Below are 57,441 nucleotides of genomic sequence, written 5' to 3'. Positions count from 1 at the left end.
TGTGCAGCGCATACGGAGTCATCTGGCTGCCTGCGTCTGGCTGAAATGTTATGATGATAGGCATTCGTGGGTGAAACCTCCTGTTTCCCCCCAACTCTTTAAAGGCAAAGCATATGATTATCGTAACCGGTGGCGCTGGCATGATTGGCAGCAACATTGTTAAAGCGCTCAACGACCGCGGTCTGACCGACATTTTGGTGGTGGATAATCTGAAGGATGGCACCAAGTTCGTGAATCTGGCGGATCTCGACATCGCCGATTACATGGATAAAGAGGAATTCCTCAGCTACATCATGTCTGGTGAAGATCTCGGCCCCATCGAAGCCGTTTTCCATGAAGGTGCGTGTTCCGCAACCACCGAGTGGGATGGCAAGTACATGATGGATAACAACTATCAGTACTCGAAAGATCTGCTGCACTTCTGCCTCGAGCGCGAAATCCCGTTCCTTTACGCCTCTTCTGCTGCCACTTACGGCGGACGCAATGAGAACTTCATCGAAGAGCGCCAGTACGAGCAGCCGCTGAACGTTTACGGCTACTCGAAAATGCTGTTCGATCACTATGTGCGCCAGATTCTGCCTGAAGCTGAATCGCCAGTGTGCGGCTTCCGCTACTTCAACGTGTACGGTCCGCGTGAAGGCCACAAAGGCGGCATGGCGAGCGTCGCGTTCCACCTCAACACGCAGATCAGCAACGGTGAAAATCCAAAACTGTTCGAAGGCAGCGACGATTTCCGCCGCGACTTCATCCACGTTGATGACGTGGTTGCGGTAAATCTGTGGTGCTGGGAAAACGGTGTTTCCGGTATCTACAACTGCGGAACTGGCCGTGCTGAATCTTTCCAGGAAGTGGCGGATGCGGTGCTGAACTTCCATCAGAAAGGCCAGATTGAATACATTCCGTTCCCGGACAAGCTGAAAGGCCGTTATCAGGCGTTTACCCAAGCCGATCTCACCAATCTGCGTGCAGCCGGTTACGACAAGCCGTTCAAAACCGTCGCGCAAGGCGTGGGCGAATACATGGCCTGGCTGAACCGTAACGCATAAGGAAACCGGCAGCAGCGATGAAAATTCTGGTTATTGGCCCATCATGGGTCGGCGATATGATGATGTCGCAAAGTCTCTATCGCACGCTCAAGGCTGAGCATCCTGAAGCGGTGATCGACGTGATGGCGCCGGCCTGGTGCCGCCCATTGCTGTCGCGTATGCCGGAAGTGAATCAGGCGCTGGCGATGCCGCTCGGCCACGGCGCATTGGCGCTAGGCGAGCGTCGTCGTTTGGGGAAAACCCTGCAGGCCAGCGGCTATGACCGCGCCTATGTGCTGCCGAACTCCTTCAAATCTGCGCTGGTGCCGTTTTTCGCCGGGATCAAACGTCGCACCGGCTGGCGTGGCGAGATGCGCTATGGCGTGTTGAATGATGTCCGCGTGCTGGACAAAGCGGCCTTTCCGTTGATGGTTGAGCGCTATGTGGCGCTCGGCTACGACAAACCAATTGCTTCCGCGCAGCAGTTGCCGCAGCCCTTGCTGTGGCCGCAATTGCGTGTCGATGAAGATGAAAAGCGGATGACGGCGGCGCAGTTTGCGCTGTCCGCCGATCGTCCGGTGATTGGATTTTGTCCGGGCGCAGAGTTTGGCCCGGCGAAGCGCTGGCCGCACTATCATTATGCCGCGCTGGCAGAGCAGCTGATTGGCGAAGGTTATCAGCTGGTGTTGTTCGGTTCGGCGAAAGATCGTGAAACCGGCGACACCATTGTGCAGACGCTGTCAGAAGCGGCGCGTGCGCACTGCAAAAATCTGGCGGGTGAGACGCAACTCGAGCAAGCGGTGATCCTGCTGGCGAACTGTGCAGCGGTGGTCAGTAACGATTCCGGTCTGATGCATATCGCCGCGGCGTTGAATCGTCCGCTGGTGGCGCTGTATGGCCCAAGCAGCCCGGACTTCACGCCGCCGTTGTCTCAGCACGCGCGCATTATTCGTTTGATCACCGGCTATCACAAAGTCCGCAAAGGTGATGCCGAGCAAGGTTATCACCAGAGCCTGATTGATATTCAGCCAGCGCGCGTCCATCAGGAACTGAGCGCGCTGTTGCATCCGGTGCAGGAGTAAAGATGCACGTTTTGATTGTTAAAACCTCCTCAATGGGAGACGTGCTGCATACCTTACCGGCGCTTACGGATGCGATGCAGGCGATCCCTGGCATCAAGTTTGATTGGGTGGTTGAAGAAAACTTCGCTCAAATTCCAGCCTGGCATCCTGCGGTCGATAAAGTGCTGCCGGTGGCGATTCGCCGCTGGCGCAAGCACTGGTTTGGCAGCCAGCAGCGTGAAGAGCGTGTGCAATTTAAGCGTGAGCTGCAATCGCGTCAGTATGATGTGGTGCTGGATGCACAAGGTTTGATCAAAAGCGCCGCGCTGGTTACGCGCCTGGCAAAAGGCGAGAAGCACGGGCAGGACAGCCGCAGCGCACGTGAACCTTTCGCCAGCTGGTGGTATGACAAACGCCATGAAATCAACAAGCAACAGCATGCCGTCGAACGCACGCGCGAGCTTTTTGCCAAAAGCCTCGGCTATGAAAAGCCTGCAACGCAGGGCGACTACGCGATTGCCGGTCATTTCCGCTCTACGCTGCCCAACGACGCTCAACCTTATCTGGTGTTTCTGCACGCCACCACGCGTGATAACAAACACTGGCCGGAATCACACTGGCGTGCGCTGATTGAGTTAGTGCAGCCAACAGGATTGCGCGTGAAATTGCCGTGGGGCGCAGAGCATGAACATCAACGCGCACAGCGTCTGGCCGAAGGCTTCGACCATGTTGAAGTACTGCCAAAGTTAACGCTGGAGCAGGTGGCGCAGCAGTTAGCCGGCGCGCGCGCGGTGGTGTCGGTGGATACCGGTTTAAGTCATCTGACGGCGGCGCTGGATCGTCCGAATATCACCTTGTTTGGTCCCACCGATCCGGGATTGATTGGCGGATATGGCAAGAATCAGCATGAATTAAAGGCGCAGGATAACAATCTTTCATCGGTTACTGCGCAACAAGTCTTTACTCAGCTTGAGAGCTTATTACACTCCTCTGAAAATTCCGGACAAACCAGCCGTGGATAAGAAAAAAAAATTTGCCAGGCTTCGTGCGCTAAATCGTCAGCGTAATTATTTGATGAAATCGCTACGCTTACACATTGCACGGCTGATATTAGATCATCGCACTAAGCGAGAGTTTGCTATTTCTGATCGTAAATCGGTTCTTTTTTTACGTGATGACGATAAAATCGGCGATATGGTCGTTTCAACCTCACTATTTCGTGAATTCAAGCGCGCGGGTTATGTTGTTGATGTTTTGGCAGGAAAAAATAATGCCAAAATTATCGAATTCAATCCTTACGTGAATAAGTATTACGTAGTGGAAAAAGATAACAAGCATAAGCTTGAGCAAGCTAAAGCTCTGGCGAAAAATAACTATGATGTGGTTATCGATATGGGAGACAAAATATCTCCCTTCCACTTGCTGTTACTTAAGAAACTCGATGCCCGTAATGTCGTTGGATTTAATAAGGCAGGCTTCAACATCTATAACAAGTCATTAGATTATCTCGGATACTCTAGTCACGTTACAGAACGTTATCAGTTACTAATGGAGAGTTTTGATTTTATCTCATTCAGTACGGATTATGATATTCATGTGCCTGACTCGGTGCGCAGTGAAATTCATGACTTTATGTCGGCTATCGCAGCGCCATATAAAGTTGTTATAAATCCCTATGCAGCCGATCCTCGTCGGGATATGTCGCTGACGCAACTGAAAGCATTAATCGAAAAAATTAAACGCGAATGGGATCAGGTTGAAATTATTCTGGTGGGTGATCCTGCAAGAATTAGTCAGTTGACGCATCTGGATGCGGTCATTAATCCTTATCATACTTTGACCAGTGCCTGTGAGATTGTGCGTTTGGCGGACATGGTGATTTCACCTGACACGGCGATTGTACATATTGCTGCAGCATGGAAGAAGCCATTAGTGAGTTTATATGGCAATGACCTTCACGGTGAATATGTTAATAGTAGGGTTTGGGGACCGGGATACGATGCCGCTCGCCAGCTCTATACCATAGATAAACATCATCCGGTTTCATCAATTGAAGTGGATGACATTATCCTTACCATGAAGGAGTTGAGCGTCCTTTGCTGCTGCCGAACGCAATAAATATTAGTGCTTAGGTGACTCTATTACTGCCAGTCTGCCCGATATTTTTTCGATAACAATACTGGGCTGAATAACGTCCATGATGTGTTGGTGTTCCTGATGATTTTTATCTGGAACAACATGGATGATATCGTGTAATTCGGGATTCTGCAGAGGACCAGTAGCGTAGGGATTTGCTGTAGTAAATAAGCCCACCGTTGGCGTTTTGATGGCCACTGCAATATGTAAAGGCCCGGTGTCGCCAGTCAATAGCACATCCATATTATTGAGCAGTGCTGTCAGTTCAGGCAGGCTGGTATTTCCTACGCGATCACTTACCTGAGCATGCAGTGATTCCGGTAAATGTTGGAGAAACGTTTCCGCACGGTGTTTATCATCCGGACCACCGATAAGAATAATGCGTAAATCTGCATGTTCTGAGCATAATGAAGCAGCAACTGAAGCGAAGTTTTTTGGTGACCAGCAACGTTCGGCTGTTGATGCACCTAATTGAAATCCAACCACCGGTGAGCTATTAACCGATTTTTCAGCAACAGGCAACGGCATCTTCATCTCAATATTTGATGTATCACATCCCAAACAACTTACTAATGAAAGCTTGCGCTCAATGATATGGCCGCGAAAATCGATGAGGTACTTTGATAACCATTTGTCGCGGTAATTAAAATGGTCAACGTAATTATCTTTGATAATACACTTTGAACCTGCCAGCAATGCAGCAATATAGTCGTAAGGTTCATGGGAATGCAACAGAAGCGTTAAGTCAGGTTTGGGAAACTTGCCTAAATTTTTAAGCATGTCAGGCAAAGTAATGGCTTTATTATTCCAGAAAACCAAATTATCCCAATCTTCACCATTTTTTAGAAACTCAGAGAATTTTTGGTGGGCAACAAGTGTAATAATGGCAGCAGGATAGCGTTTTCTAACGGCGCTTATCGCGGGTGAGTTAAAAAGAAAGTCACCTAATGCCGTAGTGGAAAAAATAACAACATGACGCGCATCGATATTCGCCAGATCGGGAAGTGTTTGCAGTGGATTCCCTTTCACTAGCATGTACAGCCTGATCGCTTTATCAAGCGCTTTTATTTTCCACAGTTTACGCATTATAAGAACTCATTCCATCATCATTAAAATTCTCAAATTCAAGTCACTAAGACCTGCATCCGTTTTATAAGTTTCATTTTTCCGAATGTGTCGTTGCTAAGTGGCCCGGAACGATGTTTGCGGGCCACAACGAGAAGATTAAAACAGCTGATTCAGTTGATGTGCAACATAACTGTTTACGATGCTTTCTTCCACTACCTGCCATGCCCGGCTCTGTGGCACCGGCGGCAACGGCCTGCCCGGTTTACACACGCCTGGCGCGCGGAAGCGTGGCGGCTGCGTTTTGGATGGCGGCGGAGTCGCACCCTGATGCAGCGGTTCGTTCAGCAGCTGGCTTGGGCGCACTAAGGTGATATCGGCTGGCAACGTCGGCAGCATCTGTTGCAGTACGCGCACCGTCGTCGGATGCGGATGACCAATCGCAATGGCATAACCATCGCGCTGCGCCAGTTTCACCGCGCGGGTAAACTGCGTGCGGATTGAAGCCTCATCCTGACTATCATCAAGGAACACGCGGCGTTTCAGGACCTTAACGTTGGTGCCTTGCGCGGCCGGGATCGACTGACTGTTGCCAATCGTCATGCTATCGAGAAAGTAATAGTTGTAGTGATTGAGTACCTGCATCACTTTCTGCATGCCGGGCAGGCTGGAGGTCATTTTGCTGCCCATATGGTTATTCAGGCCAACCGCAAAAGGCACTTTGCCACTGGCTTCACGAATAATCCGCTCGATTTCGGTGCTGCTCATCTCGGGCGTTAGCGTGTCTTTCTCCAGCGGCTGTTTGCTGAGCGGCGCCATCGGCAGGTGAATCAGCACTTCGCGACCACCCTGATGCGCTTTGGTGGCCATCTCACGCGCATGTGGCGCATTCGGCAGGACCGCAACGGAAATCGCGGTGGGCATCTGCAGCACTTTGTTCTCTTCTTTTGGCCGATAACCGAAGTCGTCGATCACGATGGAGAGTTTTCCCGCATGGGCGGAAAGTGACAGAAACAGGCCGCACAGGGCGGCCGAGAGCTTAGAGGGTTGAAACAAAACTTATCTTCCTAACCACGGTAGTGGATTGACGGCCTGTCCCTGGCGTCGGATTTCAAAGTAGAGCGAAGGCGTGCCGCGGCCGCCGCTGGTGCCCACAAGGGCGATAGGCTGTCCTGCCTTCACCTGAGCACCCACGCTCACCAGTGCGCTTTGGTTGTAGCCATAAAGGCTCATATCACCTTTACCGTGTTCCAGAACTACAACCAGACCATAGCCTTGCAGCCAGTCGGCCATCAGTACGCGTCCATCAGCGATGGCTTTCACTTCGGTGCCTTCTGGCGCATCGACCACCAGACCTTTCCAGCGCAATTCGCCCTGCATCGAATCACCGAAGCGATGTTCGATACGTCCACGAACCGGCCAAACCGCTTGCCCGCCGGGCTTGCCTAATCCGCCGGTACGCGCCATCAGCTCGCGCTCACTCTGCGTTGGCTGATAACTTGATCCTTTGGCTTTCGCCTGCGCCTGACGCTGACGCACTTTCTCCGCCTCGCGCGCTTCACGTTCGGCGCGTTCGCGTGCTTCACGCTCTGCTTTGGCGATTTTGCTCTGCAGGCGGCTTTCGTTCTCACGCATCTCAACCAGGTCAGCCTGATCTTTCTCCAGCGAGCTTTCCAGTACGGTGAGCGTTTTCTTACGCGCCGCGCTGGCCACTTCCAGCTTGCTTTGCTGCGTCTGCTGCTGAGCTAACAACGATTTTTGCTGATCCTGTTTGCCCTGCAATGATTGACGCTGCTCCGCTAATTGCTGTTGGGTTTGCTTGAGATCGTCGATGTTTTTCTGGCGTGCGGCGTTGAGATAGCCGAAATAGGCAAGAATACGCTCACTGCGCTGGGCTTCTTCGCCTCCGAGCAGCAACTGTAGACCATTATGCTGTCCCTGACGGAAGGCGGCATCAAGCTGTTGTGCCAGCAGTTTTTCCTGCTGTGCTTGCTGCTTCTCCAGCCGCGAAATAGAGGAAGTGACCTGCGCGATTTCACCCTCGAGCGTGCTGAGGCTGTTACGCGTTTCGCGCAGCTGACGGCTGGCCTGCGCAATCACTTTTTCCTGACTTTGCAGCTGATCCAACAGCTTACTGCGCTGCACTTTCTGCGCTTTGACGCTCTTTTCTTTCTCGGCGATGTCCTGCTGAATGGACTTCAACTGCGTTTTGCTGTCATCCGCACTGCGAGCGGCGGCAGGAAGTAATAATGTGCCCGCCAGAAGCAGACTCAGGGAGATTTCGGACCAGCGAAATGACAACGGAAGCGCAGTGCCGTTGTGACGGGTCCTTGTGTGTGTAACGGTCGCTTTTCCCTTCATAGTCGATAATTATTCCACGATGAACAGCCGCTTACCAGTTAGCCCGGCCGGGTTTTACTTTTCTAAAAATGTCTGTACCGAGCATACCGGCATAAACTTTGTCTTAATTTTGGGATTAGAACACTTTTTTTGGAAAATGACGCACAAATCGTAACTCTGTCCCCTTAGCGACTGTACATGCGAAGTGGCGCAGGTATACTCAGAACCCTTGTTTTAGCTTATCAGCCCGGTTTGGAGTCGTTACCCCTCATGCAAGAAATTATGCAGTTTGCAAGCAATCACCCCATCCTCAGTCTGGCATGGGTCGCTTTACTCGTTCTCGTGATTGTGACCACCGTTAAAGGTATGTTCTCTAAAGTAAAAACCATCAGCCGTGGTGAAGCTACCCACCTGATTAATAAAGAGGACGCGGTGGTGGTAGACGTTCGTTCACGTGACGATTACCGCAAAGGACACATTTCTGGGGCTATCAACGTAGCGGCAGCAGACATTAAAAAAGAGAGCTTTGGCGAGCTGGAAAAGCACAAGTCACAGCACATAATTGTAGTTTGCGCGACCGGTCAAAGTGCGGGTGAATCTGCAGCGAAATTGAGCGCAGCGGGTTTTGAAAAAGTCTCTGTACTGAAAGATGGCGTGAGCGGCTGGAGTGGTGAAAATCTGCCACTGGTGCGCGGTAAATAACTTCTTAGAGGTAACCGTATGGCGAATGTAGAGATCTACACCAAAGTCACTTGTCCTTATTGCCACCGTGCAAAGGCGTTGTTGGATCAGAAAGGCGTGTCGTTCCAGGAGATTCCCATTGACGGGAACGCGGCGAAACGTGAAGAGATGATTCAACGCAGCGGCCGCACTACGGTGCCACAGATTTTTATTGATGCGCAGCACATTGGCGGCTGCGACGATCTTTACGCGCTGGATGGGCGTCAGGGACTTGATCCTTTACTCCAGGCATAACTTTTCGGTCAGACAATTTTAACTCACAGGATTTAGTCACATGTCAGAGCAAAGCAGCAGCGAAATGCAGTTCCAGATTCAACGTGTTTACACCAAAGATGTTTCTTACGAAGCGCCAAACGCACCGCAGGTTTTCCAGAAAGAGTGGGAACCAGAAGTGAAGCTGGATCTGGACACCGCCTCTTCTCAGTTAGCTGATGGCGTTTTTGAAGTCGTTCTGCGCGTTACCGTAACGGCAACCGTTGGCGAAGAGACCGCATTCCTGTGCGAAGTACAGCAGGCGGGTATTTTCACCATCAGCGGTATCGAAGGCACGCAGATGGCACATTGCCTCGGCGCGTACTGCCCGAACATTCTGTTCCCGTATGCACGCGAATGTGTAACCAGCCTTGTGTCTCGTGGTACTTTCCCGCAGCTCAACCTGGCGCCAGTGAACTTTGATGCGCTGTTCATGAACTATCTGCAGCAGCAAGGTGAAGGCGAAGCGCCACATCAGGATGCCTGATGACTACACTCAACGCTTCAATTAGCGTCATCGGTGCCGGCTCGTACGGCACCGCTTTGGCCATCACGCTGGCCCGCAACGGCCATCCGGTTCTGCTCTGGGGCCACAATCCTCAAAGCGTGGCGCAGCTGCAAACTGACCGCTGCAATGCCGCTTTCCTGCCCGATGTTCCTTTCCCTGATAATCTCGTTCCTGAAGCCGATCTGGCAACCGTGGTTAACGCCAGTCGTGATCTGCTGGTCGTGGTGCCAAGCCATGTATTTGGCGACGTGCTGACGCAGCTTAAGCCGCATTTGCGTGCCGATTCACGCATTGTCTGGGCGACTAAAGGACTGGAAAAAGAGACCGGCCGTTTGCTGCAGGATGTGGCGCGTGAAATCCTCGGCGATGCGATTCCGCTCGCGGTGATTTCCGGACCCACCTTTGCAAAAGAGCTGGCAGCCGGCATGCCAACGGCCATCGCACTGGCATCGACCGATGCGGAGTTTGCTGAAGACCTGCAGCAGAAGTTGCACTGCGGCAAAAGTTTCCGCGTCTACAACAATCAGGATTTCATTGGCGTGCAGTTAGGCGGCGCGGTGAAGAACGTGATTGCGATTGGTGCGGGGATTTCTGACGGCATTGGCTTTGGTGCCAACGCGCGTACCGCCTTGATCACTCGCGGTCTGACGGAAATGAGCCGTCTTGGCGCAGCGCTGGGCGCCGATGCCACCACCTTTATGGGCATGGCCGGTTTAGGCGATCTGGTGCTGACCTGTACCGATAATCAGTCGCGCAACCGTCGTTTCGGCATGATGCTGGGGCAAGGCGAGAGCGTAGACGATGCGCAACGCATTATCGGACAAGTTGTAGAAGGCTATAGAAACACCAAAGAAGTCAAAGCATTGGCCGCGCGCGTCGGCGTAGAAATGCCGATTACCGAGCAGATTTATCAGGTGCTCTATTGCGGAAAATCAGCGCGAGAGGCAGCATTGACCTTACTTGGCCGTGCAAGGAAGGACGAAAACAGCCAAAGCTGAAGCAGGATGCGCCAGCGTCACCACCTGTAGCGCCCCATCAGGCGCTTTTTTTATCGGGAGCAAACAGCAATGTCGTCTGAAGAGTTAGAACTGGTCTGGAACCATATCAAAGCCGAAGCCAGAGCCCTGGCCGACTGTGAACCGATGCTGGCCAGCTTTTACCATGCGACATTGCTTAAACACGAAAACCTCGGCAGCGCGCTCAGCTATATGCTGGCTAACAAGCTGGCGAACCCGATCATGCCCGCTATCGCCATTCGCGAAATCGTGGAAGAAGCCTATCGTGAAGACCCAGAGATGATTGTCTCTGCGGCCTACGATATTCAGGCTGTGCGCCAGCGCGATCCCGCCGTTGATAAATACTCTACGCCGCTGCTTTACCTCAAAGGCTTCCACGCCTTGCAGGCTTATCGCATCGGCCATTGGCTGTGGAAAGAGGGCCGCCGCGCGCTGGCGGTTTATCTTCAGAACGAAATCTCCGTCTCGTTTGCCGTGGATATCCACCCGGCGGCGCGCATTGGTCGCGGCATCATGCTTGACCATGCCACCGGCATTGTTATTGGCGAAACGGCCATCATCGAAAATGATGTTTCAATCCTGCAATCGGTGACGCTCGGCGGTACCGGTAAAACCAGTGGCGATCGCCATCCGAAGATCCGTGAAGGTGTGATGATTGGCGCGGGCGCCAAGATTCTGGGCAACATTGAAGTGGGACGCGGTGCGAAAATCGGTGCCGGTTCCGTTGTCCTGCAGCCTGTACCGCCGCATACCACGGCGGCCGGCGTGCCAGCACGCATTGTTGGTAAACCGACCAGCGATAAACCGTCGATGGATATGGATCAGCACTTCAACGGCGCGGGCTTTGAGTACGGCGACGGCATCTAGCCTTTGATCAGTGCGCCAGCATAATCGAGCTGGCGCCACGCTTCATACACCACCACAGACACCGCATTAGACAGGTTCATGCTGCGACTTTCCGCCATCATCGGAATACGGATTTTCTGCTCAGCGGGTAGCGCGTTGAGGATTTGTGCAGGTAAACCGCGACTCTCCGGACCAAACACCAAATAATCACCCTTCTGATAGCTCACCGCGCTGTGCGCAGGCGTACCTTTGGTGGTGAGGGCGAACATGCGCTGTGGCGTTTCCGTCGCCAGAAACTCCGCGTAATTGGCGTGTTTTTTTAAGGCGGTATATTCGTGGTAATCCAGCCCGGCGCGGCGCAGGCGCTTGTCATCCCAGGCAAACCCCAGCGGTTCAATCAGGTGTAACTGGAAACCGGTATTTGCGCACAAGCGAATGATGTTGCCGGTATTTGGCGGAATTTCAGGTTCAAATAAGACAATGTTTAGCATAAGGCCCCCAGAAACGAGGGCCGAAGCATAACAAATTATTGACGGGCGGAGTACAGCGGCAGCCACAGCGTAAGGCGTAAACCGCCGAGCGGGCTGTCGTCAGCTTTAACCCAGCCGCGATGCTGCTGGATGGCGGTTTCGACAATCGCCAGGCCTAAACCGGTGCCGCCTGATTCACGATCGCGCGCCTCATCGGTGCGGTAGAACGGACGGAAAATCTGCTCGCGATCTTCTGGGCTGACTCCCGGACCATCATCATCGACATGGATGGTGATGCCTGCAATATCCACTGAGAAGCTGACGCTGATGTGCGAATTCGAATAGCGCAGCGCATTACGCACGATATTCTCCAGCGCACTCTCCAGTGCATGGGGATTACCGTACAGCGGCCACGGGCCTGGCGGATAGGGCACTTCCATCAATTTGCCCATCTGCTCGGCTTCAAATTTGGCATCTTCCAGCACGCCATTCCACAGCTGGTTGGCCTTCATCGCTTCGCTAACCAGCGCGTTATTGTGCTGCGTTCGCGAAAGCACCAGCAGATCGTTAATCATGCCATCCAGACGCTGCGCTTCCGTTTCGATGCGCTGCAGTTCTTTGCCTTCACCGTTACGGCGACGCAGGAGCGCAGTTGCCAGCTGCAAGCGAGTTAACGGCGTACGCAATTCATGGCTGATATCGGATAGCAGACGCTGTTGCGCCGTCATCATGCGTTCGAGCGCGCTCACCATTTGGTTGAAACTGGAACCCGCAGCCAGAAACTCTTGCGGCCCCGATTCCAGTTCCGGATGCTGACGCAAATTACCGCTTGCCACTTCATCCGCCGCATATTTAAGTTTGCGAGCGGGGCGCGCCAGGCTCCACGCCAGCCACAGCAGCAGCGGCGAGCTAATCAGCATGGTGACAATCAGCAGCAGTAGCGGGCGGTCAAACAGCAGATTAACGAAATCGAGCTGCGAGCTGGTGGCGGGACGAATCAGGTAAAGCTGATAGTTGTCTTCGCCATCGCGGACCGCGAAAGGCCCAACCATCTCCACGCGACCATACTTTTTCTTTTGTGGGTGGTCGGCGTTATCCGACTGCCCAATAAAGTTGCGGATGATCTGCATTTCATTGTGCTGCGCGCCAATCACCCGGCCTTCGCTGGTCACCAATAACAAACGCTGACCGGGCGGCGCCCATTTGTCGATGGAGCGGAACAGGCGACGCCACCACATTAAGTCGTTCGGCGGATCTTGAGACAGCTCCGCTTCAACGTGCTGTTCAATCATGGTGCCCTGACGCTGCTCGCTTTCCAGTAACGCGGTCATCTGGCGCGAATCGAGTTTGGGCACCATTAAAACCAGCATCAACACCAACGCTAGCGTGAGCCAGAAGATGGCGAAGATGCGGGTGGTTAAACTTCCAATCATGATGCCGAAACCATCAGATAGCCGCGTCCGCGCAGGGTTTTAAACCACGGATGACCATCACGACGTTCCGGCAATTTACGACGCAGGTTAGAAATGTGCATATCGATAGCGCGGTCAAAGGGTGTCAGACGTTTGCCCAACACTTCCTGACTAAGGTGCTCACGCGATACTACCTGACCCAGATGCTGTGCCAGCAAATAGAGCAGGGTGAACTCGGTGCCGGTGAGATCCAACGTTTCGCTGTCGAAGCTGGCTTCCTGACGACCCGGATTCAGGCGCAGGCAGTCGACTTCCAGCGTCGGTGAGCTGTTGTCGTGCTGCTGTTGCTGCTCGCTCCAGTTTGAACGGCGCAAAATGGCACGAATACGCGCCACCAGTTCACGATCGTTAAACGGTTTAGGCAGATAGTCATCTGCGCCCAGTTCAAGGCCCAGAACGCGGTCCAGTTCGCTGCCACGTGCAGTCAGCATAATGACCGGAGTTTGGTGCTGTTGGCGTAGTTCTTTCAAAGTGTCGATACCGTTCTTCTTCGGCATCATCACATCAAGCAATAGCAAGTCCACGGTGTTGTCTAGCAGGTTAAGCGCCTGCTCACCATCGCTTGCCACAATGACTTCAAAACCTTCCATCTCAAGCAGTTCTTTAAGCAGCGAAGTTAATTCGCGGTCGTCATCAACCAACAGGATTTTATTCATTTTTTATTGCCCTCCGCAGGCAAAATACCGTGTTCCTTGACTTGCAATCCAACGCTTTACGTAGTTTTACACCCCCTGACGGATGTTTGCAGCCACCGCCGTACACTGGCTCTCGTTGAATCGCAAAACGGAACGAACTGGGAGTTAACGATGCGCTACTTAACCGCCGTCGTCATTGCCTCAGCGATGGTTCTCAGTCACGCCAGCGCCGAAGCAGCAGACACGACGACGATTGACGAGATGCATCCGAACAGCGGATTGACGACAGGCAGTATGACGCAAAATCCGCAAAGCTACATGTTCGATGGCATTGAGCTGACTGAACAACAGCGGCAACAGATGCGAGACCTGATGCAGCAAGCGCGACACGAACGCCCAACAATCAGCGTTCAAGATATAGAAACTATGCATGACCTTGTCATTGCAGACAAATTTAACGAATCGGCTATCCGACAGCAGGCAGAGAAACAAGCCCGCGCAGCGGTAGAACAGCAAGTCGAGATGGCTCGGGTTCGTAATCAGATGTATCACCTGCTAACGCCTGCACAGCAAGCGACATTGCAGAAAAATTATGAGCGACGAATTGCAGAAGTGCGTCGACTCTCAGGATTGCAGCCATCATCACCGCTGCAAGCAGTGAGTAGTACCAGCAGTAACCAGTAACATAGTATCCCTGTTTTCCTTGCCATAGACACCATCCCTGTCTTCCCCCGCATGATGCGGGGGTTTTTTTTGCCTGTCATTTCTCTCTAACATCATTGCCTTAAAATTCAATCACGCAGCACACTTATGCCGATGATAAACTTTAGCCATCTTGAGACCTAAAGGCCGCACCTATGAAGCGTGCGACCCGGCGAGGCATAGCATGGATTCTTCCTATGCAAAGTTAGTTAATCGGGCGGCGCTGGCGGCGACTACGCTGGCGACGTTGCTGTTAATCGTGAAAATTTTCGCCTGGTGGCATACCGGTTCAGTCAGCATGTTGGCGGCGTTAGTGGATTCATTGGTGGATATCGCCGCTTCACTAACCAACTTGTTGGTGGTGCGCTATTCGCTGCAGCCAGCTGATGACGATCACACCTTCGGCCACGGTAAAGCCGAATCACTGGCCGCGCTGGCGCAAAGCATGTTTATCTCCGGCTCGGCGTTGTTTCTGTTTCTCACCGGCATTCAGCATCTGGCCTCGCCCGAAACCTTACATGCGCCGCTGGTAGGCATTGTGGTGACGGTGATTGCGCTGTTTTCAACCCTGACGCTGGTTGCCTTCCAGCGCTGGGTGGTGCGACGCACGCGCAGCCAGGCGATTCGCGCAGACATGCTGCACTATCAATCTGATGTGGTGATGAACGGCGCAATATTGGTCGCCCTCGGTTTGAGCAGCTATGGTTTTGTACGGGCGGATGCTTTGTTTGCACTCGGCATCGGCGTTTACATTCTTTATAACGCGTTGCGGATGGGTTATGACGCGGTACAGGCGCTGTTGGATCGCGTATTGCCCGAGCATGAAACGCAGGAGATTATCAACGTGGTGACCAACTGGCCGGGCGTACGCGGCGCACATGCATTACGCACGCGACAATCGGGCCCCACGCGTTTTATCCAGCTGCATCTGGAGATGGAAGATCAGCTGCCGTTGGTGCAGGCGCATCAGGTGGCCGATCAAATTGAGCAGGCATTACTGAAGAAGTTTCCCGGCTCCGACGTGATCATCCATCAAGATCCCTGCTCTGTTGTGCCGAGCAATCAACATGGATTTTTTCAAGGTTAGCGATTTAAAATCATGCAATTACACAAAAAAAGTGACGTAACGCTAACAACTCTGTAAAAAATTAGCGAAAACTTGTCTGACCTGAATCAATTCAGCATCAAGCCTTTGATATACTATTCTGCAACTATTAAGCCATGCGATCGCGAGCTGGTCCACGCCGGACACATGGCAGGAATAATCCTTAGTTTTTGAACAATCCAGAGGTTGTCATGATCAAAAAAATCGGAGTACTGACCAGCGGCGGCGACGCCCCAGGCATGAACGCAGCCATTCGCGGAGTTGTACGTTCCGCGCTGAGTGAAGGACTGGAAGTTTTTGGTATTTACGACGGCTATCTGGGATTGTACGAAGATCGCATGATCAACCTTGACCGCTACAGCGTGTCAGACATGATCAACCGCGGCGGCACCTTCCTCGGTTCCGCACGCTTTCCAGAATTCCGCAACGATGAAGTGCGCCAGACCGCGATTGATAACATGAAAAAGCGTGGTATCGATGCGCTGGTGGTTATCGGCGGTGATGGTTCCTACATGGGTGCCAAGCGCCTGACCGAAATGGGCTTCCCGTGCATCGGTTTGCCGGGCACCATTGATAACGACGTAGCAGGCACCGATTACACCATCGGTTACTTCACAGCGCTGGAAACCGTGGTTGAAGCGATTGACCGCCTGCGTGACACCTCATCTTCCCACCAGCGTATCTCCATCGTGGAAGTGATGGGCCGTTACTGCGGCGATTTAACCCTGGCGGCAGCGATTGCCGGTGGTTGCGAGTTCATCGTGCTGCCTGAAATCCCGTATACCCGCGAAGAGCTGGTGGCCGAAATCAAAGCCGGCATTGCCAAAGGTAAAAAGCACGCCATCGTTGCCATCACCGAGCACATCTGCGATATCGACGATCTGGCCAACTTTATCGAATCTGAAACCAAACGCGAAACCCGCGCCACGGTGCTTGGTCACATTCAACGCGGCGGCGCACCTTGTGCTTATGACCGTATTCTGGCGTCGCGCATGGGTTGCTACTCTATCGAGCTGCTGCTGCAAGGTTATGGCGGCCGCTGTGTCGGTATTCAGAACGAGAAGATGGTGCATCACGACATCATCGACGCGATTGAAAACATGAAGCGTCCATTCAAACGCGACTGGCTGGATACCGCGAAAAAACTCTACTGATTATTCAGCATCAAGGCGCGACTTGACTCGCGCCTTTTTTATGTCTGCTCATATTCCGTCCGGTTATAACAGCTTATTTTTAATTCTTTAATCCGTGGATAAGTTTGTGTCAGTCTTGTTCTATAACGACCTCGGGAGAGCAAGCAATGAATAAGTGGAGTATTGGTGTCACCCTGTTACTGGCTTCAACCAGTGTTCTGGCAAAGGATATTCAGCTGTTAAACGTCTCTTACGATCCAACCCGTGAGCTGTACGAGCAGTACAACAAAGCGTTTAGCGCGCATTACAAGCAGGAAACCGGCGACAACGTGGTGATTCGCCAGTCGCACGGCGGTTCAGGTAAACAAGCGACCTCAGTGATCAATGGCATCCGTGCTGATGTGGTTACGCTGGCGCTGCAATCTGATGTCGATGCTATTGCTGACCGTGGTCGTATCAATAAAGACTGGATTAAACGCCTGCCGGACAACTCCGCGCCGTACACCTCGACCATCGTGTTCCTGGTGCGCAAAGGCAACCCGAAAGGCATTCATGATTGGCCAGATCTGATCAAACCGGGCGTTTCCGTCATCACGCCAAACCCGAAAACCTCAGGCGGCGCACGCTGGAACTATCTGGCTGCATGGGGCTGGGCGCTGGATCAGAACCATGGCGATCAGGCCAAAGCGCTGGCTTACGTCAAATCGCTGTTTAAGAATGTGGAAGTACAGGATTCCGGTGCACGCGGTGCGACTAACACCTTCGTAGAACGCGGCATTGGCGATGTGCTGATTGCGTGGGAAAACGAGGCCTATCTGGCGGTGGATAAGCTGGGTAAAGACAAGTTTGAAATCGTCACCCCAAGCGAATCGATTCTGGCGGAGCCAACGGTTTCGGTCGTGGATAAAGTGGTCGACGAGCAGGGCACGCGTAAAGTGGCCGAAGATTACCTCAAGTATCTCTACTCGCCGGAAGGCCAGACCATCGCGGCGGAGAATTTCTACCGTCCACGTGATGGAGCCGTTGCGAAGAAATTTGCCAATAAATTCGCCCCGGTAAAACTGTTCACTATCGACAGCAAGTTTGGTGGCTGGACGCAAGCCCAGAAAACCCACTTCGCCGATGGCGGCAGCTACGACCAGGTGATGAAGCCTTAACGAATAAAAAACGGCCAGCGAGAATGCTGGCCGTTTTGTTTTAGTCCGTGACTTTCATCACCTGCCAGGCGAGGATGCTGGCAGGTGATGAACAGAGGAATCGGGCTATGCAGGGCAGTCGTCGTACCCTGAAGTTACTGACCGCATTATTGGTGCTGCTGATTGTTGGATTGATTGCTGGCGCCATCCATTTCCAAAAAAACTCCAATGCCTTATGGCAGATCATCAGTGAAAAATGTCTGCCGAACATGGCGGCCAATGGCAAACCCGCGCCTTGTCAGCAGGTCAACAGCGTGCAGGGATACGTCACGCTGAAAGACCTCAACGGTCCGTTGCAATATTTGCTGATGCCGATCGAAAAAATCACCGGTATGGAAAGCCCGATCATTCTTCAGCCGGGTACGCCAAATCTGTTTGCCGCAGCGTGGCAGCAACGCGCGTTACTGGCGCAAAAACGCGGCGCACCGATTGATGACAGTGCGCTGTCGCTGGCGATCAATGCGCAATATGGCCGCACGCAGAATCAGCTGCACATCCATATTTCCTGTTTACGGCCGGATGTGCGCCAGCAGCTGGATGCGCTGGCACCGAGGCTTAACGCGCAGTGGCAAAGCGAAACGCTGCGTAAGCATCGTTATCTGGTGCGCACACTTTCTCTGGCGGAGCTGGCGCAGCAAAGCGCGTTTATCCGGCTGGCGGATGAACTACCACATGCACGCACCGAGATGGGTAAATACGGTCTGGCGCTGGCGCAGCTGCCGGATGGCCGTTTAGCGCTGCTGGCGCTGGAGCGTAACTGGCTGAAATTGAATAGCGGTTCGGCGGAAGAGTTGCAGGATCATAAATGCGGGATTTTGGCGCAATAATCGTCGTGGCTATAACCAGGTGCGCATGAATGCGCACCCTACAAACCCAGGTACGGCTCCCTCTTTCGTAGGGTCGCCATTTATGGCGACCAATAAAAAGGCGGCTAATCAGCCGCCTTTTTCTTCATCGAAAACGAGAACTTACGCGTTTTTCGCTGCTGCTGCCGCTTTCACGATCACCGCAAAAGCATCCGCTTTCAGTGAAGCACCGCCAACCAGCGCGCCATCGATATCTGGCTGGGTGAACAGCTCAGCGGCGTTTTTGTCGTTGACCGAACCGCCGTACTGAATGATCACTTGCTGTGCGATAGCCGCATCTTTCTTCGCGATATGGTCACGAATGAATTTGTGCACCGCCTGAGCCTGCGCTGGAGTAGCTGATTTGCCGGTACCGATAGCCCAAACTGGCTCGTAAGCGATAACCGCGCCTTCGAACGCCGCAGCGCCCTGCGTTTCCAGCACGGCGTCGATCTGACGTGCGCACACTTCTTCAGTTTTGCCCGCTTCGTTTTCTGCGTCAGTTTCACCGATGCACAGAACCGGCACCAGGCCCGCTTCTTTCACTACGGCAAATTTCTTCGCGATGAACTCGTCGCTCTCTTTGTGGTAGGTGCGGCGCTCAGAGTGGCCGATGATGATGTATTTCGCGCCAACGTCTTTCAACATATCTGCGGAAGTTTCGCCAGTGAATGCGCCAGACAGATTAACGTCAACGTTCTGAGCACCCAGAGCAATGTGGCTACCGGAAATGGCGTGTTTCGCCAGGTCCAGATAGATGGCTGGCGGTGCAATCGCGACGCCACAACCATCAACACCAGACAGCTCTTTGCGCAGGCCTTCAATCAGCTCTTTGGTGATCTGCTTGCTACCGTTCAGTTTCCAGTTACCCATAACCAGTGGATGTCGCATTCTTTCCTCCGCATAACGCGATTCATGAAATAGCGCTGCCATCGGGCAGCGATGTCTGCGAGACAGTATAGAGATCAAATTTGTTGCTGGCTTTGCTTTTCGTCATTTTTGCCGGTGCGATCAGGGCGTAGCGAGCGCCAGTTTTATCGGCTCAACGGCGAAGGTCAAACCCTTGTCGCCGTTGTCCGCCACCACGAAACGCAATGCACCTTCGGTGCGGGCAAAATAGCGCGCGCCTTTACCGGCGCTCAGCAGGGAATCGAGTTTTTTACGCCCATCTTCGGGCGACAAGCCTGGAATGAAGAAGCGCAGCAGGGCGGTCATGTAATCCATGGCGCGTGCCTGCGCGGCTTTCATATCGGGGCCGGGAACCGGCAGCCAGGTGATTTGCAGGGTTTTGATTTTGCCGGTGCCTTGCTCCAGCGCAGTCGAGGCATACAGCGTTTCGCTGATTTTGCTGGCAGCACGCGTCAGGTTGCTTTTATCGCCGCGATTATCAATGGCGCGATACTCCTGCAGCAATACATTGGGATTGGCAGCGTTGTACTTCTCACGGAACTGAGCAACGGTCATATCGAACGTCGGCGCACCCGCGAGCAGATAGGGCGCAGCAGGCAGATGATCGCTACGATCTAACGCGGGTGCATCCTCCGCCCAGGCGGGAAATGTCAGTGCGAGGCTAAGCAGCAGCGCGACTGGCAGGTTGTTCATTGCTTCGGCCCTAAATCATTCACTTAGCCCACGATTAGAACGGTTTTTACCGGGCAAAGTCAAAACCCACACTGGGAAAAATCTCAGATTCTTCGCCTGGCGCCGATTACCAGTAATGCTCGCTGGTCATGTGGCCGGGTTTGCGTTTGAAATGTTTGCGCATCTCACGGGTATCTTTCAGCAGTTGCTGGGTATCGCGCACCATCTGTGGGTTGCCGCACAGCATCACATGGCTGGTTTCTGCCGTCAGCGGCAAGCCGACTGCACGCTCCAGTTCTCCGCTTTCAATCAGCTGCGGTACGCGGCCGTGCAGCGAACCGGCGATCTCTTCGCGGCTCACCACCGTTTGAATGTGTAACTTGCCCTGATAGCGCTGCTGCAACGCCTGCATCAAGGGCAGAAAGCTCAGGTCATCGGCGAAACGCGCGGCGTGCACCAGCACAATATTGTCGAAACGATCCAGATCTTCGCCCTGTTGCAGAATCGATAAATAGGGGCCGATCGCCGTGCCGGTCGCCAGCATCCACAGCGTTTGGCAATCTGGGATTTCGTCGAGCACAAAGAAACCTGCCGCCTCTTTGGTGATCATCACCTGCTCGCCGGGCTGCAGCGCCTGCAAACGCGGGCTCAGTTTGCCTTCCGGCACCGTGACCAGATAAAACTCCAGCAGCGGATCCTGCGGCGCGTTAACGTACGAATAGGCACGCTGCACGCGCTCACCGTCAATTTCCAGAGCCAGCTTGGCAAACTGACCTGCGGTAAAGGTATCAATCGGCGCTGCAACGCGCAGGCTGAACAGTGCGTCGGTCCAGTTTTTTACCTCTTTCACTTCAGCATTGATCCACTCTGCCATGTTGGCTCCTTAATATTGTTTAGTTAGGTACATCATCGCCATCGGCCTAACGGATTACCAGTCTTGTATCCAGCAAAGGGCTCTCAGCGACAAACGCAGCGCACAGATCAGCAACTGTAGCGGGCGGTTTACAATCTGGACTACCAGCTTGACGGCTTAAGAGATACAGCTTTGCCCGCGCCTCTCGATTTGTCACTGAATCCTGATATTTTTGCCGCCATAAATCCGAGGCGGCCTGTTTTGTGCTGCTTATTCTTTGTTTCTCAGGCAGACATTTTGTTCCATGTTGATAAGTAAAACGCAAAATCGCTTTCTGTTATTCATGCTGATCGTGCTGGTGGCGGTTGGGCAGATGGCGCAAACCATCTATGTGCCAGCGATGGCCAACATGGCCGAAACGCTCAATGTGCGCAGCGGGGCGATCCAGCAGGTAATGGCCGCCTATCTGATGACCTACGGCGGATCGCAGTTGATCTACGGCCCGCTCTCGGACAGTTTTGGCCGCCGTCCGGTGATCCTGATTGGCATGACGATCTTTGCTGTCGGCGCGTTGATCGCCATGTTCGCGCCCTCGCTCGATATTCTGGTGCTCGGCAGCGCGGTGCAAGGTTTAGGCACCGGCGTAGCGGGCGTAATGGCGCGCACCATGCCGCGCGATCTCTACTCCGGCATCGCGCTGCGTCAGGCCAACAGCCTGCTCAATATGGGCATTCTGGTGAGTCCGCTGCTGGCGCCGGTGATTGGCGCGCTGCTGACGCATCTATTTGGCTGGCACGCCTGTTTCGCCTTCCTGCTGCTGCTGTGCGTCGGCGTCACCGCGTCGATGGCGCGCTGGCTGCCGGAAACGCGTCCTGTTGATACGCCCGCCACGCCGTTCCTGCGCCGTTATGCCACTTTGCTGAGCGACGGCAACTTTGTGCGTTACCTGCTGCTGCTGATTGGCGCGCTAGCGGGCATTGCGGTATTCGAAGCCAGCTGCGGCGTACTGATGGGCGGCGTATTGGGGCTGGATGGATTAACCGTCAGCATCCTGTTTATCCTGCCGATTCCGGCGGCGTTCTTTGGCGCCTGGTTTGCCGGACGTGAGCAGAAATCCTGGCATACGCTGATGTGGTACGGCGTGAACAGCTGCCTGTTAGCAGGATTATTGATGTGGGTTCCGGCCTGGTTTGGCGTGATGAACATCTGGACGCTGCTGGTGCCGGCTGCGCTGTTCTTCTTTGGCGCGGGCATGCTGTTTCCGCTGGCAACCTCGGGCGCGATGGAGCCGTATGCGTGGCTGGCGGGCAGCGCCGGTGCGTTGATCGGTGGTTTGCAGAACCTCGGTTCCGGCGTGGTGGCGTGGCTTTCTGCGCTGTTGCCGCAGCACGATCAATCCAGCCTTGGCATGCTGATGTTCGTGACGTCGCTGGTGATGCTGCTGTGCTGGTGGCCGCTCTCACGTCATCCGGAGAGCGGCAAGCAGGCGATTACAGGATAAATTGATGCAGCGCCGCGTCTTTGCGATCCAGATAGTGGATTGACTGGATGCGGCGAATGGTGCGTGATTTGCCGCGCACCAGCAGGGTTTCGCTGGTGGCGATGTTGCCGTTACGCGTGATGCCTTTCAGCAAATCGCCGGTGGTGATGCCGGTGGCCGCGAAGATAACGTTATCGTTACGCGCCATCTGATCCAGCTTCAGTACCTGACCCGCTTCAATGCCCATCTCGGCGCAGCGTTGCAGTTCATTCTCGCCCAGACGACGATTCTCTTCGCTGTCACCTTTCACTTCGTGACGCGCCAGCAGACGTGCCTGCATGTCGCCGTCCATCGCGCGGATTACCGCCGCCGACACCACACCTTCCGGCGCGCCGCCGATGCCGTACATCACATCCACTTCGCTATCCGGCATACAGGTAAGAATCGAGGCCGCGACATCGCCATCCGGGAAGGTGAACACGCGCACGCCGAGCTGTTGCAGCTGGGCAATCACCGCATCGTGGCGGGGCTTGGCCAGAATCGACACCGTTAACTGGCTGAGCGGTTTGCCCAATGCCAGTGCGATGTTTTTCAGGTTGATATCCAGCGGCAGATTGAGGTCGATGGCGCCACGTGCGCCCGGTCCAACAATCAGCTTTTCCATATACATATCAGGTGCGTGCAGGAAGCTGCCCTTATCACCAACCGCCAGCACCGCTAGCGCATTGGCCTGGCCCATCGCCGTCATACGCGTGCCTTCAATCGGATCGACCGCGATATCCACCGCGTCGCCACGTCCGGTACCGACTTTCTCACCGATATACAGCATCGGCGCTTCGTCGATTTCGCCTTCGCCAATCACAATCTGGCCGTCGATATCGATAGTGTTGAGCATAATGCGCATGGCGTGAACGGCTGCGCCGTCGGCCGCATTTTTATCGCCGCGTCCTAACCAGTGATAGCCCGCCAATGCGGCGGCTTCGGTCACGCGGGAAAATTCAATCGCGAGTTCTCGTTTCATGGTGGCACCTGATAAAAAACAGGCAGGCAGTTTAACACAGCGGGAAAGGGTGGCAGGGGAAAAACCCGCGGCAGGGCGCCGCGGGTCAGCAGGATTTTACTCTTCGTCTTCCCACGCTTTGGCGCGAGCGACGGCTTTCTTCCAGCCAGCGTAACGGACGTTACGTTCGGTGGTTTCGATGCTTGGGCGGAACTCACGCTCAATCACCGCTTTAGCGCGGACCTCTTCCAGGTCGCCCCAGAAGCCGACAGCCAAACCAGCCAGATATGCCGCACCCAGCGCCGTGACTTCACGCACTTCCGGACGCTCAACGCGCGTGCCGAGAATGTCGGACTGGAACTGCATCAGGAAGTTGTTGGCGACCGCACCACCATCCACGCGCAGTGATTGCAGGCGGGTGCCGGCATCGTTCTGCATCGCTTCCAGTACGTCGCGCGTCTGGTACGCAATCGACTCCAGCGTGGCACGGATGATGTGGTTCGCGTTCGCACCGCGCGTCAGACCGAAAATCGCGCCGCGTGCATACGGGTCCCAATAAGGCGCACCCAAACCGGTGAAGGCAGGCACCATATATACACCGTTGCTGTCTTTCACTTTCAACGCGAAGTATTCAGAGTCAGTAGAATCGCTGATCAGCTTCATCTCATCACGCAGCCACTGAATTGACGCACCACCGATAAACACCGCACCTTCCAGCGCATAGTTCACTTCGCCGCGTGGGCCGCAAGCGATGGTGGTCAGCAGACCGTGCGTTGAGGTTACGGCTTCGGTGCCGGTGTTCATCAGCATGAAGCAGCCGGTACCGTAAGTGTTTTTCGCCATCCCCGGTTGTACGCACAGCTGGCCATACAGCGCCGCTTGCTGGTCACCGGCGATACCCGCGATAGGAATACGCGTACCGCCTTTACCACCAATGTTGGTCTGGCCGTACACTTCTGAAGAACCTTTCACTTCTGGCAGCATTTCACGCGGGATATCGAGGATCTCCAGCATGCGCTCATCCCACTCCAGCTTGTGGATGTTGTACATCATGGTACGTGAGGCGTTGGTGTGATCGGTGACATGCACACGTCCCTGGGTCATTTTCCAAATCAGCCAGGTATCAACGGTACCGAACAGCAGTTCGCCGCGTTTTGCACGCTCACGCGCGCCTTCAACGTGGTCAAGAATCCACTTCACTTTGGTGCCGGAGAAATACGGGTTAATCACCAAACCGGTGGTGTGCTGGATGTACTCTTCCAGACCCTCTTTCTTCAGCTTGTTACAGTAATCTGCGGTGCGTGGATCCTGCCAGACGATGGCGTTGTAGATTGGCTTGCCGCTCTCTTTATCCCACACGATGGCGGTTTCGCGCTGGTTGGTGATACCAATCGCCGCGATTTGATCGGAGTTAATGTCAGCGTGTGCCAGAACTTCCACCAGCGTGGAGCTTTGTGACGCCCAGATATCCATTGGGTCATGTTCAACCCAACCCGCTTTCGGGTAGATCTGGGTAAATTCGCGCTGAGAAACCGCAACGATGTTGGCATCATGATCAAGCACCACGGCGCGTGAGCTGGTTGTGCCCTGATCGAGTGCAACTATATATTTTTTATCAGTAGTCATTGTGCTGTCCTGATGTGGTATCGATGAAACTTACGCTTTACGCTGCTGAGCGCGCGCAACCGGTTTTTCTGCTGTGCTGGCTTCCGCGACGTTAACTGGTAGATGGCGGCCAATCAGCGAACGGTAACCAAAGGCTCCGAGGCAAGCACCGACCAGCGGGCCAAAAATCGGAACCAGGAAGTAAGGAATATCTTTGCCACCGGTGAAGGCGACGTTGCCCCAACCAGCGAAGAAGGCGAACAGTTTCGGACCGAAGTCACGCGCCGGGTTGAGTGCGAAGCCGGTCAGTGGACCCATTGAGCCACCGATGACCGCCACCAGCAGACCAATCAACAGCGGAGCCAGCGGACCACGCGGCACACCGTTACCGTCATCGGTCAGCGCCATGATCACCGCCATCAACACCGCGGTAATCACCATCTCAACCAGGAACGCCTGAGCCACGCTGATGTGCGGGTTCGGATAAGTCGAGAAGATACCGGCCAGATCGAGGCTTTCAACGCTGCCGCGCACCATTTGATGGCCCGCTTCGTAATCAAAGAACAGATTGTAGTAGAGACCGTAAACCAACGCGGCAGCGCAGAACGCGCCAGCAACCTGCGCCAGAATATAGGGAACAACTTTACGACCTTCAAAATTAGCAAACAGGCACAGCGCGACGGTAACGGCTGGGTTAAGATGCGCGCCGGAAACGCCTGCGCTCAGATAGACTGCCATGGAGACGGCTAAACCCCAGATAATACAAATTTCCCACTGACCGAATGACGCACCGGCCAGTTTCAGTGCAGCAACACAGCCTGCACCAAAGAAGATAATCAAACCTGTGCCGAGAAATTCAGCGATGCACTGACCTTTTAGTGTGTTAGTTGTCTGACTCATAATGGCATTCCTGAAGCGAGGTTAAATTTTATCAGTTTTTGTTCTCATCCATGAGTCGCCCAGCTATCAATGTAGGGTTGATGTGAATTTATCGTTAACGAGCATAAACGAGAAATAGCGAAATTGAAAACTGTGTACTCCGTCATAAAAATGCGCGTTTTCGCGTCTTTTGCGTTTCTTTAAGGCCCATTCACCCCGCTTTGCTGGTCGATGCTGACGTGATCGCGCACACAGATGCGCGAAGATGCGCATTTTTTTTAGGCATAGACTGAAAAGTGTTACAGACTGCCCTCGCAGGCCTTGTGCCGCTGGACTTGCTGGGTTTGGCTACATACAATCGAGTCATCGTGGCTGAGCGCACCATAATAAGGCATGCACTAGCCCCATCAACGCCTTGCAAGATTTAGGAGAGGTCAGAAAGATGTCATTTGAAGTGTTCGAGAAACTGGAAGCGAAAGTACAGCAGGCGATTGATACCATCACTCTGCTGCAGATGGAAATTGAAGAGCTGAAAGAGCAAAACAATACGCTGAAAAACGAAGTCAGCCAGGCTTCAGGCAACCAGGATGCGCTGGTGCGTGAAAATCAGCATCTGAAAGAAGAGCAGCATGTCTGGCAGGATCGTCTGCGGGCACTGCTGGGAAAAATGGAAGAAGTTTAAGCGTCGATGCTTAAACCAACGGGTGCCGCGGCACCCGTTTTTGTTGCGGCTTACTCGATGTCGAGTGCGTCTTCAGACAGGATGATGCCGGTATTGTCGGCATACAAATGGTCGCCAGAGAAGAAGGTCACGCCGCCGAAATTCACGCGCACGTCACTTTCGCCAATGCCTTCACCCGCTGCACCCACCGGAATCGCCGCAATCGCCTGAATGCCGATTTCCAGCTCTTCGAGATCGTCAACCTGACGCACCGAGCCGTAAACCACAATGCCTTCCCACTCATTTTGCGCCGCCAGACTCGCCAGCTGAGCATCGACCAGTGCGCGACGGACCGAACCGCCGCCATCCACCAGCAATACGCGACCCCGACCGTTCTCTTCCAGCAAATCGTAGAGTAAGCCGTTATCTTCGAAACATTTCACTGTGGTGATTTGACCACCGAATGAGCTGCGCCCACCAAAGTTCGAAAAAAGCGGTTCAACAACATTCACAGCTTCGTGGTAGATGTCACAGAGTTCAGATGTATCGTATTTCATGAGGGTTTTCGTCTGTTTGCCACAGGAGCGCTAAGTATATCGCTATCTGGCGATTGTTGGCAAAATCATCAACCGCCAAAAAAAGCGTTGCATCAATATCCTGCGTAAAAAAAAAGCCCGGCACAGTGGCCGGGCAGAGATTTCGCGGGTGAAGCTTACAGAATGAAGCGGCTGAGATCTTCGTCAGCCACCAGCTCATCCAGATGCTTACCAACGTACTCGGCATCGATAGTGATCGACTCACCGTTACGATCGCTGGCGTCATAGGAGATATCTTCCATCAGACGCTCCAGCACGGTATGCAGACGACGCGCACCGATGTTCTCGGTGGTTTCGTTCACCTGCCATGCGGCTTCAGCGATACGACGCACAGCGTCATCGGTGAAGTCGATGTTGACTCCTTCGGTGCCCATCAATGCTTTGTACTGCACGGTAACCGAGGCGTTTGGCTCGGTCAGGATGCGTTCGAAGTCATTGACGGTCAGCGCCTGCAGTTCAACGCGAATCGGCAGACGGCCTTGCAGTTCTGGGATCAGATCTGACGGGCTGGCGACCTGGAACGCGCCGGAAGCGATAAACAGAATGTGGTCAGTTTTCACCATGCCGTGCTTAGTGGAAACGGTGCAACCTTCTACCAGCGGCAGCAGGTCGCGCTGTACGCCTTCGCGTGACACGTCTGGACCGCCCGCATTCTGGCCGCCGCGCTTACAGATTTTATCGATTTCGTCGATGAACACGATACCGTGCTGCTCAACCGCATCGATGGCATCCTGCTTCAGCTCTTCAGGATTCACCAGCTTGGCCGCTTCTTCTTCAATCAGCAGCTTCATGGCTTCTTTGATCTTCAGCTTACGCGGTTTCTGCTTCTGCCCACCGAGGTTCTGGAACATCGATTGCAGCTGGCTGGTCATCTCTTCCATGCCCGGAGGCGCCATGATTTCAACGCCAGCCGATGAAGCGGCCAGATCGATCTCAATCTCTTTGTCATCCAGCTGGCCTTCGCGCAGTTTCTTGCGGAAGGACTGACGCGCGGCCGATGGCTCAGCCGCTTGCTCAGCCTGGCCCCAGTTATTTTTCGCAGGTGGGATCAGCACATCAAGGATGCGCTCTTCCGCCATCTCTTCCGCGCGGTACTTATTCTTCTCGATCGCCTGGCTGCGCACCATCTTGATGGCAGAATCGGTCAGATCGCGAATAATGGAATCGACCTCTTTACCGACGTAACCGACCTCGGTGAATTTGGTGGCTTCCACTTTGATGAACGGTGCGTTCGCCAGTTTGGCTAAGCGACGGGCGATTTCGGTTTTACCGACGCCGGTTGGACCAATCATCAGGATGTTTTTTGGCGTCACTTCGTGGCGCAGCTCTTCGTCGAGCTGCATGCGGCGCCAGCGATTACGCAGGGCGATCGCGACCGCCTTCTTTGCGCCGTCCTGGCCGATGATAAAGCGGTTAAGCTCGCTGACAATCTCGCGTGGAGTCATCTCAGACATGATGTTTAGTCCTTAGCCTTAGACGGTAATGCTTCGAAGTTAATATTGTGGTTGGTGTAGATACAGATATCGCCGGCGATGTTCAGCGCTTTCTCCACGATATCGTGCGCACCAATGTCGGTGTTTTCCAGCAGCGCGCGTGCCGCTGCCTGGGCGTAAGGCCCACCAGAACCAATTGCGATCAGGTCATTTTCAGGCTGGATAACGTCGCCGTTGCCGCTGATGATTAATGAGGAGTTTTCGTCGGCCACCGCCAGCAGCGCTTCGAGGCGGCGCAGCATGCGATCGGTACGCCAATCTTTAGCCAGTTCGACCGCCGCTTTCACCAGATGACCCTGGTGCATTTCCAGCTTGCGCTCAAACAGTTCAAACAGGGTGAAGGCATCTGCGGTACCGCCAGCAAAACCGGCGATCACTTTATCGTTGTAAAGACGACGGACTTTTTTAACGTTGCCTTTCATTACGGTATTGCCGAGCGTAGCCTGGCCATCACCGCCAATCACTACCTGGCCGTTGCGTCGTACACTTACTATTGTTGTCACGGGCAGACCCCTTGTTGCAGTAGAAAAGGAACTCCGCGCACTCGGCGCGGAGTATCATGCAACCAGATATGGGGCGAGTTTGGAGGGTTTCAACCCCCAGCAGCTAGGGGAATACAACTTCCGTGGCCGGAACTGTGTAAGCGTTTGACTGTGCTGTCGGCGCTGCTGCGATCTTTGAACGGCCCGATCACCACGCGATTCCAGCCACCGCCGGTGGTAATGCGGCTCTCAAATCCTTCAAATGCCAGACCGGCGCGTACTGATTCCGCCTGATCGGTGCCTTTGAACGAACCGCACTGCACCATCCAGCGTTGTGAAGATGCTTTCTCTTCCGCTTTCGCCTTGGCCGTTTCCTGCGGTTTGGTCTGCTGTGTTGGCTCACGCGTGATCGGCGCAGCTTGCTGTTGCTGCTGCTGACGCGCGGCCTGTTGTTGCTGCAACTGTTGCTGGCGCTGCTGCTGTTGTAACTGTTGCTGCTGACGTTGCAACTGCTGCTGTTGTTGTTGCTGTACCTGCTGCTGCTGTTGCACCTGCTGACGCTGCAGCGTTTGCTGACGCTGCGCCGGGGTTTGTTCGTTCCACGGCACTTCATTCAGCTGCGTCGGCTGCTGGCGCATATCGGCCTGCATCTGCTCCAGCAGCTGGCGCTGTTCATCGGTCAGCTGAGTTTGTGATTGCACGCCACCGGCCGAAGGCTCAGTCGGCGACGGAACGGTAATTTGGCGATTTTCTAGCTCTTTGATGTACTTCCAGCGCTCTTCCGGCTTCGGCGGCAGGCCGTTACCGTTGGCTTTGTGGTTTGGAATGACCTCAATCTCTTCTTTCTTGTGATGCGAGATGAACCATAAACCACCGGCAAAGGTGACCAGCACGGCCACGGCCAATACCATCATGAGCTTTGAAGTGCCTGATCCGCCTTTGCTTTTCTTGCTGCGGCTGGCGGGTTTTTTGCGACGCGTCCCTGTTGAACGCCCGCGGCCTACATAATCTTTCTGTGCCACTTTCGTTCTGCTACCCTTCAAAAAATATGCCAATGGGCGTGTGAATGATCTGTTAACTGCCCCGGCAATGAATGCGCCATGTTACGCAAGGGCTGGAACTTTGACCAGCACAGTCTGCCTTCAGAATCCGCTGAAAATGCAGGCGTCTATACGTTATTTTTCACGTTTTGCTGCCGGTGCCGTACTGCCGCGCACACGCAGCTCCGCATCCAGCAGGCGCGAACCGTTATTCACGCGTTTACCCTGCAGCTCATCAAGTAATAGCAGCATCGCTTCACGGCCGATGGCAAAACGCGGCTGGGCCACGGTGGTCAGCGGGGGATCGTAATATTGTGCCAGTTCGATATCATCGAAGCCCACCACCGACAGATCCTGCGGAATACGCATGCCGAGTTTACGCGCCTGATTCATCGCGCCCAGCGCCATCAAATCGCTATGACAGAAAATCGCTTTCGGCGGCTGCGGCAAACTCATTAACTGCTTAAGCGCATTCGCGCCGGCTTCAAAGGTGAAGTCGCCGTGCACAATCATCGTTGGGTCGATGGCGATGCTGCTGCGACGCAGCGCCTGAATGTAGCCCTGTAAACGATACTGGCTCAGCGGAATGTGTTCTGGCCCGGTGATGCAGGCGATTTGGCGATGACCAAGCTGCAGCAGGTGATTCACCGCTTCAAAGGCGGCGGTCAGGTTATCGATATGCACCGTTGGTAATGCCATCTCCGGCGCAAATTCGTTGCCCATCACCATCGGCGGCAGGTTGCGCTGATCTTCAATGCCCGCCTCAAATGGCAGCTGTGAACCCAACAGCACCATGCCGTCGATCTGTCGCGTCAGCATTAAATTCAGGAAGGTTTTTTCCTGTTTATTCTGATGCGCGCAATCGCCAATCAGTACCAGATAACCTTCATGCGCAGCGGTGACTTCCACGCCGCGAATGATCTCACTGAAGAAGGGATCGCAGATGTCCGGCACAATCACCAGAATGGTTTGCGTTTCACCGCGTTTGGCATTGCGCGCTAAACCGTGCGGCGCATAACCCACGGCAATCACCGCTTTTTCGACCTTGAGCCGGGTAGCGGCAGAGACTTTTTCTGGATTCATCAACGCACGTGAAACCGTGGCGGTTGAAACGCCTGCTTTCTCGGCCACATCTTTCATGGTGGCGGCGGTGGAGGGTTGCTTCTGGTCCAACGTATAACTCCTGACGCGGTACAGCGCATTGATTTTCAGACATTACCGGGCTTCAACCGGGTCGGCACTATTGTTAACCCAAGGTCGCGCCGGGTTGTTACTTAATTTGCATAAAAATTGTGACTTGTGCGACTTTTTTCGATCTGGCTCGCAGTTGTGGCGCGGCTTAGCTCTCGGTGGGATCGATATCCAGCGTCCATTTCACTTTGCGCGATGCCGGTAAGGTGGCGATCAGCGGCAGCGATCCGCTCAGCAGCTGTTGCAGACGTTTGCGCGACGGATGCTGCAACAGCAGCTGCCAGCGCCAGCGTCCACTGCGCTTCGGTGCCAACGCCGGAACCGGCCCCATCAGCCACATCGCCTCATCTTTTAACGGGCTGGCTTCCAGCAAATTGCGCAGCTGTGTGAGGAATTCTGCCGCCTGTTGGTTATCCATATCCTCAGCGCGGAACAGCGCATGGCTGGTCCACGGCGGTAGCTGAACCGACTGACGCTCCAGCAGCGTTTGATCGGCAAAGGCGAAATAGCCGCGATGCAGCAAAGTTTGCAGCAATGGATGTTCCGGATGATGGGTTTGCAGCAACACTTCGCCCTGTTTACCCGCACGACCGGCGCGGCCCGCAACCTGCGTATAAAGCTGAGCGAAACGCTCGGCGGCACGGAAATCGGCCGAGAACAGCGCGCCATCGACATCCAGCAGCGACACCAGCGTGACATCCGGGAAGTGATGGCCTTTCGCCAGCATTTGCGTGCCTACCAGAATGCGCGCGCCGCCGCGATGTACATCGGCCAGATGTTGCTCCAGCGCGCCTTTACGGCTGGTGGTGTCGCGATCGATGCGCGATACCGGCACGCCGGGGAACAGCGTACCCAATTGCTGTTCAAGCTGCTCGGTGCCTACGCCGACCGGCATCAAATGCGTTGAACCACAGCTCGGGCACTGATTCGGCAGCGGACGCTGGCTGTCACAATGGTGGCAGCGCAGCTGGCGATGGTTCTGGTGCAGCGTGTAATAGCTATCGCAGCGCTGGCACTCGGCCAGCCAGCCACAATCGTGGCACATCAGCGCCGGAGAAAATCCACGGCGGTTGAGGAACAGCAGAACCTGATTGTCGGCCTGCAGGTGCTGACGCATTTTGCCGAGCAGCGCGGGTGCCAATCCACCTTTTAGCTGCTGGCCTTTAAGATCGATCAGCTGCTGTAACGCCGGTTTAGCATTGCCCGCGCGTTTGGTGAGATTGAGCTGGCGATATTTGCCGACGCGCACGTTGTGCAAGGTTTCCAGCGCCGGCGTGGCGGAACCCATCACAATCGGAATGTCTTCCTCATGCGCGCGGAACACCGCCAGATCGCGCGCCTGATAGCGCCAGCCTTCCTGCTGTTTGTATGAGCTGTCGTGCTCTTCATCAATAATGATGACGCCGGGACGCGCCAGCGGTGTGAAAAGCGCCGAGCGTGTACCGATAACAATCGCGGTTTCGCCGCTGCGTGCGCGCAGCCAGACCGCCAGGCGTTCGCTGTCATTTAGCGCCGAGTGCAGCACATCAATCGGCGCATCAAACCGCTCGCGGAAGCGGGCGATGGTTTGCGGCGTCAGGCCGATTTCCGGTACCAGCACCAAAGCCTGTTTGCCGCGTGCCAGCACGTTCTCCAGCACGCTGAGATACACCTCGGTTTTACCCGAACCGGTAATGCCGGCCAGCAGCCACGGCGCATAGTGATCGTCTTCACTGCGCATCGCGCCCACCGCCATCGCCTGATCGGTATTCAGGCGCAGGCGATCCCCTTTGACGGCAAAGCTGGTACGCCAGTCGTGCATCTGCGGCGTATGTTCACGCAGATCGCACAAGCCTTTTGCCCGCAACGCTTGCAGCGCGGCATCGGTAAAATCGTGTTCGCTGACCTGATGTCGATAGAGCGGTCGCTGACGCAGCATCGCCAGCGCTTGCTGCTGTTTCGGCGCGCGCTTCAGACTTTCCATCGCCACTTCACGGCCAGCATCATTAATCACCCACTGCCACAGCGGCGCTTCCTGCGCGGGTTTGCCCTGACGCAGCAGCACCGGCAGCGCATGGCTCAGCACCTCGCCGAGCGGCGAATGATAATAGTTGGCGGCCCAATGCAAAATGCGCCACAGGGCGGGCGAGAACAGGCTTTGATCGTCGAGCACGCTCTCTATCTGTTTGAGCTGCGTCAGCGGCAGATCGCTGCTCTCGCGCGTGCCGACCACAATGCCGATCATTTTGCGATTGCCGAACGGCACATTCACGCGTGCGCCCGCCACCGGCTGCGGCGCATCGGCAGGCAGCAAGTAATCAAACAGGCGAGGTAGCGGAACGGGCAGGGCAACCTGAACAACGGGCATCTGAATCTCTATCCGGTTCTGAATTAAGGAGAAGTAGTGTACACGGCTAATTAGGAAGCGGCTATTTGCTAAAACCGGTTAATTTCTGTATACTATGTCGCCTTCGATGAGATCACTTGTCGGAGCATACACTTAATGTTCAACCGCGTGTGGTGCTGTGCAGGCTGAGCCTGGCACGGAGAGCGACACGGCCTTTTATGAGGTTCTCCCATGAAACAAGGTATTCACCCTAAGTACGAAGCAGTAACCATGACTTGCTCTTGCGGTAACGTGATCAACACCCGTTCAACCATGGCTTCTGGTCTGAACCTGGACGTGTGCGGCAAATGCCACCCGTTCTACACTGGTAAGCAGCGTATTGCTGACACCGGTGGCCGTGTAGATCGCTTCAACAAGCGTTTCAGCGTGCCAGCAAGCAAGAAATAAGATTTTTGGCCGTCGAATCCTCGCGATTCGGCAGCAAGAAAAAACCCAGCCTCGGCTGGGTTTTTTTATTTCTGGCTTCAGTATTCCCAACTATCGGGATCGATGCCCATTTCACGCATAATCTGTTTCGCTTCTTCCGGAATCTCATCGCTGCGTTCTTTACGCAAATCGACATCGTTCGGCAGAGGCTGCCCGGTAAAAGCATGCAAAAAGGCTTCACACAGCAGTTCGCTGTTGGTGGCGTGACGCAGGTTGTTCACCTGACGGCGGGTACGCTCATCCGTTAAAATCTTCAGCACTTTCAGCGGGATAGAAACTGTAATTTTCTTAACCTGCTCGCTCTTTTTGCCATGTTCAGCGTAAGGGCTGATATATTCGCCGTTCCATTCAGCCATGGGTTACCTTAATCAATAAAAGTTGAATATGGGGAAATCCGTTGATTATGCCCGATTTTTCGATGCCTGACCCCTTAAACCGCAGGTTTTATGCTTTAGCACCGCTTCTGCAAAGGAAAGCGCGCTGAACACCAGGCGATGACGGACAATTTTAGCGGTTATTGATGATTTGCTCAATCTATACGCAAAGACATTTAGATGTCCAGATGTATTGACGTCTATGTGCGGAATGTTATCCTGTTGCTCTTCTTTTTCTTCAGGAACAGTAAGCACCATGACGCGTAAACAGGCAACCATCGCAGTACGTAGCGGTTTGAATGATGACGAGCAATATGGCTGCGTTGTCCCACCGATTCATCTCTCCAGCACCTATAACTTCCTCGACTTCAATGAGCCGCGTGCGCATGACTATTCACGTCGTGGTAACCCAACGCGCGATGTGGTTCAGCGCGCGTTGGCAGAGCTGGAAGGTGGCGCAGGCGCGGTATTGACCAATACCGGCATGTCAGCGATTCATCTGGTGACAACCGTGTTCCTGAAGCCGGGCGATCTGCTGGTGGCGCCACACGACTGTTATGGCGGCAGCTATCGTCTGTTCGATAGCCTGAGCAAGCGCGGCGCGTATCGCGTGAAGTTTGTCGATCAGGGCGACAAAGCGGCGTTGGCCGCTGCTCTGGCCGAGAAGCCAAAACTGGTGCTGGTCGAAAGCCCAAGCAATCCACTGCTGCGTGTGGTCGATATCGCCAGCATCTGCGCCGCCGCGCGTGAAGCGGGTGCCATTAGCGTGGTGGACAACACCTTCCTCAGCCCGGCGTTGCAAAACCCGCTGGCGCTGGGTGCCGATCTGGTTGTTCACTCCTGCACCAAATACCTGAATGGTCATTCAGATGTGGTGGCAGGCGCGGTGATTTCGAAAGATCCGGCGATGGCCACCGATCTGGCGTGGTGGGCGAATAATATTGGTGTAACCGGCGCGGCGTTTGATAGCTACCTGCTGCTGCGCGGTTTGCGCACGCTGTCACCGCGCATCGCCGCAGCACAACGCAATGCATTGGCGATAGTTGATTACCTGAAGCAACAACCGCTGGTGAAAAAACTGTATCATCCGTCCCTGCCGGAAAATGCCGGTCATGAGTTTGCGGTACGTCAGCAGCGTGGTTTTGGTGCCATGCTGAGTTTCGAAATCGATGCCGATGAGGCTCGCCTGCGCCGCTTCCTGAAAGCGCTGCAGCTGTTCACGCTGGCCGAATCGCTCGGCGGCGTAGAGAGTTTGATTTCGCATACCGCGACCATGACGCATGCGGGCATGTCTGCAGAAGCGCGCGCGGCAGCGGGAATTTCGGAAACGCTGCTGCGTATTTCTGTTGGGATTGAAGATCACGAAGATTTAATCGCCGATCTGGATAATGCATTCCGGATCGCAGCCGAGGAGTAACCATGACGAGTTCAGTGGGCGCGGGAACGCCGATCAAGCAGTTGCATAAATTTGGTGGCAGTAGCCTGGCCGACGCACGTTGCTATCAGCGTGTGGCCAGCATCATGGCGGATTACAGCCAGCCAGGCGACTTAATGGTGGTCTCTGCCGCAGGCAGCACTACTAACCAGTTGATCAGCTGGCTGAAATTGAGCCAGAGCGATCGCTTATCTGCCCATCAGGTGCAACAGGCTTTACGGCGTTTTCACAGCGAGTTAATTGCTGCACTGCTGCCTGCTGAATATGCCGAAACCCTGACGTCTTCCTTTATACGCGATCTGGAAAGACTGGCGGCGCTGCTCGATGGCACCATCACCGACGCGGTGTATGCCGAAGTGGTGGGGCACGGCGAAATCTGGTCGGCGCGCTTGATGGCCGCGGTGCTGAGCCAGCGCGAGATCGAAGCCGCGTGGCTTGATGCGCGTGACTTCCTGCGTGCTGAACGTGCCGCGCAGCCGCAGGTTGATGAAGGCAAATCCTGGCCGCTGCTGCAGGAGTTGTTAACGCAGCATCCGCATAAGCGTTTGGTGGTGACCGGATTTATCAGCCGTAGCGAAGCGGGTGAAACCGTGCTGCTTGGCCGTAACGGCTCGGACTACTCGGCAACGCAGATTGGTGCGCTGGCGGGCGTGGGTCGCGTGACCATCTGGAGCGATGTGGCAGGCGTTTACAGCGCCGATCCGCGTAAAGTCTCTGATGCGTGCCTGCTGCCGCTGCTGCGTCTTGATGAAGCCAGCGAGCTGGCGCGCCTGGCTGCGCCGGTGCTGCACACCCGCACCTTGCAGCCGGTTTCCAATAGCGACATCGACTTGCAGCTGCGTTGCAGCTATCAACCGGAGCAGGGCTCGACGCGCATTGAGCGCGTGCTGGCCTCCGGCACCGGCGCGCGTATCGTCACCAGCCACGATGATGTGTGTCTGGTGGAGATTCAAATTCCCGACAATCACGATTTCAAAACCCAGCAGAAAGAGATCGATCTGCTGCTGAAGCGCGCGCAGCTGCGTCCGCTGGCGATCGGCGTGCATCCCGATCGTCGCCTGCTGCAGCTGTGTTACACCTCGGAAGTGGTGAATAGCGCCTTCAACCTGTTGCAGGACGCCGCACTGCCGGGCCATCTGCAGCTGCGCGACGGCTTAGCGCTGGTGGCGCTGGTGGGCGCGGGCGTGACGCGTAATCCGCTGCACAGCCATCGCTTCTGGCAGCAGATTAAAGATCAGCCGGTGGAGTTTGTCTGGCAATCGGAAGATCACATCAGCATCGTGGCGGTACTGCGCGTCGGCCCGACGCAGCACCTGATTCAGGGATTGCATCAGTCGCTGTTCCGCGCGGAAAAACGCATCGGCCTGATCTTGTTCGGTAAAGGCAACATCGGTTCACGCTGGCTGGAGCTGTTTGCCCGCGAGCAGGAAACGCTGTCGGCGCGTACGGGGTTTGAGTATGTGCTGGCGGGCGTGGCAGACAGCAGCCGCAGTTTGCTGAGCTACGACGGTCTGGAAGCCAGCCGCGCGTTGGCGTTCTTTGATGATGAAGCGGTTGAGCGCGATGAAGAGTCACTGTTCCTGTGGATGCGTGCGCACCCGTTTGATGATTTAGTGGTGCTGGACGTCACCGCCAGCGAGCAGCTGGCGCAGCAGTATCACGATTTCGCCAGCCACGGCTTCCACGTTATCAGCGCCAACAAGGTTGCCGGTGCGTCGAGCGGTCAGAGCTGGCGTCAGGTGCGTGATGCTTTCGCTAAAACCGGTCGTCACTGGCTGTATAACGCCACCGTCGGTGCCGGTTTGCCGGTCAATCACACGGTGCGCGATTTGCGCGAAAGCGGCGATAGCATTCTGGCGATCAGCGGCATCTTCTCCGGCACGCTGTCGTGGCTGTTCCTGCAATTTGATGGCACGGTGCCGTTTAGCGAGCTGGTCGATCAGGCGTGGCAGCAAGGCTTGACCGAACCGGACCCGCGCGTTGATTTGTCCGGGCAGGACGTAATGCGCAAGCTGGTGATTCTGGCGCGTGAAGCGGGCTACGACATCGAGCCGGATCAGGTGCGTGTCGAATCGCTGGTGCCGGCGATTTGCGACGGTGAGTCGATTGATCACTTTTTCGAAAACGCCGACGAGTTAAATGACCAGATGCTGCAGCGCCTGGAAGCAGCGCAGGAAATGGGGTTGGTGCTGCGTTACGTGGCGCGTTTCGATGCCAACGGCAAAGCGCGCGTTGGCGTGGAAGCGGTACGTCCCGAGCATCCGCTGGCCGCGCTGCTGCCGTGTGATAACGTGTTCGCCATCGAAAGCCGCTGGTATCGCGATAATCCGCTGGTGATTCGCGGACCAGGTGCAGGCCGCGATGTTACGGCGGGCGCGCTGCAATCGGATATCAACCGCCTCGCACAGCTGCTGTAATCTGCCTCACTCTGCAGACGGCATCGTCCGTCTGCACTCTTCACCTTCTCCCGACCATCATGAAACGCTTTCAGCTTGATTGAAGATTTGTCACGCCTGTTCATTAATTTTCAGTTGACGCTAGCGCGGGAATCGTTCATTTTGTGCATCTGGACGTCTAAACGGATGGATGTTCGAAGGCCGCAAAATAATCGATATGTGATGACGAGGTAATAAGGATGAGTTTCTTTCACGCCAATCAACGCGAAGCGTTGAACCAGAGCCTGGCTGAGCTGAACGGGCAAATTAATGTCTCTTTCGAATTTTTCCCGCCACGTACCAGTGAAATGGAAGAAACGTTGTGGAGCTCAATCGATCGACTGAGCAGCCTGAAGCCGAAATTCGTCTCTGTCACCTACGGCGCCAACTCTGGCGAACGTGACCGTACGCACAGCATCATTAAAGGCATTAAAGATCGTACCGGCCTGGAAGCGGCACCGCATCTGACCTGTATTGATGCCACGCGTGATGAGCTGCGCGGTATCGCGCGTGATTATTGGGATAGCGGCATTCGTCATATCGTGGCACTGCGCGGTGATTTACCGCCAGGCAGCGGCAAGCCGGAAATGTACGGTTCGGATTTGGTTGAACTGCTGAAAGAGGTTGGCGATTTTGACATCTCGGTGGCGGCCTATCCGGAAGTGCATCCCGAAGCGAAAAGCGCGCAGGCCGATTTGATCAATCTGAAACGCAAAATTGATGCCGGTGCTAACCGCGCCATCACCCAGTTCTTCTTCGACGTGGAAAGTTACCTGCGCTTCCGCGATCGCTGTGTCGCAACCGGTATCGACGTGGAAATCGTGCCGGGTATTTTGCCGGTCTCTAACTTCAAGCAGCTACAACGCTTCGCCACCATGACCAATGTGCGGGTGCCGGGCTGGATGAGTGCGATGTTTGAAGGTCTGGATAACGATCCGGAAACGCGCAAAATGGTGGGTGCCAGCGTCGCGATGGACATGGTGAAAATCCTGTCGCGGGAAGGGGTAAAGGATTTCCATTTCTATACGCTGAACCGCGCCGAGTTGAGTTACGCCATTTGCCACACGCTGGGCGTGCGTCCGGCGATAGGTGGTTAAGTTTGGTGGTCGCCATGAATGGCGACCCTACAGGTTGCCGGTTTTGTAGGGTGCGCATTCATCGCACCGGTAAACCAATAAAAAAGGAGCCAGTTGGCTCCTTTTTCACATCATGTCACTAAATTAACCGGTATTACGCATACCCGCTGCAACACCCGCGATCGTCACCATCAACGCTTGTTCAACACGCGCATCTGGCTCATCACCGCGCTCTTCCTGCGCACGTGAACGATGCAGCAGTTCAGCCTGCAACACGTTCAGTGGATCGGTATAAACGTTACGCAGCGCGATAGACTCGGCAATCCACGGTTGGTCAGCCATCAGATGGGCATCGTTCGCGATGGTCAGCACCGCTTTGATATCCGCATCAAGCTGATCGCGCAGCTGCTTGCCGAGCGACCACAGTGATTTATCCACCAGACGCTGATCGTAGTACTCCGCCAGCCACAGATCGGCTTTCGAGAACACCATCTCCAGCATGCCAAGACGTGTGGCGAAGAACGGCCACTCGCGGCACATGTTCTCCAGCTCATCCTGATGACCTTCATCCATCGCTTTCTGCAACGCGGCACCCGCGCCCAGCCAGGCTGGCAGCATCAGGCGGTTCTGCGTCCAGGCGAAGATCCACGGAATGGCACGCAGCGATTCCACACCGCCGGTTGGGCGACGTTTAGCCGGACGTGAACCCAGCGGCAATTTGCCCAGCTCCTGCTCTGGCGTGGCCGAGCGGAAATAGGGCACGAAGTCCGGGTTTTCACGCACATAGCCGCGATACATCGCGCAGGAGTGCGCCGACAGACCATTCATGATCTCCTGCCATTCGCGCTTTGGCTCCGGCGGTGGCAGCAGGTTGGCTTCCAGAATCGCACCGGTGTACAGCGACAGGCTGGCGATGGTGACTTCGGGTAAACCGTATTTGAAGCGAATCATCTCGCCCTGTTCGGTCACGCGCAGGCCACCTTTCAGGCTGCCCGGCGGTTGTGACAACAGCGCCGCATGGGCTGGCGCGCCGCCACGACCGATTGAGCCGCCGCGTCCGTGGAACAGCGTCAGCGTGATGCCCGCGCTTTCACAGGTTTTGATCAGTGCATCCTGCGCCTGATATTGCGCCCAGCTGGCGGCCATCACGCCGGCATCTTTCGCCGAGTCGGAATAGCCAATCATCACCATCTGTTTGCCATTGATAAAGCCGCGATACCAGTCGATGTTCAGCAACTGCGTCATCACGTCATTAGCGTTGTTCAGGTCATCAAGGGTTTCAAACAGCGGCGCAACCGGCATGGCGTAAGGAATGCCGGCTTCTTTCAGCAGCAGATGCACGGCCAGCACGTCCGACGGCGTTTTCGCCATGGAGATCACGTAGGAAGCAATTGAACCCTGCGGCGCTTCGGCCACCACTTTGCAGGTATCCAGCACTTCGCGCGTCTCATCGCCCGGTTCCCACTGATGCGGCAACAACGGACGCTTAGAATTCAGTTCGCGAATCAGGAAGGCTTGTTTATCGGCTTCTGACCAGCTTTCGTAATCACCGAGGCCGAGATAGCGCGTCACTTCGGCAATCGCCTGGGTATGGCGGGTGCTCTCCTGACGGATATCAATACGCACCAGCGGCACGCCGAAACACTTCACGCGGCGCAGCGTGTCCAGCAGCTGGCCGTTGGCGATGATGCCCATGCCGCACTGCTGCAGAGATTGATAGATAGCGAACAGCGGATCCCACAGCTGATCGTTGGAGACCAGCAGATCGGCCGGACGCGGCAGACGCTCGCCTTTCAGACGACGGCCCAGATAGGCCTGCGTGGTCATCAGCTGGCTGCGGATGCGCTTCAGCACCATACGATAGGGCTCCAGCGCTTCCGGATCGCCGCACAACTCGCGCACTTCGTCGCTACATTCGGACATCGACAGCTCAGAAACCAGCACGCCGATATCACGCAGGAACAGGTCCGCGGCTTTCCAGCGGCTCAGTTGCATTGCGTGGCGGGTAATCGGTGCGGTGACGTTTGGATTGCCGTCACGGTCGCCGCCCATCCACGAGGTAAATTTGATCGGCACGAAATCGACCGGCAGCTTAATGCCAAAGGTCTCTTCGACTTGTTCATTCAGCTCACGCAGGAAAGCCGGCACGCCTTGCCACAAGCTGTTTTCCACCACGGCAAAGCCCCATTTGGCTTCATCAATAGGCGTAGGACGGTATTTGCGGATCTCGTCGGTGTGCCACGCTTGCGCCACCAGCTGACGCAGACGGCGCATCACCTGGGTACGTTCGTAGTCAGAGATATCGCTGTGATCGAGTTGCTGCAAACAGCTGTTCACTTCGCCCAGCATATGGATCAGCGTGCGGCGGGTAATTTCGGTGGGGTGCGCAGTCAGCACCAGCTCCAGCGACAGCTCTTCAATCGACTGGCGGATCGCCGCTTCGCTGATATCGCCTTGCTGTTTCAGACGCTCGAAAGTCTTTTTCAGCAGCTCAGGATGGTTAGCGCCATCGCCGCTACGCGAAATGGTTTGATACTGTTCTGCCACGTTGGTGAGATTAAGGAACTGGCTAAACGCACGCGCCACCGGCAGCAGCTCGTCATTCGACAGATTTTGCAGCGTGGTCAGCAGTTCCTGACGATGAGTGTCATTTCCCGCACGGGATGACTTAGAGAGTTTACGGATGGTCTCCACCTGGTCGAGGATGTTCTCTCCTAGTGCATCCTTAATCGTATCCCCGAGCAGTTTGCCGAGCATACTGACATTACTTCGCATTGCGGAATATTGTTCGTTCATTGGACCCTGACACCCTTATCGTCTTTTTAATACTCTTACGCCCAACGGGCATAACATCGTCTTTTATCTAGCCACGTATCTTCCTGCACGTCAATTGCCTTAAATCTGCGTAAATGTGCTGCTAAATGGCGGAAATTCAAAGAATTTGCTTGCAACGAAGCGAGATAAGTTATTCTTATTATCAAATCCCGAACAATGACGGGGCAATTTGCTGATTTAACAGTGAAATGCCCCATCTGTTGTTCATCAATGACAAAAATGCTGTACGACCTGAGTGATAAGCGCATGAGTCGGCTTGATAAATGCGGTATCAATAAACTCATCAGGTTGGTGGGCTTGATTGATAGATCCCGGGCCTAAAACCAGCGTTGGGCACAACTGCTGGATAAAAGGCGCTTCAGTGCAATAGTTCACCACTTCGGTTGGCACACCCAGCAGCTTCTCCACTACTTGCACCAGCTCATGATCGGCCGGGCATTCGTAGCCTGGAATCGGCGGATGCAGCTCGCCCACGGTGAGACGTCCCGGCCAGCGCGCACTCACCGGCGCCAGCGCGTCATTCAGTAGGCCATCCAAATCGCTCAGGGTTAAGCCCGGCAGCGGACGAATATCCATGTGCAATTCACAGCAGGCGCAGATGCGGTTGGCGGCGTCGCCACCATGAATATGACCAAAGTTCATGGTGGGATAAGGAATGGCAAAACCATCGTGGTTGTAACGCTCTTTCAGCGTGTTACGCAGCTGCATCAGCTGGGTGATGGATTCATGCATCAGCTCAATAGCGTTGACGCCGCGCGACGGATCGCTGGAGTGGCCCGATTGCCCCTGAATACGAATCACATTCGACAGATGACCTTTATGCGCGCGCACCGGCTTAAGCGAGGTGGGCTCGCCGATGATGGCGCAATCCGGACGCAATTGGGTGGATTCAGAGAAATACTTCGCGCCCGCCATGGTGGTCTCTTCGTCGGCGGTGGCGAGGACGTAGAGCGGCTTGCTGAGTTTGGTCACGTCAACGTCACGCAGCGCATCCAGAATAAAGGCGAAGAAACCTTTCATATCGGCGGTGCCGAGGCCGTACAGCTTGTTGTCGTGTTCGGTCAGCGTGAAAGGATCGCGCGTCCAGCGGCCATCATCGTAAGGCACGGTGTCGGTATGACCCGCCAATAACAAGCCGCCTGCGCCCAATCCGCTGCGCGCCAGCATGTTGAATTTATGCCGCGTGCCAGGCACCGGCTGCACTTCAACACTGAAGCCAATATCGCGGAACCAGCCGGCCAGCAAATTGATTAAAGTTTCATTACTCTGATCCAGTGCGCTGTCGGTTGCGCTGATTGATGGCGTGGCAATCAACTGGCGGTAGAGTTCGATAAAAGGTGGTAATTTTGTCTTCACTGTTGACGGTCCTTGGGTTAGGATGTATCAATATTCATGCATTAATAGTGAATAAAAATACAATAACGTCGCTTGCATGTGAAGCATCAAATCTTCTGCAAACGGCATTCTGGGCAACGGGGCAAGGCCGCGACCCGATACGTGTGACTGTAATAAGGTATACAGCCTGATGTTGAATACGCTGATCGTTGGTGCCAGTGGTTACGCTGGCGTAGAGCTTGCCACCTACCTGAATCGCCATCCGCATATGAACATAACCGCTTTGGCGGTTTCAGCGCAAAGCCCGGATGCTGGAAAGTTATTGTCGGATTTGCATCCGCAGCTCAAAGGCATTGTCGATTTGCCGCTGCAGCCGCTGAGCGACGCCGCTGAATGGGCCGACAAAGTGGATGTGGTGTTCCTCGCCACCGCCCACGAAGTCAGCCACGATCTGGCACCCGAATTCCTCAAAGCAGGTTGCGTGGTGTTTGATCTTTCCGGCGCGTTCCGCGTAAACAACGACGCTTTCTATACGCAATATTACGGTTTCAGCCATCAGCATCAGGATTGGCTGGACAAGGCGGTTTACGGCCTGGCCGAATGGCAGCACGACAAAATCAAAGACGCGGAGCTGGTTGCGGTGCCGGGTTGCTACCCAACCGCAGCCCAGCTTTCGCTGAAACCGCTGATCGCAGCGGGCCTGCTTAACGATGCACAGTGGCCAGTGATCAACGCCACCAGCGGCGTGAGCGGCGCAGGGCGCAAAGCCAACGTTGGCACCAGCTTCTGTGAAGTGAGCTTGCAGCCATACGGCCTGTTTAATCATCGTCATCACCCGGAAATTGTGGCGCATCTCGGTACGCCGGTGATCTTCACGCCACATCTGGGCAGCTTCCCGCGCGGGATTTTGTCGACCACCACTTGCCGCCTGAAAGCGGGCGTGACCCAGCAGGATGTGGCCGATGCTTTCCATAACGCCTACCACGACAAACCGCTGGTGCGCGTGTATGACAAAGGCGTACCGGCGCTGAAAGCGGTGGTCGGTTTGCCGTTCTGCGACATCGGCTTCGCCATGCAGGGCGAGCACCTGATTGTTGTGGCTGCCGAAGATAACCTGCTGAAAGGTGCCTCATCGCAGGCGGTTCAGTGTTTGAACATTCGTTTCGGCTTCCCCGAAACGCTGTCTCTGATTTAACGAACGGATAACGCAATGAATCCATTGATCATTAAACTGGGTGGCGTGCTGCTGGATAGCGAAGAAGCGCTGGCCCGTCTGTTTGATGCCCTGCTGGCATATCGCAATGAACATCAGCGTCCGCTGATCATTGTGCACGGCGGCGGTTGCGTGGTGGACGAGCTGATGAAGAAGCTCGCGCTGCCGGTGAAAAAGAAGAACGGTTTGCGCGTGACGCCAGCCGATCAGATTGACATTATTACCGGTGCGTTAGCCGGTACCGCCAACAAAACGCTGCTGGCGTGGGCGAAGAAATATGGCATCGGCGCAGTGGGCTTGTGCCTCGGCGACGCCGGTTTGGTCAATGTGGCGCAGTTCGATGAAGAGCTGGGACACGTTGGCAACGCAACGCCAGGTAATCCGGCGTTGGTGAATACGCTGCTGGCGGCGGGCTACATGCCGGTCATCAGCTCAATTGGCATTACCGACGGCGGCGAGTTGATGAACGTCAATGCTGATCAGGCGGCAACCGCGCTGGCGGCGACCATTGGCGCTGACTTAGTGTTGTTGTCAGACGTCAGCGGCATTCTCGATGGCAAAGGTCAGCGCATTGAAGAGATGACCGCCGCGAAAGCGGAACAGCTGATTGCGCAGGGCATCATCACCGATGGCATGATCGTGAAAGTGAACGCGGCGCTCGATGCCGCCCGCACGCTCGGTCGCCCGGTCGATATCGCCAGCTGGCGTCATGCTGAACAACTGCCAACCCTTTTCAACGGCGTGTCGATTGGCACCCGGATTCTCGCATAATCAAGGATTAAGACATGAGCACGCAAAACATCAAAAAAATCGTTCTGGCCTACTCAGGCGGCCTGGATACTTCAGCCATCATTCCATGGTTGAAAGAGAACTACGGTGGTTGTGAAGTGGTGGCGTTCGTGGCGAACATTGGCCAGGATCCCGCTGATCTGGAAGGCGTAGAGAAGAAAGCGCTGCAGTCTGGTGCGTCTGAGTGCCACGTGGCCGATCTGCGTGAAGAGTTCATCAGCGAATACGTTTATCCGGTTCTGCAGACCGGCGCCCTGTACGAAGGCACTTATCTGCTGGGTACCTCAATGGCGCGTCCGATTATCGCTAAAGCCCAGGTTGAGCTGGCGCTGAAAGTGGGCGCAGATGCGCTGTGCCACGGTGCAACCGGTAAAGGTAACGATCAGGTGCGTTTTGAAACCACCTACACCGCGCTGGCTCCACAGCTGAAAGTGGTTGCGCCATGGCGTGAGTGGGACCTGCGTTCACGTGAAGCGCTGCTGGATTACCTGAAAGAGCGCAATATTCCGACCACCGCGTCGCTGGAAAAAATCTACAGCCGTGATGAGAACGCCTGGCACATCTCTACCGAAGGCGGCGTGCTGGAAAGCCCAGCGAATGCACCGAACAAAGATTGCTGGGTGTGGACCGTAGATCCGCTGGAAGCGCCAGATCAGCCAGAAAACGTCACCGTCACCGTTGAGAAAGGTGGCGTGGTAGCGGTGAATGGCGAGAAGCTGAGCCCGTTCCAGTGCCTGGAAAAACTCAACGTGCTGGGCGCGAAACACGGCGTGGGTCGTATCGACATCGTGGAAAACCGTCTGGTGGGCATCAAGTCCCGCGGCTGCTACGAAACCCCGGGCGGCACCATCATGGTTAACGCGCTGCGTGCGGTTGAGCAGCTGGTGCTGGATCGCGATAGCTTCAAATGGCGTGAGCAGCTGGGCCATGAAATGTCTTACGTGGTTTACGATGGCCGCTGGTTCGCGCCGCTGCGTAAATCTATCCAGGCCGCTGCTGAATCACTGGCAGAAGAGGTGAATGGCGAAGTGGTACTGCAGCTGTATAAAGGCCACGCCACGGCGATTCAGAAAACGTCCGCTAACAGCCTGTACTCTGAAGAGTTCGCCACCTTTGGCGAAGACGAAGTTTACGATCACCGTCACGCGGGCGGCTTTATCCGCTTGTTCTCACTCTCATCACGCATTCGCGCGCTGAACGAGCAGAAGAAGTAATACCGCGGCAATCGACATATTTTGCAAGGGCGGCTTCGGGCCGCCTTTTCTATAACGGATTCAGGAGTAATTCAGATGGCACTTTGGGGCGGACGTTTTTCGCAGGCAGCAGACCAACGGTTCAAACAGTTCAACGACTCGCTGCGTTTTGACTATCGCCTGGCCGAGCAGGACATTACCGGCTCGATTGCCTGGTCAAAAGCGCTGGTGACGGTCAACGTGCTGACTAATGAAGAGCAGCAACAGCTGGAAAGCGCGTTGAATGAGCTGCTGGCCGAGGTACGCGCCAATCCTGAGCAGATTCTGCAAAGCGATGCGGAAGATATTCACAGCTGGGTGGAAGGCAAGCTGATCGACAAAGTCGGCGCGCTGGGCAAGAAATTGCATACAGGACGTAGCCGTAACGATCAGGTCGCGACCGATCTGAAACTGTGGTGCAAAGAGCAAGTTGCCGTGCTGCTGGAGGCGACGCGCGAACTGCAATCGGCGCTGGTCACCACGGCACAAGCCAATCAGGACGCGGTGATGCCGGGTTACACACACCTGCAGCGTGCGCAGCCGGTGACTTTCGCGCATTGGTGCCTGGCGTACGTTGAGATGCTGGCGCGTGACGAGAGCCGTCTGCAGGATGCGTTGAAGCGTATGGATGTCAGTCCGCTGGGTTGCGGCGCGCTGGCGGGTACCGCTTACGAGATCGATCGTCAGCAGCTGGCCGGCTGGTTAGGTTTTGCTTCTGCCACGCGTAACAGCCTTGATACCGTTTCCGATCGCGATCACGTGCTGGAGCTGCTGTCAGACGCCTCGATTGGCATGGTGCATCTGTCGCGATTTGCTGAAGATCTGATCTTCTTCAACACCGGTGAAGCGGGCTTCCTTGAGCTGTCGGATAAAGTCACTTCCGGCTCTTCGCTGATGCCGCAGAAGAAGAACCCGGATGCGCTGGAGCTGATCCGTGGTAAATGTGGCCGTGTGCAAGGTGCGCTGACCGGCATGATGATGACGCTGAAAGGCCTGCCGCTGGCGTATAACAAAGATATGCAGGAAGACAAAGAAGGGCTGTTCGATGCGCTCGATACCTGGCTCGACTGCCTGCATATGTCGGTGCTGGTGCTGGACGGCATTCAGGTAAAACGCCCGCGTTGTCAGGAAGCCGCTGAGCAGGGCTACGCCAACTCGACCGAGCTGGCCGATTATCTGGTGGCAAAAGGCGTTCCGTTCCGCGAAGCCCATCACATTGTGGGTGAAACCGTGGTGGAAGCGATCAAGCAAGGCGTGGCGCTGGAAGCGCTCACTCTGGCGCAGTTGAAGCAGTTCAGTGCGGTGATTGAGGATGACGTGTATCCGATTCTGTCGCTGCAATCCTGCCTCGATAAGCGTAATGCGCAGGGCGGCGTGTCACCGCAGCAAGTTGCGTTTGCCATCGGCGAAGCGCAGAAGCGTTTAGGTTAAAAGCTATGCGCAATAAATTGCGCCGCTACGGTATGTGCAGGAATGCGTAGCGGCGCGATTTATCGCGCTCTGTTGATATCCAGCAGGCGAGCGACAAGCAAAAAAAAGCGGGCACCTCTTCGGTAGCCCGCCAACCTCTAGCTTCGGAATTACATATTGTTATAGGCACATCATCAAGGGCAGGCCACTCCCGGCCAGCACAGTGATTGGTTTTAAGCAGATTGCAGGTACTGCTCCAGATCGTCGCTACCGCCAATATGACGACCACCGATAAAGACCTGAGGCACCGTGGCGCGGCCTGATACCGCACGCAGACTCACGGTTGTGGCATCTTGCCCCAGCACAATTTCTTCAAATGCGATGCTGTGATCGATCAACAGCTGTTTCGCTTTGGTGCAGAACGGGCAACCCGGCTTAGTAAACAGCGACACAGATTCCTGCACTTTAAATTCAGGCGCCAGATAACGCAGCAGCGTATCGGCATCGGACACTTCAAACGGATCGCCCGGCTTGTTGGGTTCGACAAACATCTTCTCGATCACGCCGTTGCGCACCAGCATCGAATAACGCCAGGAGCGCGGACCAAAACCGACATCGGCTTTTTCGACCAGCATATTCATGCCGCGCGTGAAGTCGCCATTGCCGTCCGGGATAAAGGTGATATGTTCAGCGCGCTGATCGGCTTTCCACGCATTCATGACAAAAGTATCGTTCACTGACACGCACAGAATGCTGTCGACACCGTGCTGTGCAAAGGTGCTGAACAGCTCGTTGTAGCGCGGCAGGTGGCTCGATGAGCAGGTTGGCGTAAACGCACCCGGCAGCGAGAACACGATAACGGTTTTGTCTTTGAACAGTTCGTCAGTGGTGATATCAACCCAGCGATCGCTCTGACGCGTGTGAAAGGTGACCTGCGGTACGGCTTTGCCTTCCTGGCTTGCGAACATATCTTCTCCTCACAATTCAATGGTCTTAATCAGATGAGGCGTATTATTCCCGCTCGCGCCTTGATAGGGCCAATCGTTCATTGCTATTCTATCTATCGCCACGGGCTATCGTGGTTTGGAGGATTTCAATGAATATTCGTGATCTCGAATACCTGGTTTCACTTGCGGAGCATCGCCATTTCCGGCGTGCAGCTGACGCATGTCATGTCAGCCAACCCACCTTAAGTGGACAGATTCGTAAGCTGGAAGATGAACTTGGTGTGATGCTGCTGGAGCGTACCAGCCGTAAGGTGTTGTTTACTCAGGCTGGACTGTTGCTGGTGGATCAAGCGCGAACCGTGCTGCGCGAAGTGAAAGTGCTGAAGGAGATGGCGAGCCAGCAGGGCGAAGCGATGTCTGGACCGCTGCACATTGGGTTGATTCCAACCACCGGGCCGTATCTGCTGCCGCACATCATTCCGATGCTGCACAAAACCTTCCCCAAACTCGAAATGTACCTGCATGAAGCGCAGACGCAACAACTGCTGGCACAGCTCGACAGCGGTAAGCTCGATTGCGCCATCGTAGCGTTGGTGAAAGAGAGTGAAGCCTTTATTGAGGTGCCGCTGTTTGATGAGCCAATGACGCTGGCGGTGTATGCCGATCATCCGTGGCGCGATCGCGATCGCGTGCCGATGTCGGATCTGGCCGGTGAGAAATTGCTGATGCTGGAAGATGGGCACTGCCTGCGCGATCAGGCGATGGGCTTCTGCTTCGAAGCCGGTGCCGATGAAGATACGCATTTCCGCGCCACCAGTCTGGAAACGCTGCGCAACATGGTTGCCGCCGGAAGCGGCATTACCTTGCTGCCTGCGCTGTCCGTGCCGAATGAACGCGAACGTGATGGCGTTTGCTATTTACCGTGCTACAAGCCGGTGCCGCAGCGCACCATTGCGTTGGTCTATCGTCCAGGATCGCCTCTGCGCAGCCGCTATGAGCAGTTGGCAGAAGCAATCAAAACCCACATGAAGGGTTATCTGGATACCTCGTTAAAACAGGCGGTTTAAGCCGTTTAACGCTGCCACGCGATAGGCTTCGGCCATGGTGGGATAGTTGAAGGTGGTATTCACGAAGTACTCAATCGTGTTGCCGCCGTTCTTCTGTTCCATGATGGCCTGGCCGATGTGAATGATCTCCGCAGCACGCTCGCCAAAGCAGTGAATCCCTAAAATCTCTTTGGTTTCGCGGTGGAACAGAATCTTCAGGCTGCCGACGTGCATGCCAACAATCTGCGCACGCGCCAGATGTTTAAACTGCGCACGACCCACTTCATACGGCACTTTCATCGCAGTCAGCTGCTGTTCGGTTTTACCCACTGAGCTGATCTCCGGAATGGTGTAAATCCCGGTTGGAATATCCTCGATCAGATGCGCGGTGGCTTCACCTTTGATGATCGCCTGCGCGGCAATGCGGCCCTGATCGTAAGCAGCAGAAGCCAGGCTTGGATAACCAATCACGTCGCCGACCGCGTAGATATGCGGCAGCGCGGTTTGATACATGCTATTCACCTTCAACAGGCCACGACCATCCGCTTCCAGTCCGACGTTTTCCAGCGCCAGTGAATCGGTGTTACCGGTTCGACCGTTTGCGTACAGCAGGCAATCGGCTTTCACTTTTTTGCCCGATTTAAGGTGAATAATCACTCCGTCATCGACGCCTTCAATCTTCTCGAACTCTTCGTTGTGACGAATCACCACGCCGCTGTTCCAGAAGTGATAGGAGAGGGAATCTGACATCTCCTGATCGAGGAACGCCAGCAGACGGTCGCGGGTGTTGATCAGGTCAACCTTGACGTTTAGGCCGCGGAAAATCGAGGCATATTCACAGCCAATCACGCCGGCGCCATAAATGATGACGTGGCCAGGTTCATGGTGCAGGTTGAGGATGGAGTCGGAATCGTAAACGCGCGGATGGGTAAAATCGACATCCGCTGGATGATACGGGCGAGAACCGCAGGCGATCACGAATTTCTCTGCGGTTAAGCGCTCGCGGGTGCCGTCGGGTTGTTCCACTTCGATGGTGTTGGCATCAACAAATCGGGCATCGCCCTGATAAAGTTCACAGCGGTTGCGCTCGTAGAAGCCCTGACGCATCGCGGTTTGCTGACTGATAACGTTCTCGGTGTGGTTGAGAATGTCGGCGAATGAGGAGCGCAGGAGTCGGGTGTGATCGCTGTAAAGTGGGTTTTGATTGAACTCGATGATACGGCTGACAGCGTGACGCAGGGCTTTGGAAGGGATGGTTCCCCAGTGAGTACAACCGCCGCCGATGTTGTGGTAGCGTTCGATCACTGCAATACGCGCTCCCTGCTTCACCAGCCCCATCGCCGCACCTTCGCCGCCCGGACCGGAGCCAATCACAATGGCATCGTAATCGTAAGACTTTTGCATACCAGTACGTCCTATTTTTTTATCACATTTTTACAACGAGATTCTAACATCTCGCCGCGCACATCTGAATTCTAACAGCGTAAATTGCTGAAGTTTGACAAAGCGTGAGGTTCACAGGCGTTCACAAAGTTTGCACCGCTGTACGCTGAAAAGTTTGTTATAGTGCCTGCCAAATCACCTAAAAGGCCGGGAAAATGGGCGTCAGAGCGCTACAAAAAGAACGTACACGACGTTCACTGATTGAAGCTGCCTTCAGTCAGTTAAGTGCAGAAAGGAGTTTTGCCAGCCTGAGTTTGCGCGAAGTTGCACGCGAAGCGGGGATTGCGCCGACCTCATTTTATCGTCACTTCCGCGATGTCGACGAGCTGGGCTTGACCATGGTGGACGAAAGCGGCTTGATGCTGCGTCAGTTAATGCGTCAGGCGCGCCAGCGTATTGCGAAGGGCGGCAGCATCATCAAAACCTCGGTGGCAACTTTTATGGAGTTCATCGGGAACAATCCCAACGCTTTTCGGCTCTTACTACGCGAGCGATCCGGAACCTCGGCGGCCTTTCGTGCCGCAGTCGCCCGTGAGATTCAGCACTTCATCGCCGAACTGGCCGATTATCTTGAACTGGAAAATCGCATGCCGCGCAGCTTCACCGAAGCGCAGGCCGAAGCCATGGTAACGATTGTGTTTAGCGCGGGTGCCGAAGCGCTGGACGTTGATATTGAGCAGCGCCGTAAGCTTGAGGATCGATTAGTGCTGCAGCTGCGCATGATCGCCAAAGGCGCTTATTACTGGTATCGCCGGGAGCAAGAGCGTCTGGCGGTTACCCTGGAAAAAAACGAAGAGTAATGTGATAAGGATAATGAAATGATTGAGCAAAACCCACGCGATAAAGGAACGCTTTTATTGGCTTTTATCACCGGTTTAGCGATCAACGGCTCCTTTTCGGTGCTGTTCAGCACGTTTGTTCCCTTTTCGATATTCCCGCTGATTGCGCTTGGTCTCGCGGCCTGGTGTTTGCATCAGCGTTATCTCAACCGCAATATGCCAGACGGCATGCCTTCACTGGCGGCGGCGTTCTTCCTGCTGGGTATTTTGGTTTATAGCGCGCTGGTGCGGGCTGAATATCCGGATATCGGCTCCAACTTCATCCCGACCATACTGATGGTGGCGCTGGTGTTCTGGATTGGGATGCGTTTCCGCCGTAAAAACCGTAACTAAGGTTTCTGTCTGCTGTTCGGTGCGCATCAATGCGCACCTTACAAAACCCGTGGTCGCCATCGATGGCGACCGATTCATCAGGCCTTGCGCGTCAGCAGCACGCCGCACTCCATATGATGGGTATACGGGAACTGATCGAACAGCGCCAGACGTGTGACATCATGCGTTTCTCCCAGCACCGCGAGGTTGTCACACAGCGTTTGCGGGTTGCAGGAGATATAAAGGATGCGCGGATAGGCCTGCACCATCTTCACGGTTTCCTCATCCAGCCCGCTGCGTGGCGGATCAACGAAAATGGTTTCGCACTGATAGCTCTTCAGGTCGATGCCTTCTAAACGATTGAAGCTGCGCACACCCGTCATCGCCTGGGTAAACTCTTCAGCGGCCATACGAATAATCTGCACGTTATCAATATGGTTGGCGGCAATGTTGTATTGCGCGGACGCGACCGACGGCTTGGCAATCTCCGTGGCCAATACGCGGCGGAAGTTACGCGCCAGCGCCAGCGAGAAGTTGCCGTTACCGCAATAGAGTTCCAGCAGATCGCCACGCGAATCCTGCGTCACGTCCAGCGCCCACTCCAGCATCTGAATATTCATCGCTGCGTTTGGCTGGGTGAAGCTGTTCTCCACCTGACGATAAATCATCTCTTTCCCCGCGACTGGCAGGCGCTCATCCACGTAATCGCGATCGAGGCAGATTTTGGTTTTGGTGGCGCGGCCAATCAGCTGCACGTCAAAGCCTTCGGCACGCAGGCTGTCGCGCAGGGCGCTGGCGGCGGCAGTCCACTCTTCTTCCAGCTTGCGGTGATAGAGCAGCGAGATGACGATTTGGTTGCTCATCGTCGACAGGTAATCGATCTGGAACAGTTTGAAACGCAGCGCGCGGTTGTCGCGGATCGCCGCGATCAGTTTTGGCATCAGCTGGTTGATCAATTCACTGGCCGCCGGGAATTGATCGACGCGGATACGTTGCTTGGTCTGTTGATCAAAGATGATGTGGTAGAGATCGTCTCCGTCGTGCCAGATGCGGAATTCGGCACGCATCCGATAGTGGCTGACCGGCGAACGGAACACCTCCACGTCGGGCGCGGCAAAGGGCACCATCATCGCCTGTAAGCGGCTGACTTTTTCCGCCAGTTGCGCGTCGTATTGTTCAATCGGGAGCTGTTCGGGTGTCATCTTTAATCCTGGTAATAAGCTGGCTTGCCGGGCGATTGTAGGCATTCAACTGCTGATGTCCAGCCCTGCGGAAAACAAGATGGCTGGAAGTCTGGATTTCCGGCCTTCCTGGCCGTAGACTGCGCCTGCCGGCCTCCTTGAGTTAAAAGGGAATCCAGTGTGAATCTGGAGCTGACGCGCAGCGGTAATGAATGTCGTGGTGATGGCAATTACAAACACTGTCCTGCCGGATGGGAAGTTTTTCACCATTTATGATTCTCAGCCCGAAGACCTGCCGGTGTGACGTCGCAATACATACGACCATCGCGAGCTATTGGTCGTAGTCGTGCGGCATCCTGCTTCGTCTTTTGGATGCTATAACAATGAAAAAAACACCTGCTTCGCTGTTTGCCTTCAGTGCAACGGCGTTGTCTCTCTGGGCGCAATTTGGCTACGCTCAGCAGAATGATGATACGCAAATCGTTACCGCTAACCGCTTCGCACAGCCGGTCTCATCGGTGCTGGCTTCTACTTCTGTTGTCACCCGTGACGAGATCGATCAGTGGCAATCCAAGAACCTGCTGGAAGTGTTGCGTCGCTTGCCGGGTGTGGACATCGCGCAAAGCGGTGGCATTGGGCAAAGCGCTTCTATGTATGTGCGTGGTTCGGAAGCGCGCCATACGCTGATTCTGATTGACGGTGTGCCGTTCTCTAAACCCGGCATTACCGGCGTTGCTGACTTCAATCAAATCCCTGTTTCTATCATCCAGCGCGTTGAGTTCATTCGTGGCCCGCGCTCTGCCGTTTACGGCGCTGATGCGATTGGCGGCGTGGTGAATGTCATCACGCAAAACCCGAATAATCAAAACTCGCTGACTGCTGGCTTTGGTTCGAAGGGCTATCAGGAATACAGCGGCGGAATCAATCAAAATGTCACGGACCAGACGCGCGTAACGGTGGCGGGCTCTTATCAGGCCACCAACGGCTACAACGTTCAGCCGGGCTCAACGTCTCCGACCGATCGCGATCGCGATGGCTGGCGCAATAAGGCGTTCTGGGCTGGCGTTGACCACAAGTTTAACGATGCGTTTTCTGGCTTCTTCCGGGGTTACGGCTACGCCGCGAACTCAGATTACGATGCGGGTTATGTCGGTGGTCAGGATGAGCAACAGATCTATAACCACTCGTTTGATACTGGTCTGCGCTTTAATAAAGAGGATTACTCCTCGCAGCTGACCGCCAGCTATCAAAAGTACAAAATCTATAACTACGTTGGGTCTGATGGCCGCTATGCGGATTCCAATAGCCTGGATGACATGGAGCAGCGCAACCTGCAGTGGGGCAACACCTTTGCGGTGGGGCATGGCATGGTCAGCGCGGGTCTGGATTGGCAGCAGCAGAAACTGAGCTCGGTGGGACAACTCTATTCTGGCGCACCGCGTGACGAAGATGGCTACAAGCAAGACAACACCGGTGCTTACCTGACGGCTCAGCAGCAGTTTGGCAATGTCACGCTTGAAGGTTCGGCGCGTGGCGATGATAACCAGGACTTTGGCCGTCATGGCACCTGGCAAACGGCTGCGGGTTGGGAGTTTGTGCCGGGTTATAAGGCATCACTCTCTTACGGTACGGGTTTCCAGGCGCCGACGTTAGGCCAGCTATATGGTCTGAAGCGCTTTGGTATCAGCTCTAATCCCGATCTGAATCCTGAGAAATCAAAACAGTGGGAAGCCGCGCTGGAAGGTTTAACCGGTCCGGTTAATTGGCGTGTTGCGGCGTATCACAACAAAGTCAGCAATCTCATTACCTACGCTTCTGATCCTGTGACTTTTGAGGGCGGCTATTACAATGAAAAAGCCGTTACGCTGAAAGGTATTGAAGCAACCGCTGATTTTGATACCCGCTTCCTTCATCACCAAATCACTTTGGGTTATCTGGATGCTCGTCGTGATTCAGATGGTGAAACGCTGGCGCGTCGTGCGCGTGAGCAAGCTAAATATCAGCTGGGTATGACGGTGTATGACTTTGATATTGATGTCATCTACCAGTACTTCGGTAAGCGCTACGATAACAACACCAGCGAATATGCCAGCGAGCAGCGTCGTTTATCGAGTTACAGCACGGTAGATCTCGCTGTCTCGTATCCGGTCACATCACAGCTCACCGTTCGTGGTAGAATTGCCAACCTGTTCGATAAAGATTATGAGACAGCGTATGGCTATCCAACTCCAGGAACGGAGTATTACCTCAGCGCCAGCTACAGCTTCTGATCTGCGTCCCACCGTGCTGGTGTTTGACTCCGGCGTGGGTGGGCTCTCCGTTTATGATGAGGTCCGGCATTTACTGCCGGATCTTCACTATCTCTACGCCTTCGATAATGAAGGTTTCCCGTACGGCGAAAAATCCGAAGACTTTATTGTCGAGCGCGTGGTGGCGGTGGTGACGGCTATCACTCAGCGTTTCCCGCTTGCGCTGGTGATCATCGCCTGTAACTCGGCCAGCACCATCTCTTTGCCGGCTCTGCGTGAGCGCTTCGAATTCCCGGTTGTGGGGGTGGTGCCTGCGATTAAACCTGCTGCGCGTCTGACGCGTAATGGCGTGGTGGGATTGCTGGCCACGCGCGGCACGGTGAAACGTCCTTATACCCATGAGTTAGTGGCGCAATTTGCCCGCGACTGCAAAATCGAAATGCTCGGTTCTGCTGAGCTGGTGGAACTGGCGGAAGCCAAGCTGCATGGCGAAGATGTTGAGTTGGCTGATGTGCGACGCGCTGTGCAACCCTGGCTACGCATGAAAGAGCCACCCGATACCGTGGTTCTCGGATGTACGCATTTCCCTTTACTGCGTGATGAGCTGCAATTGGTGCTGCCAGAAGGGACAAGGTTGGTGGATTCGGGCGCGGCTATTGCGCGTCGTACCGTTTGGTTATTAGAGCATGAAGCACCGCAGGCGGTTTCATCCGGTCAGAATTTAGCGTTCTGTACGCGTATGGATGATGAAGTGACGAAATTGTCACCGATTTTGCAGCGTTATGGCTTCCCGTTGCTGGAAAAATTAGCAGTTTAGTGGTGTTTCGACGAAAAAATCAGCACTCGGAAATTAATTTGAAATTAGCGCTTGTCAGCTCCGAAGAAATCCCTATACTGCGCCTCCACTGACACGGAACAACGGCTTACGAAGCGATGTGTTCAGGAGGTGGTCTTCAAGGCAACCTTCAGAAAAGCAAAAATAAATGCTTGACTGAGAATGCGGAAAGCGTAATATACGCATCCCGCGCCGCTAGAGAAATCGCGGCATGCTCTTTAACAATTTATCAGA

General features: G+C 54.8%; 53 protein-coding genes and 1 riboswitch. Of the genes, 29 read left to right on the top strand and 24 right to left on the bottom strand.

Going from position 1 to position 57,441, the window contains the following annotated elements; all coding sequences use genetic code 11:
* Positions 1-113: 113 nt before the first annotated feature.
* Genes rfaD through HX773_RS15515 form a run of 4 tightly spaced genes read left to right on the top strand, consistent with a single transcriptional unit; the run spans position 114 to position 4,204 of the window.
* Positions 114-1,046 (top strand): ADP-glyceromanno-heptose 6-epimerase, encoded by a 933-nt coding sequence (gene rfaD / locus HX773_RS15530; protein WP_008109718.1) that lies wholly within the window; start codon positions 114-116, stop codon positions 1,044-1,046.
* Between the two features lie 17 nt (positions 1,047-1,063).
* Entirely contained in the window at positions 1,064-2,107 is a 1,044-nt protein-coding gene (rfaF, locus tag HX773_RS15525; protein WP_176972253.1) for an ADP-heptose--LPS heptosyltransferase RfaF, read from the top strand.
* 2 nt (positions 2,108-2,109) lie between these two features.
* Positions 2,110-3,108, top strand: coding sequence for a lipopolysaccharide heptosyltransferase RfaC (gene rfaC / locus HX773_RS15520; protein WP_176972252.1), 999 nt, complete (start codon positions 2,110-2,112; stop codon positions 3,106-3,108).
* Entirely contained in the window at positions 3,101-4,204 is a 1,104-nt protein-coding gene (locus HX773_RS15515) for a glycosyltransferase family 9 protein (protein ID WP_176972251.1), read from the top strand. Before rfaC ends, HX773_RS15515 begins: the two co-directional genes overlap by 8 nt.
* A 3-nt stretch (positions 4,205-4,207) precedes the next feature.
* On the opposite strand, the gene HX773_RS15510 is transcribed toward HX773_RS15515, so the two are convergent.
* The 3 genes from HX773_RS15510 to envC all read right to left on the bottom strand — a co-directional run bounded on the left by HX773_RS15510 (position 4,208) and on the right by envC (position 7,648).
* Positions 4,208-5,308, bottom strand: a complete 1,101-nt coding sequence (locus HX773_RS15510; RefSeq protein ID WP_176972250.1) for a glycosyltransferase family 9 protein — start codon at positions 5,306-5,308, stop codon at positions 4,208-4,210.
* Between the two features lie 138 nt (positions 5,309-5,446).
* Entirely contained in the window at positions 5,447-6,343 is an 897-nt protein-coding gene (locus HX773_RS15505) for a divergent polysaccharide deacetylase family protein (protein WP_176972249.1), read from the bottom strand.
* A 3-nt stretch (positions 6,344-6,346) separates the two neighbouring features.
* Positions 6,347-7,648 (bottom strand): murein hydrolase activator EnvC, encoded by a 1,302-nt coding sequence (envC, locus tag HX773_RS15500; protein WP_176972248.1) that lies wholly within the window; start codon positions 7,646-7,648, stop codon positions 6,347-6,349.
* A 249-nt stretch (positions 7,649-7,897) separates the two neighbouring features.
* Between envC and HX773_RS15495 the strand changes: the two genes are divergently transcribed.
* The 5 genes from HX773_RS15495 to cysE all read left to right on the top strand — a co-directional run bounded on the left by HX773_RS15495 (position 7,898) and on the right by cysE (position 11,011).
* Positions 7,898-8,329, top strand: a complete 432-nt coding sequence (locus HX773_RS15495; protein WP_008109709.1) for a rhodanese-like domain-containing protein — start codon at positions 7,898-7,900, stop codon at positions 8,327-8,329.
* Positions 8,330-8,347: 18 nt separating this feature from the next.
* Positions 8,348-8,602 (top strand): glutaredoxin 3, encoded by a 255-nt coding sequence (gene grxC, locus HX773_RS15490; protein ID WP_007885328.1) that lies wholly within the window; start codon positions 8,348-8,350, stop codon positions 8,600-8,602.
* A 40-nt stretch (positions 8,603-8,642) separates the two neighbouring features.
* Positions 8,643-9,107: a protein-export chaperone SecB gene (gene secB, locus HX773_RS15485; RefSeq protein WP_101760668.1), complete on the top strand. Its 465-nt coding sequence runs from the start codon at positions 8,643-8,645 to the stop codon at positions 9,105-9,107.
* Positions 9,107-10,126, top strand: coding sequence for an NAD(P)H-dependent glycerol-3-phosphate dehydrogenase (gene gpsA, locus HX773_RS15480; protein ID WP_176972247.1), 1,020 nt, complete (start codon positions 9,107-9,109; stop codon positions 10,124-10,126). Before secB ends, gpsA begins: the two co-directional genes overlap by 1 nt.
* Before the next feature lie 69 nt (positions 10,127-10,195).
* Positions 10,196-11,011: a serine O-acetyltransferase gene (cysE, locus tag HX773_RS15475; RefSeq protein WP_007885334.1), complete on the top strand. Its 816-nt coding sequence runs from the start codon at positions 10,196-10,198 to the stop codon at positions 11,009-11,011.
* On the opposite strand, the gene trmL is transcribed toward cysE, so the two are convergent.
* From trmL to cpxR, 3 genes are read right to left on the bottom strand one after another with little or no spacing between them, the layout of a single operon-like run.
* On the bottom strand, positions 11,008-11,481 hold the full coding sequence (gene trmL / locus HX773_RS15470; RefSeq protein ID WP_176972246.1) for a tRNA (uridine(34)/cytosine(34)/5-carboxymethylaminomethyluridine(34)-2'-O)-methyltransferase TrmL: 474 nt from the start codon (positions 11,479-11,481) through the stop codon (positions 11,008-11,010). The genes cysE and trmL overlap by 4 nt on opposite strands.
* A gap of 35 nt (positions 11,482-11,516) precedes the next feature.
* Positions 11,517-12,893 carry an envelope stress sensor histidine kinase CpxA gene (gene cpxA, locus HX773_RS15465; protein ID WP_101760665.1) on the bottom strand — a complete coding sequence of 459 codons (1,377 nt, stop codon included), beginning with the start codon at positions 12,891-12,893 and terminating at the stop codon, positions 11,517-11,519.
* The gene (gene cpxR, locus HX773_RS15460) at positions 12,890-13,588 is read right to left on the bottom strand and encodes an envelope stress response regulator transcription factor CpxR (protein WP_007885339.1); all 699 of its coding nucleotides are present in this window, start codon (positions 13,586-13,588) and stop codon (positions 12,890-12,892) included. Before cpxR ends, cpxA begins: the two co-directional genes overlap by 4 nt.
* A 150-nt stretch (positions 13,589-13,738) precedes the next feature.
* Here cpxR and cpxP point away from each other — a divergent pair, with 150 nt between their 5' ends.
* The 5 genes from cpxP to HX773_RS15435 all read left to right on the top strand — a co-directional run bounded on the left by cpxP (position 13,739) and on the right by HX773_RS15435 (position 18,530).
* Entirely contained in the window at positions 13,739-14,251 is a 513-nt protein-coding gene (gene cpxP / locus HX773_RS15455; RefSeq protein WP_176972245.1) for a cell-envelope stress modulator CpxP, read from the top strand.
* Positions 14,252-14,453: 202 nt separating this feature from the next.
* The gene (fieF, locus tag HX773_RS15450) at positions 14,454-15,356 is read left to right on the top strand and encodes a CDF family cation-efflux transporter FieF (protein WP_008109699.1); all 903 of its coding nucleotides are present in this window, start codon (positions 14,454-14,456) and stop codon (positions 15,354-15,356) included.
* Positions 15,357-15,565: 209 nt separating this feature from the next.
* The gene (gene pfkA / locus HX773_RS15445) at positions 15,566-16,528 is read left to right on the top strand and encodes a 6-phosphofructokinase (RefSeq protein WP_061720314.1); all 963 of its coding nucleotides are present in this window, start codon (positions 15,566-15,568) and stop codon (positions 16,526-16,528) included.
* A gap of 146 nt (positions 16,529-16,674) precedes the next feature.
* Positions 16,675-17,664, top strand: coding sequence for a sulfate ABC transporter substrate-binding protein (locus HX773_RS15440; protein WP_176972244.1), 990 nt, complete (start codon positions 16,675-16,677; stop codon positions 17,662-17,664).
* 107 nt (positions 17,665-17,771) lie between these two features.
* Positions 17,772-18,530 (top strand): CDP-diacylglycerol diphosphatase, encoded by a 759-nt coding sequence (locus tag HX773_RS15435; protein WP_176972243.1) that lies wholly within the window; start codon positions 17,772-17,774, stop codon positions 18,528-18,530.
* 141 nt (positions 18,531-18,671) lie between these two features.
* On the opposite strand, the gene tpiA is transcribed toward HX773_RS15435, so the two are convergent.
* The 3 genes from tpiA to fpr all read right to left on the bottom strand — a co-directional run bounded on the left by tpiA (position 18,672) and on the right by fpr (position 21,003).
* On the bottom strand, positions 18,672-19,439 hold the full coding sequence (gene tpiA, locus HX773_RS15430) for a triose-phosphate isomerase (protein WP_008109693.1): 768 nt from the start codon (positions 19,437-19,439) through the stop codon (positions 18,672-18,674).
* A gap of 120 nt (positions 19,440-19,559) precedes the next feature.
* Positions 19,560-20,150, bottom strand: a complete 591-nt coding sequence (locus tag HX773_RS15425; protein WP_176972242.1) for a YiiQ family protein — start codon at positions 20,148-20,150, stop codon at positions 19,560-19,562.
* 106 nt (positions 20,151-20,256) lie between these two features.
* Entirely contained in the window at positions 20,257-21,003 is a 747-nt protein-coding gene (gene fpr, locus HX773_RS15420) for a ferredoxin--NADP(+) reductase (RefSeq protein ID WP_110868182.1), read from the bottom strand.
* A gap of 283 nt (positions 21,004-21,286) precedes the next feature.
* Here fpr and emrD point away from each other — a divergent pair, with 283 nt between their 5' ends.
* Positions 21,287-22,483, top strand: coding sequence for a multidrug efflux MFS transporter EmrD (emrD, locus tag HX773_RS15415; RefSeq protein ID WP_008109687.1), 1,197 nt, complete (start codon positions 21,287-21,289; stop codon positions 22,481-22,483).
* On the opposite strand, the gene glpX is transcribed toward emrD, so the two are convergent.
* From glpX to HX773_RS15400, 3 genes are all read right to left on the bottom strand, one after another.
* Positions 22,473-23,483: a class II fructose-bisphosphatase gene (glpX, locus tag HX773_RS15410; RefSeq protein ID WP_176972241.1), complete on the bottom strand. Its 1,011-nt coding sequence runs from the start codon at positions 23,481-23,483 to the stop codon at positions 22,473-22,475. The two genes, emrD and glpX, sit on opposite strands and share 11 nt — an antisense overlap.
* Before the next feature lie 96 nt (positions 23,484-23,579).
* Positions 23,580-25,088 carry a glycerol kinase GlpK gene (glpK, locus tag HX773_RS15405; protein ID WP_064741490.1) on the bottom strand — a complete coding sequence of 503 codons (1,509 nt, stop codon included), beginning with the start codon at positions 25,086-25,088 and terminating at the stop codon, positions 23,580-23,582.
* Between the two features lie 30 nt (positions 25,089-25,118).
* Positions 25,119-25,967, bottom strand: coding sequence for an MIP/aquaporin family protein (locus HX773_RS15400; RefSeq protein ID WP_061720295.1), 849 nt, complete (start codon positions 25,965-25,967; stop codon positions 25,119-25,121).
* Between the two features lie 421 nt (positions 25,968-26,388).
* On the opposite strand from HX773_RS15400, the gene zapB reads away from it, so the two are divergent.
* Positions 26,389-26,628, top strand: a complete 240-nt coding sequence (gene zapB / locus HX773_RS15395) for a cell division protein ZapB (protein ID WP_007885384.1) — start codon at positions 26,389-26,391, stop codon at positions 26,626-26,628.
* Positions 26,629-26,678: 50 nt separating this feature from the next.
* On the opposite strand, the gene rraA is transcribed toward zapB, so the two are convergent.
* The 6 genes from rraA to priA form a co-directional block, all read right to left on the bottom strand.
* Positions 26,679-27,164 carry a ribonuclease E activity regulator RraA gene (gene rraA, locus HX773_RS15390; RefSeq protein ID WP_061720294.1) on the bottom strand — a complete coding sequence of 162 codons (486 nt, stop codon included), beginning with the start codon at positions 27,162-27,164 and terminating at the stop codon, positions 26,679-26,681.
* A 155-nt stretch (positions 27,165-27,319) separates the two neighbouring features.
* A complete protein-coding gene (gene hslU / locus HX773_RS15385) occupies positions 27,320-28,657 on the bottom strand; it encodes an HslU--HslV peptidase ATPase subunit (protein ID WP_007885388.1) in 1,338 nt (445 codons plus the stop codon).
* Between the two features lie 5 nt (positions 28,658-28,662).
* On the bottom strand, positions 28,663-29,199 hold the full coding sequence (hslV, locus tag HX773_RS15380) for an ATP-dependent protease subunit HslV (protein WP_008109674.1): 537 nt from the start codon (positions 29,197-29,199) through the stop codon (positions 28,663-28,665).
* A gap of 89 nt (positions 29,200-29,288) precedes the next feature.
* Positions 29,289-30,200, bottom strand: a complete 912-nt coding sequence (gene ftsN, locus HX773_RS15375; protein ID WP_176972240.1) for a cell division protein FtsN — start codon at positions 30,198-30,200, stop codon at positions 29,289-29,291.
* 153 nt (positions 30,201-30,353) lie between these two features.
* On the bottom strand, positions 30,354-31,391 hold the full coding sequence (gene cytR / locus HX773_RS15370) for a DNA-binding transcriptional regulator CytR (protein WP_061720292.1): 1,038 nt from the start codon (positions 31,389-31,391) through the stop codon (positions 30,354-30,356).
* 166 nt (positions 31,392-31,557) lie between these two features.
* Positions 31,558-33,756, bottom strand: coding sequence for a primosomal protein N' (gene priA, locus HX773_RS15365; protein WP_176972239.1), 2,199 nt, complete (start codon positions 33,754-33,756; stop codon positions 31,558-31,560).
* Positions 33,757-33,966: 210 nt separating this feature from the next.
* On the opposite strand from priA, the gene rpmE reads away from it, so the two are divergent.
* The gene (gene rpmE, locus HX773_RS15360) at positions 33,967-34,182 is read left to right on the top strand and encodes a 50S ribosomal protein L31 (protein WP_007885402.1); all 216 of its coding nucleotides are present in this window, start codon (positions 33,967-33,969) and stop codon (positions 34,180-34,182) included.
* Between the two features lie 77 nt (positions 34,183-34,259).
* Here rpmE and metJ read toward each other — a convergent pair whose 3' ends face one another.
* A complete protein-coding gene (metJ, locus tag HX773_RS15355) occupies positions 34,260-34,577 on the bottom strand; it encodes a met regulon transcriptional regulator MetJ (RefSeq protein WP_007885403.1) in 318 nt (105 codons plus the stop codon).
* A gap of 274 nt (positions 34,578-34,851) precedes the next feature.
* Here metJ and metB point away from each other — a divergent pair, with 274 nt between their 5' ends.
* The 3 genes from metB to metF all read left to right on the top strand — a co-directional run bounded on the left by metB (position 34,852) and on the right by metF (position 39,562).
* Complete coding sequence (gene metB, locus HX773_RS15350; protein ID WP_008109665.1) at positions 34,852-36,012, top strand: cystathionine gamma-synthase; 1,161 nt, start codon at positions 34,852-34,854, stop codon at positions 36,010-36,012.
* A gap of 2 nt (positions 36,013-36,014) precedes the next feature.
* The gene (locus tag HX773_RS15345; RefSeq protein WP_176972238.1) at positions 36,015-38,447 is read left to right on the top strand and encodes a bifunctional aspartate kinase/homoserine dehydrogenase II; all 2,433 of its coding nucleotides are present in this window, start codon (positions 36,015-36,017) and stop codon (positions 38,445-38,447) included.
* A gap of 218 nt (positions 38,448-38,665) precedes the next feature.
* The gene (metF, locus tag HX773_RS15340; protein ID WP_176972237.1) at positions 38,666-39,562 is read left to right on the top strand and encodes a methylenetetrahydrofolate reductase; all 897 of its coding nucleotides are present in this window, start codon (positions 38,666-38,668) and stop codon (positions 39,560-39,562) included.
* A 123-nt stretch (positions 39,563-39,685) separates the two neighbouring features.
* Here the strand turns inward: metF and ppc are convergent, their stop codons facing one another.
* Positions 39,686-42,337: a phosphoenolpyruvate carboxylase gene (ppc, locus tag HX773_RS15335; protein ID WP_176972236.1), complete on the bottom strand. Its 2,652-nt coding sequence runs from the start codon at positions 42,335-42,337 to the stop codon at positions 39,686-39,688.
* 246 nt (positions 42,338-42,583) lie between these two features.
* Entirely contained in the window at positions 42,584-43,732 is a 1,149-nt protein-coding gene (gene argE / locus HX773_RS15330; protein WP_101760637.1) for an acetylornithine deacetylase, read from the bottom strand.
* 169 nt (positions 43,733-43,901) lie between these two features.
* Here argE and argC point away from each other — a divergent pair, with 169 nt between their 5' ends.
* The 4 genes from argC to argH all read left to right on the top strand — a co-directional run bounded on the left by argC (position 43,902) and on the right by argH (position 48,376).
* Positions 43,902-44,906 (top strand): N-acetyl-gamma-glutamyl-phosphate reductase, encoded by a 1,005-nt coding sequence (gene argC, locus HX773_RS15325; protein ID WP_176972235.1) that lies wholly within the window; start codon positions 43,902-43,904, stop codon positions 44,904-44,906.
* Between the two features lie 15 nt (positions 44,907-44,921).
* Positions 44,922-45,695 (top strand): acetylglutamate kinase, encoded by a 774-nt coding sequence (gene argB / locus HX773_RS15320; RefSeq protein WP_007885411.1) that lies wholly within the window; start codon positions 44,922-44,924, stop codon positions 45,693-45,695.
* A 14-nt stretch (positions 45,696-45,709) separates the two neighbouring features.
* Positions 45,710-46,927 (top strand): argininosuccinate synthase, encoded by a 1,218-nt coding sequence (locus tag HX773_RS15315; RefSeq protein ID WP_176972234.1) that lies wholly within the window; start codon positions 45,710-45,712, stop codon positions 46,925-46,927.
* A 75-nt stretch (positions 46,928-47,002) separates the two neighbouring features.
* Complete coding sequence (argH, locus tag HX773_RS15310; RefSeq protein ID WP_176972233.1) at positions 47,003-48,376, top strand: argininosuccinate lyase; 1,374 nt, start codon at positions 47,003-47,005, stop codon at positions 48,374-48,376.
* A gap of 212 nt (positions 48,377-48,588) precedes the next feature.
* On the opposite strand, the gene HX773_RS15305 is transcribed toward argH, so the two are convergent.
* Positions 48,589-49,323: a glutathione peroxidase gene (locus HX773_RS15305; protein WP_176972232.1), complete on the bottom strand. Its 735-nt coding sequence runs from the start codon at positions 49,321-49,323 to the stop codon at positions 48,589-48,591.
* A gap of 128 nt (positions 49,324-49,451) precedes the next feature.
* Between HX773_RS15305 and oxyR the strand changes: the two genes are divergently transcribed.
* Entirely contained in the window at positions 49,452-50,369 is a 918-nt protein-coding gene (gene oxyR / locus HX773_RS15300) for a DNA-binding transcriptional regulator OxyR (RefSeq protein WP_008109652.1), read from the top strand.
* On the opposite strand, the gene sthA is transcribed toward oxyR, so the two are convergent.
* Positions 50,352-51,752, bottom strand: a complete 1,401-nt coding sequence (gene sthA, locus HX773_RS15295) for a Si-specific NAD(P)(+) transhydrogenase (RefSeq protein ID WP_008109650.1) — start codon at positions 51,750-51,752, stop codon at positions 50,352-50,354. The genes oxyR and sthA overlap by 18 nt on opposite strands.
* A 194-nt stretch (positions 51,753-51,946) precedes the next feature.
* Here sthA and fabR point away from each other — a divergent pair, with 194 nt between their 5' ends.
* The gene (gene fabR / locus HX773_RS15290) at positions 51,947-52,591 is read left to right on the top strand and encodes an HTH-type transcriptional repressor FabR (RefSeq protein ID WP_176972231.1); all 645 of its coding nucleotides are present in this window, start codon (positions 51,947-51,949) and stop codon (positions 52,589-52,591) included.
* 18 nt (positions 52,592-52,609) lie between these two features.
* Complete coding sequence (locus HX773_RS15285) at positions 52,610-52,963, top strand: YijD family membrane protein (protein WP_008109647.1); 354 nt, start codon at positions 52,610-52,612, stop codon at positions 52,961-52,963.
* Positions 52,964-53,040: 77 nt separating this feature from the next.
* On the opposite strand, the gene trmA is transcribed toward HX773_RS15285, so the two are convergent.
* A complete protein-coding gene (gene trmA / locus HX773_RS15280; RefSeq protein ID WP_176972230.1) occupies positions 53,041-54,144 on the bottom strand; it encodes a tRNA (uridine(54)-C5)-methyltransferase TrmA in 1,104 nt (367 codons plus the stop codon).
* A gap of 112 nt (positions 54,145-54,256) precedes the next feature.
* Positions 54,257-54,438, top strand: a riboswitch (cobalamin riboswitch).
* A 68-nt stretch (positions 54,439-54,506) separates the two neighbouring features.
* Here trmA and btuB point away from each other — a divergent pair.
* The gene (btuB, locus tag HX773_RS15275) at positions 54,507-56,393 is read left to right on the top strand and encodes a TonB-dependent vitamin B12 receptor BtuB (protein ID WP_176972229.1); all 1,887 of its coding nucleotides are present in this window, start codon (positions 54,507-54,509) and stop codon (positions 56,391-56,393) included.
* On the top strand, positions 56,338-57,189 hold the full coding sequence (gene murI, locus HX773_RS15270) for a glutamate racemase (protein WP_008109644.1): 852 nt from the start codon (positions 56,338-56,340) through the stop codon (positions 57,187-57,189). The genes btuB and murI overlap by 56 nt, the downstream gene beginning before the upstream one ends.
* The last annotated feature ends 252 nt before the right edge of the window (positions 57,190-57,441 follow it).

This window comes from Pantoea sp. B9002, from assembly GCF_013385945.1.
Classification (GTDB): Bacteria; Pseudomonadota; Gammaproteobacteria; order Enterobacterales; family Enterobacteriaceae; genus Pantoea.
The sequence above is the reverse complement of the archived record's forward strand: the minus strand, read 5'-3'. Positions and strand labels throughout refer to the sequence as shown.

Bases quoted from the DNA above. Each gene is read 5' to 3' on its own strand.
- rfaD (WP_008109718.1), top strand. From the start codon at position 114: ATGATTATCGTAACCGGTGGCGCTGGCATGATTGGCAGCAACATTGTT.
- rfaF (WP_176972253.1), top strand. From the start codon at position 1,064: ATGAAAATTCTGGTTATTGGCCCATCATGGGTCGGCGATATGATGATG.
- rfaC (WP_176972252.1), top strand. From the start codon at position 2,110: ATGCACGTTTTGATTGTTAAAACCTCCTCAATGGGAGACGTGCTGCAT.
- HX773_RS15510 (WP_176972250.1), bottom strand. From the start codon at position 5,308: ATGCGTAAACTGTGGAAAATAAAAGCGCTTGATAAAGCGATCAGGCTG.
- envC (WP_176972248.1), bottom strand. From the start codon at position 7,648: ATGAAGGGAAAAGCGACCGTTACACACACAAGGACCCGTCACAACGGC.
- HX773_RS15495 (WP_008109709.1), top strand. From the start codon at position 7,898: ATGCAAGAAATTATGCAGTTTGCAAGCAATCACCCCATCCTCAGTCTG.
- grxC (WP_007885328.1), top strand. From the start codon at position 8,348: ATGGCGAATGTAGAGATCTACACCAAAGTCACTTGTCCTTATTGCCAC.
- secB (WP_101760668.1), top strand. From the start codon at position 8,643: ATGTCAGAGCAAAGCAGCAGCGAAATGCAGTTCCAGATTCAACGTGTT.
- gpsA (WP_176972247.1), top strand. From the start codon at position 9,107: ATGACTACACTCAACGCTTCAATTAGCGTCATCGGTGCCGGCTCGTAC.
- cysE (WP_007885334.1), top strand. From the start codon at position 10,196: ATGTCGTCTGAAGAGTTAGAACTGGTCTGGAACCATATCAAAGCCGAA.
- trmL (WP_176972246.1), bottom strand. From the start codon at position 11,481: ATGCTAAACATTGTCTTATTTGAACCTGAAATTCCGCCAAATACCGGC.
- cpxA (WP_101760665.1), bottom strand. From the start codon at position 12,893: ATGATTGGAAGTTTAACCACCCGCATCTTCGCCATCTTCTGGCTCACG.
- cpxR (WP_007885339.1), bottom strand. From the start codon at position 13,588: ATGAATAAAATCCTGTTGGTTGATGACGACCGCGAATTAACTTCGCTG.
- cpxP (WP_176972245.1), top strand. From the start codon at position 13,739: ATGCGCTACTTAACCGCCGTCGTCATTGCCTCAGCGATGGTTCTCAGT.
- fieF (WP_008109699.1), top strand. From the start codon at position 14,454: ATGGATTCTTCCTATGCAAAGTTAGTTAATCGGGCGGCGCTGGCGGCG.
- pfkA (WP_061720314.1), top strand. From the start codon at position 15,566: ATGATCAAAAAAATCGGAGTACTGACCAGCGGCGGCGACGCCCCAGGC.
- HX773_RS15440 (WP_176972244.1), top strand. From the start codon at position 16,675: ATGAATAAGTGGAGTATTGGTGTCACCCTGTTACTGGCTTCAACCAGT.
- HX773_RS15435 (WP_176972243.1), top strand. From the start codon at position 17,772: ATGCAGGGCAGTCGTCGTACCCTGAAGTTACTGACCGCATTATTGGTG.
- tpiA (WP_008109693.1), bottom strand. From the start codon at position 19,439: ATGCGACATCCACTGGTTATGGGTAACTGGAAACTGAACGGTAGCAAG.
- HX773_RS15425 (WP_176972242.1), bottom strand. From the start codon at position 20,150: ATGAACAACCTGCCAGTCGCGCTGCTGCTTAGCCTCGCACTGACATTT.
- fpr (WP_110868182.1), bottom strand. From the start codon at position 21,003: ATGGCAGAGTGGATCAATGCTGAAGTGAAAGAGGTAAAAAACTGGACC.
- emrD (WP_008109687.1), top strand. From the start codon at position 21,287: ATGTTGATAAGTAAAACGCAAAATCGCTTTCTGTTATTCATGCTGATC.
- glpX (WP_176972241.1), bottom strand. From the start codon at position 23,483: ATGAAACGAGAACTCGCGATTGAATTTTCCCGCGTGACCGAAGCCGCC.
- glpK (WP_064741490.1), bottom strand. From the start codon at position 25,088: ATGACTACTGATAAAAAATATATAGTTGCACTCGATCAGGGCACAACC.
- HX773_RS15400 (WP_061720295.1), bottom strand. From the start codon at position 25,967: ATGAGTCAGACAACTAACACACTAAAAGGTCAGTGCATCGCTGAATTT.
- zapB (WP_007885384.1), top strand. From the start codon at position 26,389: ATGTCATTTGAAGTGTTCGAGAAACTGGAAGCGAAAGTACAGCAGGCG.
- rraA (WP_061720294.1), bottom strand. From the start codon at position 27,164: ATGAAATACGATACATCTGAACTCTGTGACATCTACCACGAAGCTGTG.
- hslU (WP_007885388.1), bottom strand. From the start codon at position 28,657: ATGTCTGAGATGACTCCACGCGAGATTGTCAGCGAGCTTAACCGCTTT.
- priA (WP_176972239.1), bottom strand. From the start codon at position 33,756: ATGCCCGTTGTTCAGGTTGCCCTGCCCGTTCCGCTACCTCGCCTGTTT.
- rpmE (WP_007885402.1), top strand. From the start codon at position 33,967: ATGAAACAAGGTATTCACCCTAAGTACGAAGCAGTAACCATGACTTGC.
- metJ (WP_007885403.1), bottom strand. From the start codon at position 34,577: ATGGCTGAATGGAACGGCGAATATATCAGCCCTTACGCTGAACATGGC.
- metB (WP_008109665.1), top strand. From the start codon at position 34,852: ATGACGCGTAAACAGGCAACCATCGCAGTACGTAGCGGTTTGAATGAT.
- HX773_RS15345 (WP_176972238.1), top strand. From the start codon at position 36,015: ATGACGAGTTCAGTGGGCGCGGGAACGCCGATCAAGCAGTTGCATAAA.
- metF (WP_176972237.1), top strand. From the start codon at position 38,666: ATGAGTTTCTTTCACGCCAATCAACGCGAAGCGTTGAACCAGAGCCTG.
- ppc (WP_176972236.1), bottom strand. From the start codon at position 42,337: ATGAACGAACAATATTCCGCAATGCGAAGTAATGTCAGTATGCTCGGC.
- argC (WP_176972235.1), top strand. From the start codon at position 43,902: ATGTTGAATACGCTGATCGTTGGTGCCAGTGGTTACGCTGGCGTAGAG.
- argB (WP_007885411.1), top strand. From the start codon at position 44,922: ATGAATCCATTGATCATTAAACTGGGTGGCGTGCTGCTGGATAGCGAA.
- HX773_RS15315 (WP_176972234.1), top strand. From the start codon at position 45,710: ATGAGCACGCAAAACATCAAAAAAATCGTTCTGGCCTACTCAGGCGGC.
- argH (WP_176972233.1), top strand. From the start codon at position 47,003: ATGGCACTTTGGGGCGGACGTTTTTCGCAGGCAGCAGACCAACGGTTC.
- HX773_RS15305 (WP_176972232.1), bottom strand. From the start codon at position 49,323: ATGTTCGCAAGCCAGGAAGGCAAAGCCGTACCGCAGGTCACCTTTCAC.
- oxyR (WP_008109652.1), top strand. From the start codon at position 49,452: ATGAATATTCGTGATCTCGAATACCTGGTTTCACTTGCGGAGCATCGC.
- sthA (WP_008109650.1), bottom strand. From the start codon at position 51,752: ATGCAAAAGTCTTACGATTACGATGCCATTGTGATTGGCTCCGGTCCG.
- fabR (WP_176972231.1), top strand. From the start codon at position 51,947: ATGGGCGTCAGAGCGCTACAAAAAGAACGTACACGACGTTCACTGATT.
- HX773_RS15285 (WP_008109647.1), top strand. From the start codon at position 52,610: ATGATTGAGCAAAACCCACGCGATAAAGGAACGCTTTTATTGGCTTTT.
- trmA (WP_176972230.1), bottom strand. From the start codon at position 54,144: ATGACACCCGAACAGCTCCCGATTGAACAATACGACGCGCAACTGGCG.
- btuB (WP_176972229.1), top strand. From the start codon at position 54,507: ATGAAAAAAACACCTGCTTCGCTGTTTGCCTTCAGTGCAACGGCGTTG.
- murI (WP_008109644.1), top strand. From the start codon at position 56,338: ATGGCTATCCAACTCCAGGAACGGAGTATTACCTCAGCGCCAGCTACA.